General features: G+C 69.5%; 52 protein-coding genes, 4 tRNA genes and 1 pseudogene (1 of these 57 only partly in view). 27 read left to right on the top strand and 30 right to left on the bottom strand.

Annotated features, from left to right (window positions below; all coding sequences use genetic code 11):
• Nucleotides 1-139: 139 nt before the first annotated feature.
• From ACFYWY_RS05925 to ACFYWY_RS05890, 8 genes are all read left to right on the top strand, one after another.
• The gene (locus tag ACFYWY_RS05925) at nucleotides 140-670 is read left to right on the top strand and encodes a hypothetical protein (RefSeq protein WP_389180300.1); all 531 of its coding nucleotides are present in this window, start codon (nucleotides 140-142) and stop codon (nucleotides 668-670) included.
• 74 nt (nucleotides 671-744) lie between these two features.
• Nucleotides 745-1,173 carry a tRNA adenosine(34) deaminase TadA gene (gene tadA, locus ACFYWY_RS05920; protein WP_389180298.1) on the top strand — a complete coding sequence of 143 codons (429 nt, stop codon included), beginning with the start codon at nucleotides 745-747 and terminating at the stop codon, nucleotides 1,171-1,173.
• 146 nt (nucleotides 1,174-1,319) lie between these two features.
• A tRNA-Ser gene (locus tag ACFYWY_RS05915) sits at nucleotides 1,320-1,404 on the top strand.
• Between the two features lie 154 nt (nucleotides 1,405-1,558).
• On the top strand, nucleotides 1,559-1,723 hold the full coding sequence (locus tag ACFYWY_RS05910; protein ID WP_307662437.1) for a hypothetical protein: 165 nt from the start codon (nucleotides 1,559-1,561) through the stop codon (nucleotides 1,721-1,723).
• Between the two features lie 8 nt (nucleotides 1,724-1,731).
• Complete coding sequence (locus ACFYWY_RS05905; RefSeq protein WP_389180295.1) at nucleotides 1,732-2,025, top strand: Dabb family protein; 294 nt, start codon at nucleotides 1,732-1,734, stop codon at nucleotides 2,023-2,025.
• 178 nt (nucleotides 2,026-2,203) lie between these two features.
• Entirely contained in the window at nucleotides 2,204-3,049 is an 846-nt protein-coding gene (locus ACFYWY_RS05900) for an RNA polymerase sigma factor SigF (RefSeq protein WP_389180292.1), read from the top strand.
• A 234-nt stretch (nucleotides 3,050-3,283) separates the two neighbouring features.
• Nucleotides 3,284-4,147: an RNA polymerase sigma factor SigF gene (locus ACFYWY_RS05895; RefSeq protein ID WP_389180289.1), complete on the top strand. Its 864-nt coding sequence runs from the start codon at nucleotides 3,284-3,286 to the stop codon at nucleotides 4,145-4,147.
• A 62-nt stretch (nucleotides 4,148-4,209) separates the two neighbouring features.
• Entirely contained in the window at nucleotides 4,210-4,986 is a 777-nt protein-coding gene (locus tag ACFYWY_RS05890) for a hypothetical protein (RefSeq protein WP_389180286.1), read from the top strand.
• A gap of 39 nt (nucleotides 4,987-5,025) precedes the next feature.
• On the opposite strand, the gene ACFYWY_RS05885 is transcribed toward ACFYWY_RS05890, so the two are convergent.
• The gene (locus tag ACFYWY_RS05885) at nucleotides 5,026-5,244 is read right to left on the bottom strand and encodes a hypothetical protein (protein ID WP_389180283.1); all 219 of its coding nucleotides are present in this window, start codon (nucleotides 5,242-5,244) and stop codon (nucleotides 5,026-5,028) included.
• A gap of 198 nt (nucleotides 5,245-5,442) precedes the next feature.
• On the opposite strand from ACFYWY_RS05885, the gene ACFYWY_RS05880 reads away from it, so the two are divergent.
• From ACFYWY_RS05880 to ACFYWY_RS05870, 3 genes and pseudogenes are all read left to right on the top strand, one after another.
• Nucleotides 5,443-5,907, top strand: a complete 465-nt coding sequence (locus ACFYWY_RS05880; protein ID WP_389180279.1) for a MarR family winged helix-turn-helix transcriptional regulator — start codon at nucleotides 5,443-5,445, stop codon at nucleotides 5,905-5,907.
• A 13-nt stretch (nucleotides 5,908-5,920) separates the two neighbouring features.
• Nucleotides 5,921-7,546 (top strand): annotated as a pseudogene (locus ACFYWY_RS05875) (MDR family MFS transporter); the annotation flags it as partial.
• A 106-nt stretch (nucleotides 7,547-7,652) separates the two neighbouring features.
• A complete protein-coding gene (locus ACFYWY_RS05870) occupies nucleotides 7,653-8,120 on the top strand; it encodes a PPOX class F420-dependent oxidoreductase (protein WP_389180275.1) in 468 nt (155 codons plus the stop codon).
• A gap of 784 nt (nucleotides 8,121-8,904) precedes the next feature.
• Here ACFYWY_RS05870 and ACFYWY_RS05865 read toward each other — a convergent pair.
• The 10 genes from ACFYWY_RS05865 to ACFYWY_RS05820 form a co-directional block, all read right to left on the bottom strand.
• Nucleotides 8,905-9,705, bottom strand: coding sequence for a TetR/AcrR family transcriptional regulator (locus ACFYWY_RS05865; protein ID WP_389180272.1), 801 nt, complete (start codon nucleotides 9,703-9,705; stop codon nucleotides 8,905-8,907).
• A 34-nt stretch (nucleotides 9,706-9,739) separates the two neighbouring features.
• Entirely contained in the window at nucleotides 9,740-11,254 is a 1,515-nt protein-coding gene (locus ACFYWY_RS05860) for an MFS transporter (RefSeq protein ID WP_389180269.1), read from the bottom strand.
• A 72-nt stretch (nucleotides 11,255-11,326) separates the two neighbouring features.
• The gene (locus ACFYWY_RS05855) at nucleotides 11,327-13,630 is read right to left on the bottom strand and encodes an ArnT family glycosyltransferase (RefSeq protein ID WP_389180266.1); all 2,304 of its coding nucleotides are present in this window, start codon (nucleotides 13,628-13,630) and stop codon (nucleotides 11,327-11,329) included.
• The gene (locus ACFYWY_RS05850) at nucleotides 13,627-14,988 is read right to left on the bottom strand and encodes a glycosyltransferase (RefSeq protein ID WP_389180263.1); all 1,362 of its coding nucleotides are present in this window, start codon (nucleotides 14,986-14,988) and stop codon (nucleotides 13,627-13,629) included. The genes ACFYWY_RS05855 and ACFYWY_RS05850 overlap by 4 nt, the downstream gene beginning before the upstream one ends.
• 25 nt (nucleotides 14,989-15,013) lie before the next feature.
• Nucleotides 15,014-16,540: a sensor histidine kinase gene (locus ACFYWY_RS05845; RefSeq protein WP_389180697.1), complete on the bottom strand. Its 1,527-nt coding sequence runs from the start codon at nucleotides 16,538-16,540 to the stop codon at nucleotides 15,014-15,016.
• A gap of 52 nt (nucleotides 16,541-16,592) precedes the next feature.
• The gene (locus tag ACFYWY_RS05840) at nucleotides 16,593-17,330 is read right to left on the bottom strand and encodes a response regulator transcription factor (protein ID WP_389180260.1); all 738 of its coding nucleotides are present in this window, start codon (nucleotides 17,328-17,330) and stop codon (nucleotides 16,593-16,595) included.
• A 98-nt stretch (nucleotides 17,331-17,428) separates the two neighbouring features.
• A complete protein-coding gene (locus ACFYWY_RS05835) occupies nucleotides 17,429-18,370 on the bottom strand; it encodes an amidohydrolase family protein (protein ID WP_389180257.1) in 942 nt (313 codons plus the stop codon).
• The gene (locus tag ACFYWY_RS05830) at nucleotides 18,363-18,707 is read right to left on the bottom strand and encodes an antibiotic biosynthesis monooxygenase family protein (protein WP_389180254.1); all 345 of its coding nucleotides are present in this window, start codon (nucleotides 18,705-18,707) and stop codon (nucleotides 18,363-18,365) included. The genes ACFYWY_RS05835 and ACFYWY_RS05830 overlap by 8 nt, the downstream gene beginning before the upstream one ends.
• 87 nt (nucleotides 18,708-18,794) lie before the next feature.
• Entirely contained in the window at nucleotides 18,795-19,670 is an 876-nt protein-coding gene (locus ACFYWY_RS05825; protein WP_389180251.1) for a DUF2797 domain-containing protein, read from the bottom strand.
• 28 nt (nucleotides 19,671-19,698) lie between these two features.
• A complete protein-coding gene (locus ACFYWY_RS05820; RefSeq protein ID WP_389180248.1) occupies nucleotides 19,699-20,583 on the bottom strand; it encodes an arginase family protein in 885 nt (294 codons plus the stop codon).
• A 369-nt stretch (nucleotides 20,584-20,952) separates the two neighbouring features.
• Here ACFYWY_RS05820 and ACFYWY_RS05815 point away from each other — a divergent pair, with 369 nt between their 5' ends.
• Complete coding sequence (locus ACFYWY_RS05815) at nucleotides 20,953-21,354, top strand: hypothetical protein (RefSeq protein WP_389180245.1); 402 nt, start codon at nucleotides 20,953-20,955, stop codon at nucleotides 21,352-21,354.
• Here ACFYWY_RS05815 and ACFYWY_RS05810 read toward each other — a convergent pair.
• Entirely contained in the window at nucleotides 21,351-21,935 is a 585-nt protein-coding gene (locus ACFYWY_RS05810) for a hypothetical protein (protein WP_389180242.1), read from the bottom strand. The genes ACFYWY_RS05815 and ACFYWY_RS05810 overlap by 4 nt on opposite strands.
• Nucleotides 21,936-22,575: 640 nt before the next feature.
• On the opposite strand from ACFYWY_RS05810, the gene ACFYWY_RS05805 reads away from it, so the two are divergent.
• A complete protein-coding gene (locus ACFYWY_RS05805; protein ID WP_389180239.1) occupies nucleotides 22,576-23,937 on the top strand; it encodes a tetratricopeptide repeat protein in 1,362 nt (453 codons plus the stop codon).
• Between the two features lie 307 nt (nucleotides 23,938-24,244).
• A protein-coding gene (locus ACFYWY_RS05800; protein WP_389180695.1) for an IS5 family transposase occupies nucleotides 24,245-25,029 on the top strand; the annotation gives its coding sequence in 2 pieces (ribosomal slippage) (nucleotides 24,245-24,568 and nucleotides 24,571-25,029; 783 coding nt in all).
• Nucleotides 25,030-25,242: 213 nt separating this feature from the next.
• Here the strand turns inward: ACFYWY_RS05800 and ACFYWY_RS05795 are convergent.
• Nucleotides 25,243-25,884, bottom strand: coding sequence for a hypothetical protein (locus ACFYWY_RS05795; RefSeq protein ID WP_389180236.1), 642 nt, complete (start codon nucleotides 25,882-25,884; stop codon nucleotides 25,243-25,245).
• 1,021 nt (nucleotides 25,885-26,905) lie between these two features.
• Between ACFYWY_RS05795 and ACFYWY_RS05790 the strand changes: the two genes are divergently transcribed.
• Entirely contained in the window at nucleotides 26,906-27,481 is a 576-nt protein-coding gene (locus tag ACFYWY_RS05790; protein ID WP_389180233.1) for a hypothetical protein, read from the top strand.
• 374 nt (nucleotides 27,482-27,855) lie between these two features.
• Here the strand turns inward: ACFYWY_RS05790 and ACFYWY_RS05785 are convergent, their stop codons facing one another.
• Nucleotides 27,856-28,278 carry a hypothetical protein gene (locus ACFYWY_RS05785; protein ID WP_389180230.1) on the bottom strand — a complete coding sequence of 141 codons (423 nt, stop codon included), beginning with the start codon at nucleotides 28,276-28,278 and terminating at the stop codon, nucleotides 27,856-27,858.
• A gap of 990 nt (nucleotides 28,279-29,268) precedes the next feature.
• Complete coding sequence (locus ACFYWY_RS05780; RefSeq protein ID WP_389180227.1) at nucleotides 29,269-30,225, bottom strand: GntR family transcriptional regulator; 957 nt, start codon at nucleotides 30,223-30,225, stop codon at nucleotides 29,269-29,271.
• Nucleotides 30,226-30,343: 118 nt separating this feature from the next.
• On the opposite strand from ACFYWY_RS05780, the gene ACFYWY_RS05775 reads away from it, so the two are divergent.
• Genes ACFYWY_RS05775 through xerC form a run of 3 tightly spaced genes read left to right on the top strand, consistent with a single transcriptional unit; the run spans nucleotide 30,344 to nucleotide 33,287 of the window.
• On the top strand, nucleotides 30,344-31,813 hold the full coding sequence (locus ACFYWY_RS05775; RefSeq protein WP_389180224.1) for a replication initiator: 1,470 nt from the start codon (nucleotides 30,344-30,346) through the stop codon (nucleotides 31,811-31,813).
• Nucleotides 31,810-32,013: a helix-turn-helix domain-containing protein gene (locus ACFYWY_RS05770; RefSeq protein ID WP_389180221.1), complete on the top strand. Its 204-nt coding sequence runs from the start codon at nucleotides 31,810-31,812 to the stop codon at nucleotides 32,011-32,013. Before ACFYWY_RS05775 ends, ACFYWY_RS05770 begins: the two co-directional genes overlap by 4 nt.
• The gene (gene xerC / locus ACFYWY_RS05765; protein ID WP_389180218.1) at nucleotides 32,013-33,287 is read left to right on the top strand and encodes a tyrosine recombinase XerC; all 1,275 of its coding nucleotides are present in this window, start codon (nucleotides 32,013-32,015) and stop codon (nucleotides 33,285-33,287) included. The genes ACFYWY_RS05770 and xerC overlap by 1 nt, the downstream gene beginning before the upstream one ends.
• Before the next feature lie 80 nt (nucleotides 33,288-33,367).
• Here xerC and ACFYWY_RS05760 read toward each other — a convergent pair.
• Both ACFYWY_RS05760 and ACFYWY_RS05755 read right to left on the bottom strand, forming a co-directional pair.
• A tRNA-Arg gene (locus ACFYWY_RS05760) sits at nucleotides 33,368-33,440 on the bottom strand.
• Nucleotides 33,441-33,598: 158 nt separating this feature from the next.
• A tRNA-Ser gene (locus tag ACFYWY_RS05755) sits at nucleotides 33,599-33,692 on the bottom strand.
• A gap of 245 nt (nucleotides 33,693-33,937) precedes the next feature.
• Here ACFYWY_RS05755 and ACFYWY_RS05750 point away from each other — a divergent pair.
• Both ACFYWY_RS05750 and ACFYWY_RS05745 read left to right on the top strand, forming a co-directional pair.
• Nucleotides 33,938-34,402 carry an SSI family serine proteinase inhibitor gene (locus tag ACFYWY_RS05750; protein ID WP_389180215.1) on the top strand — a complete coding sequence of 155 codons (465 nt, stop codon included), beginning with the start codon at nucleotides 33,938-33,940 and terminating at the stop codon, nucleotides 34,400-34,402.
• 169 nt (nucleotides 34,403-34,571) lie between these two features.
• A complete protein-coding gene (locus ACFYWY_RS05745; RefSeq protein ID WP_389180212.1) occupies nucleotides 34,572-38,468 on the top strand; it encodes a PAS domain-containing protein in 3,897 nt (1,298 codons plus the stop codon).
• A 105-nt stretch (nucleotides 38,469-38,573) separates the two neighbouring features.
• On the opposite strand, the gene ACFYWY_RS05740 is transcribed toward ACFYWY_RS05745, so the two are convergent.
• The 8 genes from ACFYWY_RS05740 to ACFYWY_RS05705 form a co-directional block, all read right to left on the bottom strand.
• On the bottom strand, nucleotides 38,574-40,220 hold the full coding sequence (locus ACFYWY_RS05740) for a long-chain fatty acid--CoA ligase (protein WP_389180209.1): 1,647 nt from the start codon (nucleotides 40,218-40,220) through the stop codon (nucleotides 38,574-38,576).
• Between the two features lie 266 nt (nucleotides 40,221-40,486).
• Complete coding sequence (locus ACFYWY_RS05735; protein ID WP_389180206.1) at nucleotides 40,487-41,068, bottom strand: SigE family RNA polymerase sigma factor; 582 nt, start codon at nucleotides 41,066-41,068, stop codon at nucleotides 40,487-40,489.
• Between the two features lie 181 nt (nucleotides 41,069-41,249).
• The gene (locus ACFYWY_RS05730; RefSeq protein ID WP_389180203.1) at nucleotides 41,250-42,416 is read right to left on the bottom strand and encodes a lipid-transfer protein; all 1,167 of its coding nucleotides are present in this window, start codon (nucleotides 42,414-42,416) and stop codon (nucleotides 41,250-41,252) included.
• Complete coding sequence (locus ACFYWY_RS05725; protein WP_389180200.1) at nucleotides 42,413-42,808, bottom strand: MaoC family dehydratase; 396 nt, start codon at nucleotides 42,806-42,808, stop codon at nucleotides 42,413-42,415. Before ACFYWY_RS05725 ends, ACFYWY_RS05730 begins: the two co-directional genes overlap by 4 nt.
• Nucleotides 42,805-43,848, bottom strand: coding sequence for an acyl-CoA dehydrogenase family protein (locus ACFYWY_RS05720; RefSeq protein ID WP_389180197.1), 1,044 nt, complete (start codon nucleotides 43,846-43,848; stop codon nucleotides 42,805-42,807). The genes ACFYWY_RS05725 and ACFYWY_RS05720 overlap by 4 nt, the downstream gene beginning before the upstream one ends.
• Complete coding sequence (locus ACFYWY_RS05715) at nucleotides 43,848-44,807, bottom strand: bifunctional MaoC family dehydratase N-terminal/OB-fold nucleic acid binding domain-containing protein (protein ID WP_389180692.1); 960 nt, start codon at nucleotides 44,805-44,807, stop codon at nucleotides 43,848-43,850. Before ACFYWY_RS05715 ends, ACFYWY_RS05720 begins: the two co-directional genes overlap by 1 nt.
• Nucleotides 44,808-44,818: 11 nt before the next feature.
• Nucleotides 44,819-46,009, bottom strand: coding sequence for an acyl-CoA dehydrogenase family protein (locus tag ACFYWY_RS05710; protein ID WP_389180193.1), 1,191 nt, complete (start codon nucleotides 46,007-46,009; stop codon nucleotides 44,819-44,821).
• 214 nt (nucleotides 46,010-46,223) lie between these two features.
• The gene (locus ACFYWY_RS05705; protein ID WP_389180190.1) at nucleotides 46,224-46,529 is read right to left on the bottom strand and encodes a hypothetical protein; all 306 of its coding nucleotides are present in this window, start codon (nucleotides 46,527-46,529) and stop codon (nucleotides 46,224-46,226) included.
• A gap of 312 nt (nucleotides 46,530-46,841) precedes the next feature.
• Here ACFYWY_RS05705 and ACFYWY_RS05700 point away from each other — a divergent pair, with 312 nt between their 5' ends.
• From ACFYWY_RS05700 to ACFYWY_RS05685, 4 genes are all read left to right on the top strand, one after another.
• Nucleotides 46,842-47,717, top strand: a complete 876-nt coding sequence (locus ACFYWY_RS05700) for a bifunctional DNA primase/polymerase (protein ID WP_389180187.1) — start codon at nucleotides 46,842-46,844, stop codon at nucleotides 47,715-47,717.
• A 473-nt stretch (nucleotides 47,718-48,190) separates the two neighbouring features.
• Nucleotides 48,191-48,478: a hypothetical protein gene (locus ACFYWY_RS05695; RefSeq protein ID WP_389180184.1), complete on the top strand. Its 288-nt coding sequence runs from the start codon at nucleotides 48,191-48,193 to the stop codon at nucleotides 48,476-48,478.
• Nucleotides 48,463-48,624 (top strand): hypothetical protein, encoded by a 162-nt coding sequence (locus ACFYWY_RS05690; protein WP_389180181.1) that lies wholly within the window; start codon nucleotides 48,463-48,465, stop codon nucleotides 48,622-48,624. Before ACFYWY_RS05695 ends, ACFYWY_RS05690 begins: the two co-directional genes overlap by 16 nt.
• A 205-nt stretch (nucleotides 48,625-48,829) precedes the next feature.
• The gene (locus tag ACFYWY_RS05685; protein ID WP_389180178.1) at nucleotides 48,830-49,105 is read left to right on the top strand and encodes a hypothetical protein; all 276 of its coding nucleotides are present in this window, start codon (nucleotides 48,830-48,832) and stop codon (nucleotides 49,103-49,105) included.
• Nucleotides 49,106-49,132: 27 nt separating this feature from the next.
• Here the strand turns inward: ACFYWY_RS05685 and ACFYWY_RS05680 are convergent, their stop codons facing one another.
• The 3 genes from ACFYWY_RS05680 to ACFYWY_RS05670 form a co-directional block, all read right to left on the bottom strand.
• Nucleotides 49,133-49,585, bottom strand: coding sequence for a VOC family protein (locus ACFYWY_RS05680; RefSeq protein ID WP_389180175.1), 453 nt, complete (start codon nucleotides 49,583-49,585; stop codon nucleotides 49,133-49,135).
• A 281-nt stretch (nucleotides 49,586-49,866) separates the two neighbouring features.
• Nucleotides 49,867-49,953 (bottom strand) — tRNA-Ser (locus ACFYWY_RS05675).
• Nucleotides 49,954-49,998: 45 nt separating this feature from the next.
• Nucleotides 49,999-51,534 (bottom strand): trypsin-like peptidase domain-containing protein, encoded by a 1,536-nt coding sequence (locus ACFYWY_RS05670; RefSeq protein ID WP_389180172.1) that lies wholly within the window; start codon nucleotides 51,532-51,534, stop codon nucleotides 49,999-50,001.
• 238 nt (nucleotides 51,535-51,772) lie between these two features.
• Here ACFYWY_RS05670 and ACFYWY_RS05665 point away from each other — a divergent pair, with 238 nt between their 5' ends.
• The 3 genes from ACFYWY_RS05665 (at nucleotide 51,773) to ACFYWY_RS05655 (ending at nucleotide 54,546) form a co-directional block, all read left to right on the top strand.
• Nucleotides 51,773-52,573: a glycerophosphodiester phosphodiesterase gene (locus ACFYWY_RS05665; RefSeq protein ID WP_389180169.1), complete on the top strand. Its 801-nt coding sequence runs from the start codon at nucleotides 51,773-51,775 to the stop codon at nucleotides 52,571-52,573.
• Nucleotides 52,574-52,626: 53 nt separating this feature from the next.
• Nucleotides 52,627-53,226 carry an ATP-binding protein gene (locus ACFYWY_RS05660; protein WP_389180167.1) on the top strand — a complete coding sequence of 200 codons (600 nt, stop codon included), beginning with the start codon at nucleotides 52,627-52,629 and terminating at the stop codon, nucleotides 53,224-53,226.
• A gap of 348 nt (nucleotides 53,227-53,574) precedes the next feature.
• A complete protein-coding gene (locus ACFYWY_RS05655) occupies nucleotides 53,575-54,546 on the top strand; it encodes a DUF5926 family protein (RefSeq protein ID WP_389180164.1) in 972 nt (323 codons plus the stop codon).
• Nucleotides 54,547-54,741: 195 nt separating this feature from the next.
• On the opposite strand, the gene ACFYWY_RS05650 is transcribed toward ACFYWY_RS05655, so the two are convergent.
• Both ACFYWY_RS05650 and ACFYWY_RS05645 read right to left on the bottom strand, forming a co-directional pair.
• Nucleotides 54,742-55,377: a hypothetical protein gene (locus ACFYWY_RS05650; RefSeq protein ID WP_389180162.1), complete on the bottom strand. Its 636-nt coding sequence runs from the start codon at nucleotides 55,375-55,377 to the stop codon at nucleotides 54,742-54,744.
• 190 nt (nucleotides 55,378-55,567) lie between these two features.
• Nucleotides 55,568-56,244, bottom strand: partial view of a bifunctional DNA primase/polymerase gene (locus ACFYWY_RS05645; protein ID WP_389180159.1) — the 3' portion only. 7 nt of this gene lie beyond the right edge of the window; only the last 677 of its 684 coding nucleotides appear in the window; the start codon falls outside the window, past its right edge; the stop codon is at nucleotides 55,568-55,570.

Below are 56,244 nucleotides of genomic sequence, written 5' to 3'. Positions count from 1 at the left end.
GTACTGGTGAGAACTGATGGCCGACGCAACGACGGAAGACCTCTCGCATCGGCTTGGTTTCTGCCACGATTCCGAGTGGGCGGGGCACAGAGCATTTGCACCGCCGGTCGTCACACCTCTGATCAGTGGGAGAGTCACGGTGTACTTCGCCGCACTGCTCGCGCGCACTCAAGACGGGTGGGAAGCGAGCGACACAGAGCTCGACGATGTGGAGACCCTGTCGGATCTGACCGACCTGGCCCGCGAGGCCTCGGTGGACGAGGACACGGTGCTCGTCTACATCGAGCAGGAGGACGCTTGGTTCGGGATCCTCCGGGTCGAGGGCGAGGAGGATCCTCGTATCTTCCTCTCGGACGCGGCCGCGGCCGCACGTTCCTCGTACGGGGAAATCCTCACCAATGAACTGCTCGGCGGGGACGATGACGACCCGGCCGACGAACTGGACGCCCTGGACCTCGACGGCACGGAGGACGGAGAGCCGGACGAGGACGACGAGGAGGGCGAGTCCGCCCCGCTCGGCGAGCTGGTGCCCGCCGGACCGGTCGGCGACCGCTTCATCCTCGCGGACCTGGGGCTGTCGGAGAAGGAGCTGCTGGTACTGGAAACGGAAGCGTTGGCGGAGATCGCGGACGCCTTGGGCGCGGCCGAGGTGCTGGAGACCGTCCGCTAGTGACTCCGGCTGCCCCGCCCCCTCCCGTAGGCGATCCGATAGGCGACCCAGTACGGGATCCCTGGGAGGCGCCGATGCGTCTCGCCCTGGCAGAGGCGGAGCGCGCGGCGCTGTCCGGCGATGTGCCGGTCGGCGCCGTCGTGCTGGCCAAGGACGGCTCGCTGCTCGCCGCCGGACACAACGAACGCGAGGCGACCGGCGATCCGACGGCGCACGCCGAGGTGCTGGCGATCCGCAGGGCCGCGGCCCTGCTCGGCGAATGGCGGCTGAGCGGCTGCACGCTCGTCGTGACGCTGGAGCCGTGCACGATGTGCGCGGGCGCGATCGTGCAGTCCCGGGTGGACCGGGTGGTCTACGGCGCACGTGACGAGAAGGCGGGCGCGGCCGGCTCGCTCTGGGACGTCATACGGGACCGGCGGCTGAACCACCGCCCCGAGGTGATCCTCGGCGTGCTGGAGCAGGAGTGCGCGAAGCAACTGACGGACTTCTTCCGCGAGCGCTGACCGACCACAGACCGAGCTCTGACCGACCACAGACCGAGCTCTGACCGAGCGCCGGCCGAGCTCTGACCGAGCACCGGCCGAGCGCCGGCCGTCGGGTCCCGATACGGATTTCAGAGCACGGCCCACCTTGGGCTAAGCTCTCTCCCGGTAGCGTGTCCGAGCGGCCGAAGGAGCTCGCCTCGAAAGCGAGTGTGGCGCAAGTCACCGAGGGTTCAAATCCCTCCGCTACCGCTCTTGTCGAAGGGACCCCGGTGCACCGCACCGGGGTCCCTTCGTCTTGACGTGCGGCCCCGCAGCGAGGGCCGCTTCCTGGCCCGTTAGACTCACGCGACGCACGGCCAGGGGGCTGCAGAGGCCACAGGGATCGCAGGGGAGGCAGAGGCTGATGGTGCAAACGAAGAAGATAGCTCTCTACATCGTCGTCGTCTTCGTGCTGTACACGATCATCACCTCCCCGGCCAAGGCCGCCGACCTGGTCCAGATAGGGTTCGAGGGCATTTCGAGCGCCGCGCAGGGCGTCGGAGAGTTCATGTCCGAGCTCGTCAATTAGGAGTGCCCTTGATCCGCCATCTGGTCCTCTTCAAGCTCAACGAGGGCGTCGCGCGCGACGAGCCGCGCGTCCTCGCCGGTGCGCAGGCCTTCCGGGACCTGGATGGCGTCGTACCCGAGCTGGAGTTCTGGGAGTGCGCCTGGAACATCACCGACCGGCCGATCGCTTATGACTTCGCCATCAACTCGGCAGTCGCCGACCGCGATGCCCTGACCCGGTACATCGAGCACCCGGCCCATCAGGCGGCCGCCGGACAGTGGCGCGAGTTCGCCACGTGGGTGATCGCCGACTACGAGTTCTGAGCCCCCGGCTTCCCAGGCCCCTTGCCACTCTGGCGAGGGGTTTTTTGAGGTTTAAATCCCAACTTACCGTCAACACGGCGTTATCAGGTGCTTGCACACAGTGGACATGTCTTGTGATGCTATGACCGCTTTTGACGGATGAGTTGACCGTAGTTGACCGCAAAGGGGTGGCGTGACCGTGTCGGCCAGTACAGCGCCTCAGGTGCCACCCCAGAACGAGCGCCCCGACGACCCCCCTGCCAACGGCGGGAAGCCCCAGAGCAGGGGCGCGGACACCCGGGCGCTGACGCAGGTGCTCTTCGGCGAGCTCAAGGGACTCGAACCGGGAACCCCGGAACACTCCCGGGTCCGTGGGGCGCTGATCGAGGCGAATCTGCCGCTGGTGCGGTACGCGGCCGCCCGCTTCCGCAGCCGCAACGAGCCGATGGAGGACGTCGTCCAGGTCGGCACGATCGGGCTCATCAACGCGATCGACCGCTTCGACCCGGACCGCGGGGTGCAGTTCCCCACCTTCGCAATGCCCACCGTGGTCGGCGAGATCAAACGATACTTCCGCGACAACGTACGGACCGTGCATGTGCCACGACGGCTGCACGAGCTGTGGGTACAGGTCAACGGCGCGACCGAGGATCTGACGACGGCTCACGGCCGCACACCGACGACCGCCGAGATCGCCGAGCGGCTGAAGATCGGCGAGGACGAGGTGCTGGCCTGCATCGAGGCCGGGCGCTCGTACCACGCGACCTCGCTGGAGGCGGCCCAGGAGGGCGACGGGCTGCCCGGGCTGCTCGACCGGCTCGGTTATGAGGACCCGGCGCTGGCCGGCGTCGAACACCGTGATCTCGTACGCCATCTGCTCGTACAACTGCCCGAGCGGGAGCAGCGGATCCTAATGCTCCGCTATTACAGCAATCTGACGCAGTCGCAGATCAGCCAGGAACTGGGCGTTTCCCAGATGCATGTGTCAAGGCTGCTCGCCAGAAGCTTTGCGCGACTTCGATCCGCAAACAGGATCGAAGCGTAGCTGGAACGGGTAGACCACCCCAGGACTCCTTTTGGCCACGCAAAAGCCGCACACCCCCTCTTTCCAGCGCAGATTCACCCGACACTTGTCGACATGTCACTACAGCGCGTTGCCGACATGTGACATTCTGCCGGAACCGCGTTTGCCGCAGCCCCGCCTCCGGTATTCAGGTGGAGGCTGCGTTCCTCCGATGGTCGTGGCCACCGCGACCGTCCGCGACCTCAAGGGGGTGGCATGTCCTCAGAACAGGGCAGCTCGAAGGTGCTCACGCTCACGAAGAGCGCTCCCGCACCCGTCGTGCCTGACAGCTCGGAACCCATCGACACCCGCACCCTGTCCCGCTCCCTGTTCCTGCGGCTGCGCGCGCTGGACACGGAGAACGCGGCGGGCACGGGCAACACCCCGGAGCGCACCTATGTGCGCGACACCCTCATCGAGCTCAATCTCCCCCTCGTGCGGTACGCCGCGGCCCGCTTCCGCAGCCGCAATGAACCGATGGAGGACATCGTCCAGGTCGGGACGATCGGCCTGATCAAGGCGATCGACCGGTTCGACTGCGAACGGGGCGTGGAATTCCCGACGTTCGCGATGCCGACGGTCGTCGGCGAGATCAAGCGCTTCTTCCGCGACACCTCGTGGTCGGTGCGGGTGCCGCGCCGGCTCCAGGAGCTGCGGCTCGCGCTGACCAAGGCCAGCGACGAGCTGGCGCAGAAGCTGGACCGCTCCCCGACCGTGCCCGAACTGGCCGCGGTGCTCGGGGTGTCGGAGGAGGACGTGGTCGACGGCCTCGCCGTCGGCAATGCGTACACCGCCTCTTCGCTGGACTCCCCCTCGCCCGAGGACGACGGCGGCGAAGGCTCGCTGGCCGACCGCCTCGGGTACGAGGACTCGGCGCTGGAGGGCGTCGAGTACCGCGAATCGCTCAAGCCCCTGCTGGCCAAACTCCCGCCCCGCGAACGGCAGATCATCATGCTGCGCTTCTTCGCGAACATGACCCAGTCGCAGATCGGCGAGGAGGTCGGCATTTCGCAGATGCATGTCTCGCGGCTGCTGACCCGTACGCTCGCGCAGCTGCGGGAGGGCCTGATCGCCGACTGAACCCGGTGGAACCCCGTGGCCCGGGGGTTCCTTATTGACGGTTCGTCAGACACACTGACGCGATGCGGCGACGTCATGGAGCAGCTCTCGCAGCGGTCGCGCTCTGCCTCGGCGGGGCGCTGACCGCATGCGGGAGCGGTGGCGGCGACGGTTTTGTGGCCGTCGGCGCCGCCGCGTCGGGGCCCGACGAGGCGCCCACCGCCGCCGTGCCGCCGAAGGGCAAGGTCGTACTGGTGCCGCTGGACGGCGCCGTGCCGTCCGGTGACTCGGAGGGGAAGACGCCGGAGGAGAAGCCGGGGAAGCCGGGCGGTCGGGAGCTGCCCGCCGTCCCGGGCGGCGGCGGCACGGGAAGTACCGGCGGCGGTACGGGAAGTGCCGTCGGCGGTACGGGCGGCAGCACAGGCGGTACGGGAAGCCCGGACGGTGCGGGCGGAGCCTCGGGCGGATCGGGTGGCTCGGGCAGCCCCGGCGGCAGTCCCACCACGCCCGGTACGCCCGGTACGCCGTCGAAGCCGGCCCCGACACCCGCAGGGCCCGGCGTACTCACGCTCGGGGAACCGGTCCGCGCGGCTCTCGACAAGCGCTGGTGCGAGAAGGTGACGGTGGAGTTCCGCAACACCGGCGGCTCACCGGTGACCTCGGGCACCGTCACCTTCGCCACGCACATCATCGGCGCACTCGGGATCGACTGGGCGACCATCGAGTCGGCTCAGCCGCTGCCCGCGCCGATCGCCGCGGGAGGGTTGAGAAAGCAGGCGTACACCGTGTGTGTGGACGCCTGGCGGGTGCCGCTGGGCATGCATATCGAGACCCAGAGCGTCACCGCCGTATGGAAGTGACCGGCTAAAGGTGCCCTGGCGGTGACTCGGTCGGCGTGATCAGCCGAGCGCGAGCCAGGCCACCGCGCCGAGGATGACGACGGCCGCGATGACGCCGACGATCAGCCCGACGCGCGAGGACGACTGAGCGGGAGCCGCCGCCGGGCGGCCCTGCGGCGCACCCTCGTCGACGAAGGCGCGGAACATCTGAGTGCTGCCCGCCGGGTCGTAGTTGCCCTCGGGGCTCTGACCTTGGGGAGCATGGGGGTTGTGTGCCATGGGGCAGGACCCTAGCGAACGCGGATGGCCGGCCCAACCCCGGGCGGGTAGCGGACATCTCCCTGCGCGGGCCATGACCGGCGACATGCGAAGCCTTTGGTGTTCCTTTACTACCGCTAGCCCCCTTTTAGTTTGCCTGTAGCAACCAACCGCTTCTATGGTTGCCCTAAGCAACAAGATGCGACGGGGGTCCCGGCCATGGCCGCAGAGAGTCAGTACGCGGAACTGGCCCGCCGGCTCAGCGCCATCGGCGCCGTGACGCGCGGCATCGCGCGGATCCTGCCCGTCGAGTGCCCGTCCGGCTCGGCCGCCGTACTCACGCTGCTGGACCGGCACGGTGGGATGCGGATGAGCCGGCTCGCCGAACTCCTCGCCGTCGACATGTCGGTGACCAGCCGGCATGTCGCCCACGCCGCCGAGCGCGGCTGGATCGAACGGACCCCCGACCCGGGCGACAAGCGCTCCCGCATCCTGCGGCTGACCCCTGCGGGCCTGGACATGCTCGACCAGCTCGCCCAGCGAACCACCGACATGCTCGCCCGCAACCTCGACCACTGGTCCGACGACGAAGTCGGACAGCTCATCGCGCTGCTCGCCAGGCTGCGCGAGTCCTTCGGAGACTGCCGGGCCCACGCCCCCGTACACCCGCACGACACGACGTAAAGACAAGGAACTAATGGCTACGACCACACCAGCCGGTGTGCGGGGCGGCCCAGCCAAGCATGGAGGGCACTCCTCTGCCGACGGCGCGCCGATGACCCACCGGCAGATCATGGAGGCGTTGTCCGGGCTGTTGCTCGGCATGTTCGTCGCCATCCTGTCGTCCACGATCGTCTCGAACGCCCTGCCGGAGATCATCACCGACCTCGGCGGCGGCCAGAGCGCCTACACCTGGGTGGTGACGGCATCGCTCCTGGCGATGACCGCGACCACCCCGCTGTGGGGCAAGCTCGCCGACCTCTTCTCCAAGAAGCTGCTGGTCCAGATAGCCCTGGTCATCTACGTCCTGGGCTCGGTGGTCGCCGGGCTCTCACAGAGCGCCGGCATGCTGATCGCCTGCCGCGTCGTCCAGGGCATCGGCGTCGGCGGTCTCTCCGCCCTCGCGCAGATCGTGATGGCCGCGATGATCGCCCCGCGCGAGCGCGGCCGCTACAGCGGCTACCTCGGCGCGACCTTCGCCGTCGCCACCGTCGGCGGCCCGCTGCTCGGCGGCGTCATCACCGACACCGAGTGGCTCGGCTGGCGCTGGTGCTTCTACGTCGGCGTGCCCTTCGCGATCATCGCGCTGATCGTGCTGCAGAAGACCCTGAAGCTGCCGGTCGTGAAGAGGCAGGTCAAGGTCGACTGGGCGGGCGCGTTCTTCATCAGCGCGGCGGTCTCGCTGCTGCTGGTCTGGGTGACCTTCGCCGGTGACAAGTACGACTGGATCTCCTGGCAGACGTACGCCATGGTCGGCGGCTCGATCCTGCTCGGCGCGCTCTTCCTGCTCGTGGAGTCGAAGGCGAGCGAGCCGATCATCCCGCTGCGGCTGTTCCGCAACCGCACCATCACACTGGCCTCGCTGGCCTCACTCTTCGTCGGCGTCGCGATGTTCGCGGGCACGGTCTTCTTCAGCCAGTACTTCCAGCTGGCGCGCGACGAGTCGCCGACGATGTCCGGCGTCATGACCATCCCGATGATCGGCGGTCTGTTCATCTCGTCGACCGTCTCGGGCCAGATCATCACCAAGACGGGCCGCTGGAAGGCGTGGCTGGTCAGCGGTGCCGTGCTGCTGACCGCGGGTCTCGGTCTGCTGGGCACCATGCGGTACGACACCGAGTACTGGCACATCGCGGTCTACATGGCCGTCATGGGGCTCGGCCTCGGCATGATGATGCAGAACCTGGTGCTCTGCACGCAGAACCAGGTCGCGCCGGAGGACCTCGGCTCGGCCAGCTCGGTCGTCACCTTCTTCCGTTCGCTGGGCGGCGCGGTGGGCGTCTCCGCGCTGGGCGCGGTCATGTCCCACCGGGTCACGCAGTACGTCAAGGACGGGCTCGCTGAACTCGGCCCGCAGGGTGCGGCGCTGGGCCACGGCGGCACGGGCGGCGGGGGCATCCCCGACCTGGACAAGCTGCCGGCTCCGATCCGCACGGTGGTGGAGAGCGCGTACGGGCATGGGGTCGGCGACATATTCCTGTACTCGGCGCCGTTCGCGCTGCTGGCCTTCCTGGTGACGCTGTTCATCAAGGAGGTCGAGCTGAAGAGCAGCGCGACGCCGACGACGTCGGAGGAGTCTGTGACACCGGCCTCCGTCGTGGCCGCCGAGAAGGCGGCTCGGCGATCGGCACGACGCTGAGGGTGAAGCCGGCCATCCAGGCGGTCCAGGGTGACGTCCTGCCGAGGGCCGGAGGATTAGGCTGCCGCGCATGGCACCCAACATCGCCACCAACACCACGGTGGAACTGGACGAGTTGCTGGAGTTCGTACGACCGAGGCACCGGGCAATCCTGCTGACCACCCGCGCGGACGGCACCCCGCAGGGCTCCCCGTTGACCTGCGGGGTCGATGACTCGGGCCGGATCGTGATGTCCACGTACCCGGAACGCGCGAAGACCCGGAACGCGAAGCGGAACTCGCGGGTCAGCGTGATCGTCCTGTCGGACGACTGGGACGGGCCGTGGGTCCAGGTGGACGGCACGGCGGAGGTGATCGACTCCCCGGAGTCGGTGGAGCCGCTGGTGGAGTACTTCCGGAATATCGCGGGTGAGCATCCGGACTGGGACGAGTATCGCGAGGCGATGGTGAAGCAGGGGAAGTCGATCATCCGGGTGACACCGGGGAGGTGGGGGCCGATCGCGAAGGGGGGCTTCCCGGCGAGGCTGAGCGACAGCTGACGCGGGGGGGGGGCGTGTGGGGGCGTGTGGGGACCCGCCGGACGGGTACGCGGGGCGCGGGTTTCCCCCACCCCGCCCCATCCCGTAACTGGGGGCGCTGCCCCCAGGCCCCCCGCGGGAAGAGGACGTGGGGGCTGACGCCCCCACACCCCCGGCCACTCCGGCGGCTGCGCGGCAGAGGCCAAGAGGCGACGCCTACCACCCGCAGTACGGCGGCTTGCGCCGCACCGGAAACAGGAAAGCGGGGGCCGATGCCCCCGCCCCCCGCCACGCGGCAGCTTCGCGCCGCCCAGCAAGGCAGGGCTGACGCACGCGCACCCGCGACGTTCCGGCGGCTTCGCCGCGGAGCCCAGGAAGGCGAGGCTGACGCCTGCACCCGTGCCGTTCCGGCGGCTTCCCCAGGGAGCCCAGGAAGACGAGGCTGACGCGCCCGCTCCCGCGACGTTCCGGCGGCTGCGCGCCGCCCCCGGCGGGCCCGCACCAGTGTTGCCTTCCGGTGGGGAGGGGCCGTGCAGGGTCGTCCCCGCAGGGGATCGGCGGCCGGACCCAGTGATCAACACGGCCCCCTACACGCCGCCGACCCCGAGGAGTCGAGCCCGGAGGGGCACCGGAACCCGCGCCCCACGACACCGGGCAGCTCCGCGACCCGCGCAACGTAAACCCGTGCCCCGCGGCACCGGGCAACCCCAAGACCCGCGCTACGCAGGCCCGCACCCACGCAACGCACGCCCGCACCCCGCGGCACCAGGCCCCGGCAACCCGCGACCGCACCGCGGACACCCCCCTACGCGCGAGCAACCATCGCTTCGATGCCTGCCACCAGCAGCTCCAGCGCAAAGTCGAAGTCCCGTTCCCGCATTTCCTCCACCGTGTCCCCGCCCCGCGCCTCCATCAACTCCGACGCGCTCGCGAAGCTCTCCCTGAACTCCGGCTGCTCGCTGATCGTCCCCATCGCCTGGCGGAAGTACTCGTCCTGGCTCATCCCCGCCGCCGCGCACCGCTGGATGAAGTGCCCCTCGATCGTTCCGAACCCGTACACGAACTGGAAGACCGCCGACAACCCGCCCATCTGCCCGTGCGGCGGCAGCCCGGTGTTCCGCATCACCTGTTGCACCGCCAGCGAGAACGCCATCGAGTGCGGCCCGATGTTCAGGAACGTACCGATCAGCGCCGACACCCACGGGTGCCGCACCAGCAACGCCCGGTAGCCCGTGGCCAGTTCACGCAGCTGGTCGCGCCAGTCCGTCTCGGTGCTCACGTCCGGCAGCGGGAAGGTTCCGAAGACCGTGTCGAGAGCGAGCTCCAGCAGGTCGTCCTTGGTGTCGACGTACCAGTAGACGGACATCGCGGTGACGTTCAGCTCCGCGGCCAGGCGGCGCATCGAGAACTTGGCCGCGCCCTCGGAGTCCAGCAGCCGGACCGTCGCCTCGATGATCTTGTCGCGGTCCAGACCGGCCGGCTGGCCCGACTTACGGCCCCGGTCCCGATCCCGGTCGCGATCCCGATCCCGATCCCGGTCCGTCCTGCCGTCCAGCCAGACACTCGTCCGCGCGGGACCCTTCGCGCGGTCGGCCGCACTCACCATCGCGCACCCTCCTCGGTTGGCCCCCGCCCCGATGCTATTCCGCCGCCCTGGGTGATTCTGCCCGGTCCGCCCGCCGCAGCAGCATCGCGGCCAGCAGCCCACCGGCCAGCACCGCCACCGCCCCGACCAGCTGACTCGTCTCGACCCCGGAGGCGAAGGCGTCCGAGATCCGCTTCCGCTCACCGGCGTCGCCCGCGGCCGCCAGCGCCGCGGGCAGCGAGGCCGCGCCCACCACCGTCCCTGCGAGCGCGCCGAAGCGGGAGTTGAGCACGGCGCCCAGGACGGCCACGCCCAGCCCGTTGCCGAACTCGGCGAGCGTGCCGTTGATGCCCGCGCCCACCCCCGCCCTCGCAGGCGGGATCGCGCTCATGATCGCGTTGGCCATCGCCGGCATCGAGAGCGCGACGCCCGCCCCCATCACGACAAGTCCGAGCAGCATGCCGGAGTACGCATCCCCGCCGAGCAGCGCGATCGTTGCGAGGCCCGCCGCCACCAGCGCCATTCCGACGGCGATCGTCCCGGGCGTGCCGAGCTTCGGCAGCAGTCGCGCTCCCACGCCGGTCAGGTTCAGGGCGATGACGGTCAGCGCGAGCGGCGCTGTGCGCAGACCCGCGTCCAATGGCCCATATCCGAGAACGAATTGCAGGTGCTGGGTGAGCAGGAAGAGCGAGCCGCCCATGCCGAAGGCGACGAGGATCGCACCCGCGACCGCCCCGATGAAGCGCTGGTTGCGGAAGAAGTGCATGTCCAGCATGGGGTGAGGGATGCGCAGCTCCCACAGCACGAAGACCCCGAGGACCAGAACGCCGATCGCGGCCGATGCCAGGACCTGCGTGGAGGTCCAGCCGTGCGCGGGCCCGGAGATGATCGCGTACACGACCGCGGTCATGCCGACCGTGGAGAGCAGCGCACCGAGCAGGTCCGGGCGGTCGCCCTGCGGATTCTTGGACTCCGGTACGAGCGCGACGACCGCGCACAGGGCGATCGCCGCCACCGGGATGTTGATCAGGAAGATGGCGCCCCACCAGAAGTGGTCGAGCATGACCCCGCCGATCAGCGGACCGGCCGCGAAGCCGAGGGAGTTGACGGTGGACCAGAGGCCGATGGCCTTGACCCGCTCCGTGTCGTCGAAGATCTGCACGACGACCGCGAGCGTCGTGGTCATCAGCAGCGCGCCGCCGACGCCCATGCCCGCGCGGGCGGCGATCAGCTGCGTCGTGGACTGGGCGAGCCCTGCGGCGAGCGAGCCGGCGCCGAACAGCGCGAGACCGGAGAGCAGCATCTTCTTGCGGCCGTAGCGGTCGGAGGCGTTGCCCGCGGTGAGCAGCAGTCCCGACTGGACCAGCGAGTACGCGTTGATCATCCACTGGATGTCGGCGGTGGAGGCGTCGAGCTCCCTGGTGAGGGAGGGGATCGCGACGCTGAGGACGGTGTTGTCGAGCAGCACCGTGAGCTGGGCGAGACAGATGACGCCGAGGATGAGCCAGCGCTGCGGATGGCTCGAGGGGCCCGTGTGGACCGGGTCGGTCTCGGCGGTCGTCGCCGTCATGAACGCTCCTTGTACGGTGTACGGGACTCGGTCTCGTACACCGTACAAGGGATTCTCGTACGCCGTATAGGACTACTTCTCGTCAGTCAGGTCGTAGAGGGTCGTGCCGTCGACGGTGACCTTGGTGAAGGTGGACTCGACCCAGGAGGTGATCCCGGAGCCGGAGTCGCCGCCGGGCCCGCCGCCCTGACCACCGCTCGCGATGAAGTAGTGGATCCTGCCGTCCGCGACGTACTGCTTGAACTGCGCGAGGGTCGGGGACGGGTCACTGCCGTTGAAGCCGCCGATCGCCATCACCGGCTTCTCGGTGGCGAGCTGGTAACTGGCCGCGTTCTGGGAGCCGATGGCCGCGGCGGCCCAGGTGTAGTCGTCGGCGTTCTGCGTCAGCTCGGCCTCGACCTGGGAGTTGACGTTCGCGCCGTTGAGGAGACCGCCCATGCCGCCGCCCATGCCGCGCTCGCCGGCCTGGCCGCCGCCCGGCGACCCGCCGGGCATCTGCCCCTGGCCCTGACCCTGGCCTTGGCCCTGCTGCCCGCCGCCGGCCGGGGGCTGGCCCATGCCGCCGCCGCGACCACCCTGCTGGTTCTGCCCCTGAGCCTGGCCCTGGCCCTGTGCCTGGCCCTGCCCCTGACCTTGCCCCTGGCCCTGAGCCTGGCCGGGCGGCTGCATCCGGCCGCCAACCCCGTCGTCACCGCCGCCCGGACGACCACCGCCCGGACCACCGCGGCCTCCCGCCACCGCCGGCCCCGCCGTCACGATCGAGCCCGCGTGCCCTTCGCTCACCGTCGTGAGGGAGTACGCGACCGGCCCCGCTACCGACGCCGCAAGCCCCAACACCACCGCGCCGAGCGCCAGTCGGCGGCCGAGCCGCCCCGCGAGCAGCAGGCCGGCCGCGGCCGCCACACCGCCGATCAGCACCGCCCACCGCAGCCACGGCAGATAGTCCGTGCTCCGGCCAAGGAGGATGTACGACCAGTACGCCGTCACCGCGACCGTGCCGCCGAGCGCCGCCGACGCCAAGAAGGAACGCCGTTCCTCCCACAGCACCGTGGCGCCCATGCCGACGAGCGCGGCGATGTACGGCGCCAGCGCCACCGTGTAGTACTCGTGGAAGATCCCGGCCATGAAGCTGAAGATCCCCGCGGTCATCAGCAGCGAGCTGCCCCAGACCAGGAACGCCGCCCGCGCACTGTCAGTTCTCCCCCAGAGCCTGCCGGCCTGGGAGGTACCCCCGGCGCGCCAGGTGACGACGAGCCCGGCGATGAGCAGCAGCAGCGCGGCGGGCAGCAGCCAGGAGATCTGGCCGCCGATGTTCCCGCCGAACATCCGGTCGATGCCGGTCTCGCCCCAGCCGCCACCGCCGCCACCGCCACGGGCCCCGCCACCGCCGCCTCCGACGCTGCCGGTCTCGTTGCCGTTGATCCGGCCGAGGCCGTTGTAGCCGAAGGTCAGCTCCAGGAAGCTGTTGTTCTGCGAGCCGCCGATGTACGGACGCGAGGAGGCGGGCCACAGCTCGACGATCGCCACCCACCAGCCGCCCGCGACGACCGTCGTGAGTCCGGCGAGGGCGAGTTGGCCGAGCCGTCGCCGTAGCGTCGTCGGTGCGCACACCGCGTACACCAGCGCCAGCGGAGGCAGGATCAGGAACGCCTGGAGCGTCTTCGTCAGGAACGCGAAACCGACCGCGACGCCCGCCCAGACAAGCCACTTCGTCCGCGCGCCTTCGAGGGCGCGCAGCACGCAGTACACCGTCACCGTCATCAGCAGCGCCAGCAGCGCGTCCGGGTTGTTGAAGCGGAACATCAGCGCGGCGACGGGCGTCACGGCGAGCACCACGCCGGCGATCAGCCCGGCGGCGGGCGTGAAGCGCCGGCGTACGGCCCCGTACAGCACGCCCACCGTGGCGATGCCCATCAGCACCTCGGGCAGCAGGATCTGCCAGGAGCCGAGCCCGAAGAGCCGTACGGACAGAGCCATCGGCCACAGCGCGGCCGGGGGCTTGTCGACGGTGATGGAGTTCGCGGCGTCGGACGAGCCGAAGAAGAAGGCCTTCCAGCTCTCGCTGCCGGCCTGGGCCGCCGCGGAGTAGAAGGAGTTGGCGTAGCCGGACGCGCTCAGGTTGTAGACGTAGAGGAGCGCCGTGGCGGCAAGCAGCGCGAGGAAGGCGGGGCGCACCCAGCGGGCGTCCTCGGCCCGTCCCCGCCACCAGCGCGCGAACGGCGACGCGGAACGCTGTCGTCCGCGCGTCGCGGGGGCCGAGGGCTCCGCCCGGACGGGCGGAGCCACGGCGACAGGCTCCCCGCCGGCTGCCGCGGCGTCCACGGCGGCGGCACCGCTCGGCTGCCTGCCCTGGTATCGGTCGTGTTGCGTGGTCATCGTCGATTCCTCGTCATCGTGATCGTGTCGTCATCGAGGGGCATGGAGTGCAGCTGCGCGTTCGTGCCGCCGTGAGGGGCGTCGGGTGCGCCGGGGCCGCCCGTCACGGGCGCTTCACCGCGCCGGTCGGGGAAGACCCACGCCCGGAAGAGCAGGAACCGCAGCACCGTCGCCGCCAGATTCGCGGCGATCAGGACTGCCAGCTCCGTGCCGTGGGACGGGTTCCCGGCGGCCGCGTCCAGGGCCGTCAGCGAGCCGCTGGTCAGGGCGAGACCGATGCCGAACACGACCAGGCCCTGGGCCTGATGGCGTACGGCCCGGTCCCGGCCGCGCACCCCGAAGGTGAGCCGCCGGTTCGCGGCCGTGTTCGCGACGGCGGACAGCAACAGCGCGCCCGCGTTGGCGACTTGAGGCCCGGCCCCCGCCCGGAAGACCGAGTACAGGAGCAGATACAGCAGGGTCGAGAGCGCGCCGACCACACAGAAACCGACCAGCTGCCGGGCAAGTCCGCCCGGCACTCCGGTCAGCTGCCTGTCCCGCGGATCGTCGCCGAAGGGCCGCGCGAGGCGGTCCAGCGGCAGCGCGCCGACCGCCAGCGCCCGGCCCACCCGCCACACACCCTTGAGGTCCTCAGTCGCCGTGCTCACGATGTGCACCGTCGAGTCGGGGTCGTCGACCCAGTCCACCGGCACCTCGTGGATACGCAGCCCGGCGCGCTCGGCCAGCACCAGCAGCTCGGTGTCGAAGAACCATCCGGTGTCCTCGACCATCGGCAGCAGCCGCTCGGCCACCTCCCGCCGTATGGCCTTGAATCCGCACTGCGCGTCGGAGAACCGGGCCGCCAGCGACGACTTGAGAATCAGGTTGTAGGCGCGCGAGATGAACTCCCGCTTCGGGCCGCGCACCACCCGCGACGAGCGCGCGAGCCGCGACCCGACAGCGAGATCCGAGTGCCCGGAGATCAGCGGCGCGACCAGCGGCAGCAGGGCGTTGAGGTCGGTGGACAGGTCCACGTCCATATAGGCGAGTACGGGGGCGTCGGAGTGCGACCACACGGTGCGCAGCGCACGCCCGCGGCCCTTCTGCTCCAGCCGGTACGCCCGTACCTCGGCGATCGAGCGTTCGAGCCTTGCGGCCACCTCTGGCGTGCTGTCCGTGCTCGCGTTGTCCGCGACGGTGATCCGGAAGCCGTACGGGAAGGTCCGCACCAGGTGGTCGTGCAACCTGCGCACACACCGCTCGAGGTCGTCCTCCTCGTTGTAGACCGGGATCACCACGTCGAGTACGGGCAGGTCGGCCGAGCCGGCGAGCAGATGCTCCCGGGCCGGGAGAGTCCCCCTTGGGGTGTCGGTTCGCATGGAACGACACTCGGCGGGAGCGCTGTCACGGCTGTGTGATGTGCCTGTGCCCCGTCTGTGAGTCGTACGCGGGAGCCCGGGGCGCCGCACGGTCCGTCGGCAGGAGCGCGCCGACGGCACCCTCCGCGGGCAGGTGTACGCCGACGACCGTGCGCCCCGGCTCGGACCGCACGCCCACCGTGCCGCCGTGCGCGGCCACCACCGCCTGCACGATCGCGAGGCCCAGACCGGTGGACCCGGCATGCCGGGACCTGGACGCGTCGCCGCGCGCGAACCGTTCGAAGACGTGCGGGAGCAGCTGGGGCGGGATGCCGGGCCCGTCGTCCTCGACCTCCAGCACCACCGTCGGGCCCGCACCGGCGACATCGCCGCACCACACGCGGGCGGTGACGGTCGTACCGGGCGGTGTGTGGGTACGGGCGTTCCCCAACAGATTGACCAGCACCTGATGAAGCCGGGCGCCGTCGCCCCGTACCGCCGCGGGCTCGACCGGCAGCTCGAGCCGCCACTTGTGGTCCTGGCCCGCCGCCCGCGCGTCGCTGACCGCGTCCACGACCAGCGGTGAGAGATCAGTGCTCTGGTACGAGAGCGGGCGTCCGGCGTCGAGACGGGCGAGCAGCAGCAGATCCTCCACCAGGCCCGTCATCCGGGTCGCCTCCGCCTCAATACGCCCGAGAGCATGCCGGGTGTCCGCGCCGACGTGCTCCCGGCCGCGCCGGGTGAGTTCGGCGTAGCCGCGTATCGAAGCCAGCGGTGTACGCAGCTCATGGCTGGCGTCCGCGACGAACTGCCGTACCCGCGTCTCGCTCGCCTGCCGCGCGTGCAGCGCGGAGTGCACATGGTCGAGCATCCGGTTGAGCGCCGCGCCGACCTGTCCGACCTCGGTCCGCGGATCGGCCTCGGCGTCCGGGACCCGCTCGTGCAGGGCCACCTCGCCGCTGTGCAGCGGCAGTTCGGAGACCCGCGTCGCGGTCGCGGCGACCCAACGCAGCGGCCGCAGCGCGACCCCGACCAGGACGGTGCCCGCGATCCCGGCGGCGATGAGACCGGCGCCCGCGACACAGACCTCTACGACGATCAGCGTGCTCAGGGCGTCCTCGACCTCGCTCGACGGGATCGCGACGAGGACATGGAGACCGGCCTCGGTGGTTTTGGACACCGCCCGGTAGCCGCCCAGGCCAGGCAGCTCGACGCTGTGCACCTGCCCGTCGCGTGCCACCGCGGCGAGCTTGTCGTTCTGCGCTTCGGTGAGCGGTACCGAGCTGTCCCGGCGCTGCCCGCTCGTGGTGTCCTCGACGGTCCTCCTGGACTCGGTCACCGCACCGCCGTCGGAGACCACGACGCCGACCGTGCCGAAGGGCTGACCGCCGCCGCCGATGAACTCCAGCGGCTGGTCCATCCGTTCGATGCCGCCCGGCCCCGGCAGCCCCTTGGGCGGATCGGCCCGTACGGCGATGCTGCGCAGCTGGTCGTCGAGCTTCCCGTACATATAGCTGTCGAACGCGATGGTCGTGACCGCGCCGATCACCGCCGCCACCACCGCGATCAGCATCACCGCGGAGACCACAAGCCGGGTCCGCAGCGACCACCGGCGGCTCCGGATCCTACTCACCGGGCTTGATCAGATAACCGGCCCCGCGCCGGGTGTGGATCATCGGGGCACGGCCCGCGTCGATCTTCTTCCGCAGATACGAGACATACAGCTCGACGACATTGGCCTGTCCGCCGAAGTCGTAGGACCACACCCGGTCGAGGATCTGCGCCTTGCTGAGCACCCGCCGCGGATTGCGCATCAAAAAGCGCAGCAGCTCGAACTCGGTCGCCGTCAGATGGATCGACTTCCCGCCCCGGTTCACCTCGTGGCTGTCCTCGTCGAGCGTCAAGTCCCCGACCGCCAGCAGGGATTCACTTCGTACGGCCGCCGTCCCTGACCGCCGGATCAGCCCGCGCAGCCTGGCCACGACCTCTTCCAGCGAGAACGGCTTGGTGACATAGTCGTCGCCGCCCGCCGTCAGCCCCGCGATCCGGTCCTCGACCGAGTCCCTGGCGGTCAGGAAGAGCACCGGCACCTGGGGCAGTTCGCGCCGCAGCCGTCCGAGCACCGCGAGCCCGTCCATGTCGGGCAGCATCACATCGAGCACCACCGCGTCCGGCCGGAAGTCGCGCGCCGAACGCACCGCGCCCGCGCCGTCCCCGGCGCTGCGCACCTCCCAGCCCTCATAGCGCAGGGCCATCGACAGCAGCTCGCTCAACGCCGCCTCGTCGTCCACGACGAGCACCCGGACGGGGCTGCCGTCCGGCCTGAGCATTTCGGTACGCCCCTGGGGCGAGGTCGCGGTCATGCTCGTACCCTGCGACCTCGCCCTGAGAGGGCCCTTGCCCTTCCCTGTGAATTCCCTGAGAAAGCGCTGGGAAGGACCGGGGAAGCGCTGGGGAAGCGCTAGGAGGAGGGGGCGGGAGCGGTCGGCAGGGCGAAGAGCCGCGCTCCGTTGTCGTGGCAGACCGCCCGCAGCCAGCCGTCCCCGAGGCCTAGCCGTTCGAGCGCCCGCAGCTGATGGGCGTACGGATACGGAATGTTGGGGAAGTCGGTCCCGAGCAGAATCCGGTCCGTCAGTTCCAGCAGCCGCCCCTTCTCCCGCTCGGGGAAGGGCGCGAAGCGCTCGCTGAAGTCCGTGAAGGCCATCGTCGTGTCGAGGTGGACCTCCCCGTACCGCTCCGCGAGATCGAGGAAGTCGGCGTACTCCGGCATCCCCATGTGCGCCACGACCAGCCGCAGCCGCGGATGCCGCGCGAGCAGCCGCCCCACCGGCTCGGGCCCGGTGTGCTTGCCGGGCACCGGCCCGGACCCGCAGTGCATCACCACCGGGACGCGGGCATCGGCGAGCAGCCCCCACACGGGATCGAGCAGCGCGTCGTTGGGGTCGTACGCGCCGACCTGGAGGTGCGCCTTGAAGATCCGGGCGCCGCGCTCGACGGCTTCGCCCGCGTACCGCGAGACTCCCTCCTCGGGGAAGAGGGTCGCGGTCTGCAGGCACTCGGGTGTGCGGACGGCGAAGTCCGCGGCCCAGCCGTTGAGCCACTCGGCCATGCCCGCCTTGTGCGGATAGAGCATCGAGGTGAAGGAGCGGACCCCGAAGTCGCGTAGCAGCGCGACCCGTTGCTCCTCCTCGTGCCGGTAGGTGATCGGCCACTCCATGCCGGTCAGCGGCCCGACGGCGTCGAAGTAGGCCCACACTTTCCTGAGGACCTGCTCCGGCATGAAGTGGGTGTGTACGTCGACGAGCCCGGGCAGTCCGAGCCGCGTCCAGAACTCCCTGACGTCCGCGGTCTCGTCAGCTGCCTCGTCCGCAACCCCGTCCACGGTCTCGTTGCCTTCACTCACGCTCAAAGCCATAACTCCGCTCGACCCTGCCGACATGGACGCTGTAGCTCTCGTACCACTCGGCGCGTCCGCGCTTCTGCGCGGCCCGGTGCTCCAGATTCCGCTGCCAGGCGGCTATGGATTCCTCGTCCCTGAAGTAGCCGACGGAGATCGCGAGTCCGCCGGGGCTGCGCGCCGATTCGTATCCCAGGAAGCCGGGGACCTCCTGCACCAGTTCCTTCATCCGCTCGGCGGTCTCCCCATAACCCTCGGGCCGCTCGGTCTGAACGGAGGTGAACACCACCGTGTAGTAGGGCGGTTCATGTGCCGGGACAGGCCTGATGCTTTCGATGCTCATGACGCCCACCTTCCGTGCCCGGTCAGCGAGGTGTCCACCCTCATTGCCGTAAGGGATCCAAACGGGATCCAACACTTGACCATCCGGTCAGAAGAGCCCGTCCTGCACCGAGCCTGGCGCGGAGCCCAGGCCGGCGAGCGGCACCGTCACCTCCGCCCCCGAGTCGGACCCGACGAGTGCCCACCCGGTCATCAGCCTCGTATCGAGTACGACAAGCCCCTTCTCCCCCACGGTCCGCAGATGCAGATCGGGCCCGGCTGCCGCCACCAGCCGCCCGGCGACCACCCCGCCGTCCACCAGCTCGCGCACCACCCCGGTCGCGGCCGGCAGCCCGTCCAGGCCGAACACCCCGGCGTGGTCGACGGCCTCGAAGCCGATGCGCTCCAGCGACTCCGCCCACCCGGAAAGCCCGACCGCACGCCGGTGCAGCTCCTCGACCTCCGCGGCCCGCTCGGCGGCCCCCGGCAGCGCGGCCCGGACCGCCCGTTTGTCCGCGTACGGAATCCGGTCCGGCACACCCAGCGCACTGCGCAGCAACTCCTCGGTTCGCCGCGCCGCCATCAGCGGTCCGCGCCCGAGCCAGCTGAAGACCACGGCCCCCTGCTCAAGCAGCCGCGCGGGCCCCCGCTCCTCCGCGGTGATCCCGACCTTCACCATCCCCGGCCCGAACCAGGCCAGATACACGCGGTACGTCCGCGGGTCGTCGGCGATGGTGTCGGCGGCCACCGAGTGCGCCCGGTCCAGCCGCGCACACTCCGCACACCGCGCCCCTGTCGCCCGCCCGCTCACGACGGCCACCAGGGGACAGGGATTCCCGCGCGCCCCGATACACCGCCGCTGCCCTTCCGCCCGGAACCCCAGATCCTTCCCAAGGGTCAGCGGGCTGACCCGCCCGCCTTCCCACGCGAGTACGGCCGTCCGCGCCCCGCGCGGCCAGCTGAGCCCGGCGCACCGCCACGCCATACACACCTCCGCCCGACTACGCGGGACGCTACCCGAGCCCTCGGCACAGGCACTCGACGAGGCGAGCGGCGATGGTTCCGTCGGGGTCGAGGCGGGGATTGAAGATCGTCACATCCAGGCCGACGGCCCGCTCGTCGCCCAGCGCCGTCCGCAGCACGCTCTCCAGCTCCGCCCAGCTCAGCCCACCGGGCAGGCGATAGTCGACAGCAGGCATGAGCGCGTCGTCCAGCACGTCGACATCGAGGTGCACCCAGTATTCGCCGAGCCGCCCGACGGCCTGCCGCGCCGCCGCGGCAGCCCCCACCGCACGCACCGCGTCAAGGCCGACGGCATGCAGCCGCTCCGGCAGCGGCTGCATCCCGGCCGCCGCGGACTCCTCGGAGTCCCGGAACCCGAGAGCGACGACGTCCTCGTCCCGCACCAGCGGCCCGAGACCTTCGATATCGGCCAACGCCCGCGGCCCGCGCCCGGTCGCCAGGGCGAGCTCCATCGACGCCACTTCACCGGTCGGCTCCGCGGCCGGCTGGTAGAAGTCGGTGTGCCCGTCGAGGAACAGCAGGCCGTAACGCCCCCGGCGGCGCAGCGCGAGGAGATTGCCGAGCAGGATGCTGCAGTCCCCGCCGAGGACGACGGGGAAGAGCCCGCGATCGAGGACCCCGCCCACAGCGTCCGCCAGCCGTACGGAGTAATCCGCGATGCCACCCGGATTGAGCACCCCGGTCTCCGGGTCCCGCTCCGGGTCGTACGCCGCCGCCTCAACCCGCCCCACCCGCACCGCCCCGAGCCGGTCCACGAGCCCGGCCCCGACCAGAGCCGCGGGCAGTTCCTCAACCCCGGACGGCCGCAGCCCGAGGACGGACGGCGCCTCGATGATCGCCGGCTCTCGCACCCCGAACCCCTTCGTCGTACCCACGCTCAGGTCGCTGTCGATGATGGGCGGTCAAAGCCGAGGGCGCGACCGGGGACGGGCGACGGGGGGTACGGGCAACGCAAGAGGCCCCCGGATTTCTCCGGGGGCCTCTGAGCTGTGTGCACTCGGCAGGATTCGAACCTGCAACCTTCTGATCCGTAGGATCGGGCAACCCCCCGCTAGGGACCCCGGCGGCCTCCTGATCTGCTCGCCAAGGTAAGCCCTCGGCAGTCTGTGTGTGCCGTCGTTGCCGTCAGCGTTGCCGTCATTCTTGGGTCGCCCGGACGTCTGTCCGATCCGTGCCACCGCCTCCTCCAAAGCACTGGCCGCGGCGTTCGTGGGGACCGCGGCATCAGCGCTACCCTGCGGCCCATGCCTGAGGCTTTCGTCACCGGGGGCGAACACCCGTCGTGCGGCATCTGCCCCTCACGCCGCTTCCCGCTGGGCGAGTTCGATGTGTTCGAGCGTCCCTCCGCCGACTGCCCGTTCAACCCTGAGGATGGGCACCGGTACACATCGGCTGGCGTGCCCGTTTGCGTACACCCGGAGAAGGTCGGCCTGCCGCCTGGCCGGTACAAGACCGAGGGCGTGCCCTTCGCAGTGGAGCTGCGGTTGCCGGACAGCCCGGCCAAGCTGGACGCGTACCTGTACGAGGTGATGCACAGCGCAGCACCCGGAGTGCTCGAACTGCTTATCGAGCAAGCCACCCAGGAGATCCCGCAGGCCTTCCCTGAGGTGGATGTACTCCAGGTGCTGCGCCGCGCGCTCAACTAATCGGCGGTGGCAAAGCCGGGGGCGAACCTGCGGCCGCCCTCAAAGATGCCCAGCGGCTCGTACTTCGCGACCACGACAGCCTTTCGCTTCACCGTCTCCGCCTTGCCGATCCAGAACCGCTCGTTCAGCGGCCCCCAGGCGGCTCGATAGACCTGGTGCGTGTAGTCACCGTGATCCCAACCGCCGATCTGCTCACGATCGGTGGCGTGGACGAACCTGATTCCGGTCCGCTCTTGGACGCGGCTGAGCACGGTGAACTGCGCCACGAGGGCGTGGATCATCTCGTCCACAGGGACGGAGACGGGAATCTCGGCGGCCTGCTCATCGCCATCGGTCATCTCGTACACGGCCGACTTGATGGCCATGGCCCGAAGCGCCTCGGGGAAGAGCGGCACGGTGTCCGCCTCCACATCGAAGCCGTCCACCAGGGCGTAGCCGGTGAAGCTCTGCCAGTCCTCGTCGTACTTCGCGCACGCGGTGCGCAGCCGGGCGAACTCCGGGTCCGCCTCGATGATCCTCACGATTTCCCGGGCGCGCTCCGCGACCCGCTCAGGGGCGGGGCGTACTAACGTTGCGGACACTGCTGCACTCTCCTTCGGTTGGGGTGCTTCGGTGAACCCGTCCGGATGCCGACCGCCGTCATACGGGGCACCGGGCGGGGCTCTGTCGCCATGCAGATGGCGGTGAGACCTCCCTGGCCGCTTCGAAGAAACACCTCCCGCGGCCAGAGAGGGGTTCATGTGGTCGGGCTGGCCAAAGCCACACCGAGGACGAAGCCGACCGACCCTGAAATAGCGATGATGAGAACCGGTCCGGCGTAAAGGCTGATGCAGACCGCTAATCGCCTCACTGCGACTCGCCCCCGCTCTGTGCGTTCGCTGCTCGCACCTGGTCCCCCACGGCGGTGCCGCCCGTTGACGCCTTCGCGGCGCGGTGTTGCGGACACTGGCACGGCGGGTAAGCCATCGACCCCGGGGGCAAGTCCAGCCCCTTCGTCGTGTCGATTCTCAGCACTCCGCCGGCTCCGCGTTCCTCGGTCAACTGGGCGAGCAGTGCCCGCGCTTCGCTTCCCATACCTCAGCCCCTTGTGGACGACTACGACGAGCGTCTCGCCGATCTCCTGCCTCTACGCAACCGCCCGACCACGCACAGCGGTACCGTTGCAGCAACGTCGGGACTTGAAAGCTTTGAAAGTTCGTAAGAGCACCGGGAGTTGAGGTCATGGCACAGCGTTTACCGAACGTGGCGCTTGCCCGGCTGCTGACTGAGAGCCGTTGGACGTACCGCCAGTTCGCGCGTGCGGTGAACCGCGTCGGCACCGAGACCGGCTTCCCGCTCCGTTACGACGAATCCGCAGTGAGCCACTGGCTCGACGGGACCACTCCCCGCAAGTCGGTCCGGACCTGCATTCTCGAAGCCCTGTCTCGACGGCTCGGCCGCCCCGTCACGCACGCCGAGGCGGGCCTGCCAACTCCCACTGATCACTCCCTCACGGCTGCGGATACCGTTGAAGGGCTGATCGACCTGGGGAGGCAGGACATGGACCCTTCACGAAGGAGCATCCTTGGCGCCGGTCTCTTCTCCGTCGCCCTGACCATCCCCGGCTGGCCCGAAGTCGTCGGCCGCGCTGAAGCCGTTCAGACCGGCCGAACCTCCCGCATCGGCATGAACGAGGTGGACATGGTCATCGCCATGACCGAGCGGGTCTCAGAACTGGACGACCAGTTCGGCGGCCGCCACGCACGCCCCATGGCAGCGGCGTTCATGGTCAACACGGTCGCCGCGTACCTGCGGGCCGATGCCCCCGGGCACGTACGCCAAGCGATGCTTTCCGCAGCCTCCGACCTGCTGTATCTCACGGGGTACATGGCGGTGGACGAAGGGCTGCACGGACTCGCGCAGCGCTACTACGTCAAGGCCCTGGAGTTGGCCGGTGCGGCTGAGGATCACCTCACGTACTGCACGACGCTGCGCGGTATGAGCGTGCAAGCCGTGGACCTGCGCCACGGAGCCAAGGCCATGGAACTGGCCGACGCAGCTGCCGCCGCCGCCCCGAAAGCTGGGCCGCGTATGCTCGCCTTCCTCGTCGGCCAGCAGGCCCACGCTTCCGCCCAGACCGGAGACCGCACGAGCGCGCTACGCCATATCCGTGAAGCTGAAGCGGCTATGGACCGCGCCGAGTCTCGCGGAAAGGCATTCGGCTCGTATGACCCGTCTTCGCTCAACTACCACGTCAGCCAAGTCCGGTACGAACTCGGCGACAAGGCCGGGGCCGTCGATGCCATGCAGCAAGCGGACGAGCTCCGCCCTAGTGTCTATCGGCGCACTCGGGTTCAGCGGCGCGGCCTACTGGCTGAGCGGCAACTGGAGATCGGCCACCTGGAAGCGGCCTGCGCTACCTGGAACCTGGCCCTAGACGACTACCCCATGGTCCAGTCCGGCCGTGCTGATGACCGCGTGAAGACCATGTTCAGCCTGATTCGCCCCCACTTGAAGACTGCTGCAGCCCGAGACCTCCACGACCGGGCCCGCACTGTCGCGCCCTCTGCGCTGGTCAACTGCCCAAGGGCGGGTACGGGTTGACGTCCGCACTCGCGGCGACGACGGCGATACCGCGACATCACGACGCACGTAGAGGGCTGCTTTGTAAGCCTGGCGCAGCCCTCCGACTGATCGTTCCAGGTCAGCAACCCTGTGGCAGTGCAGCACCTACCAGCTGGTGTTTGCGCAGGGTTTGCGCTGCGTGAAGCGGACGCACGCGCATCAGCTCCAGGTGCATCGGCCTGACCATGTAATCGATTGTTCGCGCGACACCGACCGCTAAGACGCCATTTCAGTTGGCGTGATCTTGCGGCACTCTGAGGCGGTGACTGCTGCGTTTGTCGAGCGGATGGCGCCGGAGGACCTGTGGGAGCTATTTCAGCGGGTGGTTCCGCCGGCTCCGGAACGGCCGCAGGGAGGGGGACGACGCCGACGAGGTGACCGCGAGGTGTTGGCCGCGATCATCTTCGTGGCCACCTCAGGGTGCACTTGGAACCAACTGCCTCCGGGCTTCGGATTGTCGGGAGTGACCGCCTTTCGTCGGTTCACCGAGTGGTCCGCGGCCAGGGTGTGGGCCAAACTCCACCGCCTGGTCCTCGACGAACTCGGCTCCCGAGGCGAGCTGGACTGGTCACGATGCGCGATCGACTCGGTCAGCATCCGTGCCCTCAAAGGGGGCCGCTGACGGGACCGAATCCGACCGACCGTGGCAAGAGCGGATCGAAAATCCACCTCATTGTCGATCGCAGTGGCCTTCCCCTGTCGATCGGCATCTCAGCCGCGAACCTCCATGACAGTCAAGCCCTCATCCCGCTGGTCCGTGGTATCCCGCCCGTCCGCTCACGTCGCGGCCGCCGACGCCGACGTCCCGGCAAACTCCACGCGGACAAGGGCTATGACTACCAGCACCTGCGGCGTTGGCTGTCCTCCCGCGGCATCCAGCACCGCATCGCCCGCAAGGGCATCGAGTCCTCCCACCGCATGGGTCGGCATCGCTGGGTCGTGGAACGAACCGTGTCCTGGCTATCAGGTTGCCGACGGCTGCACCGCCGCTACGAGCGCAAGTCCGAACACTTCCTCGCCTTCGCAGCCATCGCCGCCACTCTCATATGCCACCGCAGAATCGCCAACTGAGATGGCCTCCTATTTCGCGTCGCAGCCTCCGCTCCTGTGACGGTCTATGCCTGTTGCATCCCTGGGGGTCGGTGAATCTGCGGCGCTCGAATACGCGACCTCGCCATTCTCATCCCCCCGATTGCTACGAGCAGGGCTGGTGACTGCCGACGTGCCAGCATCACGCGACAGCCTGCGGGGTCAGCGTGAGCGTCGCGCATTTCGCAGGCAGCATCACATGCCTGCGATCGAGCTGGTCATGATGCCGCGCGCGAGATCAATCATTGCCTCGTCGTATGTGGTACGGATGTCGACGCGCATACGGCGCAACTTCTCGCCATCAAGGTTGTTCTTGTCAGCGTAGGTGCCGAGGTCGAGGCCGGAGTGGTAGTTGCCGCCGTGACCGCGAGAGGTCTCAGCCAAGACGATGCCGGGAAAATCTTCCTTCAAATTATAGTAGTACAGGGCAAGCAGGTCGTGGACTTGGTGCCATCGCAGGAACGGCGGCAGTTCCGTGTGATCCTGAGGAGGTACTGCCCGCTCTACGCCGAACCTCGCACCAATTAGGGTCTGAATTTGGGCGGCTTCGACGGAAAAGTCGAGAAAGCGTTGATCTAGCGCCCGTAGCACCTCTCGTCTGTCGGATTCGCCTGAGGCGCGGAGGATCTGCCGGCGGGTGTGCTGCATGAACACATACGTGCCCTGGCCGACCCGGGCGATGTCGTCGAGGAGCTTGGTTCGAGTCTCGAAGGCTGCCCGGCCGCGCTCACGCCGGGCCGTCCAGCTTGTTACGGCGACGCTCCCAAGGACCGTGACGAGCAAGGCAGTCGAAGTTGACTGAATGAGAACCAACCAGAGCTGCTCCGAGAAGGTCACCTCCAGAGGATATCGGCCAACACCCGCCTAGGTGTGGCCTGTTGGCAGAGGGAGGCGGAGGATGCGGCTGGGCCGCGGACGCGGTCGCCGTGCACAAGCGCAGCCGTCATTGCCCCAAACGGCCGCAAGATCACACCAACTGAAATGGCGTCTAAGGCGCCTGGGGTGCCGGGGGTTCGGCAGGGGGCGCCGGAGGCTCTGCGGGCGGTGGGGGCTCCGCCGGTGGGGGCGCCTCTGGTTGCTCCGCCGGCGGCGGTGGGGGCTCCGCCGGTGGGGGCGCCTCTGGTTGCTCCGCCGGCGGCGGTGGGGGCGGTGGCTTCGCCGGTTCCTCATGGGCAGGCGGAGGCACCGGCTTCTCCGGGGGCTTGTTGGGTGGCTTCGCCGGTTCCTCATGGGCAGGCGGAGGCACCGGCTTCTCCGGGGGCTTGTTGGGTGGCTTCGCCGGCTCATCCTCGGCCGGCGGAGGCACCGGCTTCTCCGGGGGCTTGTTGGGTGGCTTCGCCGGCTCATCCTCGGCCGGCGGCGGTGGTGCCTGGGGTTCCCCCGGAGGGTTGGCCGGGGCTTCCTCAGGTGGCGCCTCCCCAGGCTGGGGTGCCTCACCTGGGGGCCGCTCAGCAGGCACCTCACCGGGAGGCGGCGCGACAGGCCCCTCACCAGGAGGCCGCTCAACGAATCGCTCCCCTGGGACCTGCCCCTCCGGCGGCGCCGGGAGCTCCCCCGGAGGCGGAGCCTGGGGATCGTACCCGGGCTCGGGCGGGTCCTCGGGCCGTACGACCTCCTCGTTCGGCACGACGGGCACGGTCGGCTCACTCGGGGCGGGTTTGGTGTACGAGCTCCACGCCCACGCTCCGAGGGCCAACGCCGCGGTCACACCGACCGCAACGAGGACCCCGCCCGGTATGGCGGCCATGGCGGCTCTCGCGACGCCCAGCCCGACTCTCGCATAGGTGAAACCGGTCCTGACGGTGGCGGCGGCCATACCGAGGCCGTAGGCCACGCCGTTCCGGGCCGAGTGCCACAGTTGCGCCAGCTTGTCGGCCGCTCTGCCCGCCTGAATTCTGATCCAGTTGAACTCGGCACCTATCTCGTTGCGGAAACCCTGCCAGAGCGCTGCCAGGCGATTCGTTGCCGCGCCGCCCCCGCTCTGGGCCGCCTCGACCACCCCTTGACGCAGCTGCAGTGCATTCTGCACCTGCACGCGGTTGACCGAAGCCGTCTCGAACTGGCGCTTGTGAATGTCGAGCGCATAGCGCGCGTCGTCGACGAGGGGACTGACCTGGTCGATGCGACGCTCGAGCAACGACTTCCACACCTCCCGGCCGGGTTCGTACCTGATGCCGTCCATCTGGGCATTCAGCCGGCTCAGCCTCGGCCCGTACGTGTTCAGCTGAGTCGTAAAGGTCTGAATATCCGCCTTTGGCTGGAGGACGGCTCTGTCAGCCCGCGCGGCGAGCTTCTGCAACTGCTCCAGGCTCAGTTGCGCCACATCATTGGGAGTCAACGTGGTGTTCTTCAGACCGTCGACTCCCAGTTTCATTACTTCTGTAGGGTCCATGACAGGTTCCTGACCGGCTCTGATTCCTCCCCTGGATTGTGATCGCACAGGGTGGTCGTTCCGGACCGAAGAGACGCCGTCGTCCTGACCCCGGCTCGATGCGGGCGACGCCCTCACCACGCACACATTCATGTCGCGTATTCCACGCTCCGCCCGTACGTCCCCCAGGTCAAGGAGGGCTGGGCGCGATGGCGGCCAAGGCCGGGTGCCATTGACCGTTGAGGGCGGTGGAGTCTCAATGGCCCAGTCAAGCGCCGGCACAAGGCATACGGAGCACGAGGTTGGAAGATCCCCTATGGGCCCGGTGCCTGACCTGGCATGACGCTGACCTGCACGATCGCGGACGACTCGCTGCTCTTCCCCGTGGTTCCCCGTGGGGTGCCCTCCGATCGGGCACCCCACGGGCACGGTCACCACTAATCTGCGGTGACCCCCCAGTAGCCGATCTCCGTGGGCTGACGGGCGCGGTAGAGCACCGTGCAGTTCCCGCAGGCGCGTCCGGGGTAGGGCAGCCGCTCGGTTTCCAGGGCATCGATCCACTCGGCGCGGGTGGGCCGACCGCTGGGAGCCCAGGCCCGCACCTCACCGACGGTCAACGGCCGCATGAAGGGACCCCACTCGGTACAAGCGGGGTCCACGATATGGACGAGGTCCAGCACCGTGCCGGTGCCACCGGTGAGGATGTACTCCTTCCACTCCTCGTCCTGCCACAGCTCTTCTATGGTCCGGCCCTCGAAACCGTAGTTGTCCCTCGCCAGTTCCTGCTCCTGGGCCTGCCGGAATGCCGCCGTCAGATCATGCTGATACGGGCCTGTCTGCCACCACGCGTTGCCGCCCAAGTCTGATGCCTTCCCATCCGAACCGTTCGATCAGTGGCGCAGCATAGGGGGTCACCAACAGCGAGCCGCTTTGGGCGTGATCCATAAGAGAGGCTCTAACTGGGTGACATGTCATGCTCGCGCTGGCACTCGTCATCTCGCAGATGGAGGCGCCGGAGATCCTGAAGAGCAGCGACGGGGAATGGGTACCGCCCCCACTTTTCTCGGTAACCGTCCTCTCCGTGCTGCCGTAAGAGCGCCTGCGCAGCCTCCGTGACGACGTGGCCAAGACCGCTGCGGGTTTGTGTGGAACTCCAGGAGAGCGCGCCTTCGTCGTCCGGCACATCGAAGCTCGCGAACATGTCAGGGAACTGGTAGATCGCGATGTCAACGTTCGAGCCACGGCCTCGGAGAACCCATCTCACTTCGGCTGGCTCGAGGTCGAAGGAGACCCGTTGGACGGTGGTGGGTCCGTAGAGACCCGCCACACCATGCAGCAAGTCGGCAAGAGCGTCCGTGCAGTAGCTGACAGAGTCCCTCCGCTCCGAAGAGCCGTCCGCAATACGGCCCGTTGCCCAACCGGACCCGCTCAGTTCCCAACTGAATTCGAGATGACCCGTCATCTTGTCCCCTCCCCGTGATCGTCTGCGGAGACGGTACAGCGGAGGTCGGTGTAGCGGCTTTGGGCGGGAGCTGCCATGGGGCGAGTGATCATGGCCCCTTACGCTGGCCGCGAATCGGGCAGCACCTCGCCTGCCCGCAATAGCCCGATCTGGGGCCATGATCTTAGAGGCTCGCCCCATGGTGGCTGCCTAAAGCCGTGGAACCGACCGGCCCCAGCCCCCGCCGGCCTTCTTGTACCTCGTCATGGTGCTCGCTCTTGTCGCGCGACCGGCGTAGCCGGGGCCCCGAGCGGGGCGAAGACAGGAGCGTCGGGCCCCGGCGGTGAGCCGGGGAGCGCGCGGCGAGCGGAGCGAGCCGCCTTGACCTTGTAAAGAAAATTTGCGGGACCTACACGGTGAGCACCGTGGCGGACTCTCCCCCCGTGCTGCGGGCCGTGGCCAACCACTGTGGTGCGCTGGCGACTTCGAAGCGATCCGACGGTGCCGTGATCGTGGTGACTTCCAGGGGTCGGCCATGGCTGTCCACCATCGTCCGGCGGACATCGAGGACGGGAGTGCCGCTGGACACGTCTAGATCGCCGGGCTCGTCACCGAAGGGCATGCGTGCGGTCACGGTCGTGCTGAAGCCGATCGGCCCGTGCCGTTCCACCAGCCGCTCGAAAGGAGTCCACCGAACCAGGGTTCCTTCCTCGGACTCCTGGTCGTCGTCGACGTCGTACGGCTCGTCGTCACCCTGATGCGCCCTGACGGCGTACGGGTCGTCAGGTTCACCGGCCTTCTCCCAAAGGTCCGCGGGCTCCTCCGGCTTCGGCGCACGCATCAGGCCAACCAGGTGGGCAGGGATGGCTGACGTGACGGAGACCGTCTGGTGCAGCGTGCGGTGCCGCCAGTACTGGTACCGGTGGAGGATCCACGCGCCGGTGCGGATGTTCAGGGCTTCTGCGTCACTCCTGCTCGCCTTGGTGATCACGGCTTCGCGAGCATCGACGCCGGACCTGCGCAGCGCCACCGCCTGAGCATGCTCACCCCTCAGCCACCCCTGCACTGACGGGTCGTAGTCCTCGGCGAGCAGGTCGGCCACTTCCTCGCCGTTGATCAGGATGACTCGTCGCTCGGGGCGGGCCCTGACGAACGTGCCCCGGCCATGGGCGACATGCAGCAGACCTTCCCCGACAAGGACGTTGATCGCTCGACGCACTGTGGGGCGGGATACGTCGTAGCGCTCGGCAAGTTGGCTCTCTCCCGGCAGAGGGCTGCCCGGCGGGTACACCTCGTCAGCCACGTCGGAGCGCAGTGCGTCCGCGATCAGACGCCATGCGGGCTGGTTCCGCTCTTCCTCTGTCATCACACGCTCTCCAGGTTGACGATACGAAACGACCTACAACACGTAGCACGTCTCGTGCTAGCGTGTCCATGTGCAACAAGACGTAGTACGTGTTGACTTAGGGAGTCGCCCGGCAGACATGAGCCCGGCGGAGTGGACAGAACTGGCCCGGTTCTTCGAGCGGATGACCGCGCCGGACTACAAGGATTGGGAGGAGGGGGTAAGGCGGATCCAGGGGTGCGCACACCCGGTCCACCTGAGCGGGAGCGTTCGCCTGGTCGACTCGGCAACGGGTGAGGTCGTCCACGAGCTGGGCGACGATGGCCGGCACCGATTGATGGTGCCGTGCGGCAACCGGCGCAAGGAGTGGTGCGCCCCCTGTTCGCGGCTCTACCAGTGGGACACGTGGCACCTGGTCAAAGCGGGGCTGGTCGGCGGCAAGGGAGTCGCGGAGTCGGTCTCAGGACACCCGCGGGCCTTCGTGACACTCACCGCCCCGTCGTTCGGCCCGGTGCACACGGTGTCGCCAGATCGGCCCTGCCATCCTCGGCGCGGCGACGAGTCGTGCGATCACGGGCATCCGCTCGCCTGCTGGGCTCGGCACGACTCCGGTGACCCGCTCGTCGGCCAACCCCTCTGCGGGGGCTGTTACGACTACCCGGGCGCAGTGCTGTGGAACGCGCACGCCGGTCCGCTGTGGCATCGCTTCACCGATGTGATGCGCCGCCAGGAGTTACCGCGGGCGGCCGGTCTCACCTGTGCTGAATTCACCCGGCGCATACGGGTCTCATTCATCAAGGTCGCGGAGTACCAACAGCGCGGACTGATCCACTTCCACGGTGTGGTTCGTCTCGACCCGACTGACGATGCGGCTCCGCTGCCCACCTGGGCCGACTTCGACCTGATCGATGACGGGGTGCGCAGCTCAGTTCCACGGGTACGGCTGACGACCCTTGAGGGCTCCATAGGCCAGTGGGAACTCGGCCTCGGCGCACAGACGGATGTGCAGCCCATCCCGAGCCTCGTCCCGCCCAACGAGGAGAGCAACGGCCGGAGCACTGACCACGTGGCGGCGTACATCGCCAAGTACGTGACCAAAGCGGCGGAGTGCACAGGAACCGTGGATCGGCCCCTGTACTGCAAGCGCTGCAAAGGGTCGGGCTTCGCCGGACTCTGTGCCCGCTGCAAGGGCTCGGGACTGCGCGTGGATCTCGGCACCCTGCGTATGCCGCAACACGCGCGGGCCATGGTCGGCACCGCTTGGCGACTCGGCGGCCTGCCCGAATACCGCGCCTTGAATCTGCGTCGCTGGGCCCACCAATTCGGCTATGGCGGCCACTTCTCGACTAAGAGCCGCCGGTACAGCACCACCATGACCGCTCTCCGGCAGACACGCGCGGACTTCCGCAGCGAACAGACCCGGCAGCGGCTCGGCATTTCCGGAGAACTCGTCACAGTCAGCGAACTGGTCTTCGCAGGCATCGGCTACGCGAGTGAGACGGAAGAGACGATCGCAAAGAGGATCCGGGATGACATCGCTGAAAACCGGGCCATCGCCCGCGAGGAAATCGCCGCTCTGGAAGTTGAGGACGAATGGTGGGGTGAATGACCGAACTTGGACGCACGCGACCACCCGTACTGCTCACTGTCGACCAAGTGGCCTCTCACCTCCAGGTCAGCCGTTGGACGGTCTACAACCTGATCCGCTCGCGGGAGCTGGCCTCCGTGACGATCGGCCGATGCCGACGGATCACTGAAAGCGCACTGCACGACTACATCACCCGCCTGTCAGACCTGGAGAGTTCGTAATGGCGAAGAAGAACGCGAACGGCGAAAGCACTATCTACCAGCGGAAGGACGGTAGGTGGGAAGGAACGGCATACGTCCTCACCTCAGACGGCACGTACAAGAGGCGCAGCGTCTACGGCAAGACGTGGGACGACGCACACGAGAAACTGACCCGCCTCAAGGCCGATTCACAGAGCGGCGTTCCCGTATCGGTCATGAAACAGACGGTCGCCGAGTATCTGGCGTACTGGCTGGAGCATGTGTCGAAACCGAAGGTGCGCCGGGTGACTTGGGTCAATTACGAATCCTTAGTGCGGAACTACATCGTCCCGGGCATCGGCAAGAAGAAGGTCGTCCGTCTCGCTGCCCGCGACATCCGTGCGTTCCTCGGCCAGGTCGCACGCACCTGCCAGTGCTGCGCGCTGGAGAAGGACAAGAAGCGGCCTGAGCGCAAGCGGCGGTGCTGTGCCGTCGGAGAGTGCTGCGAGAAGTACCCATCGGATCGAACGGTGCGCTTCCTCCTGGTGCTCCTGCGGTCGGCGCTCCAGCACGCCGTACGGGAGGACGAGCTACCGCGGAACGTCGCTCGGAACGTCGAGCTGAGCACAGGGACACGACGGGAGATCGAACCGCTGTCGGTGGCAGAGGGACGCAAGCTGCTGGCTACGGCGCGGGGAGACAGGCTGTGGGCTGTGTACGAGCTGGCCGTACGGCTGGGCCTGCGACGGGGCGAAGTGCTCGGCCTTCGGTGGAAGGACGTGGATCTTCATGACGGTGTGATCCACATTCGGCAGAGTCTCCAGAGGGTCAGCGGTGAGCTGGTGCGGGCGGCCACGAAGACGGCTCGCTCCACGCGCCGTGTGCCGCTGCCCGCCGAGTGCGTGACCGCGCTGCGTGCTCGCCGCGCTCAACAGCACGCTGACCGCCTGGCACGCGGGGACCAGTGGACGACAACCGATCTGGTCTTCACGACTCGCAACGGAACACCGATAGAGCCGCGCAACCTGAACCGCGCCTTCGAGGTCGTGAGTCGACGCGCTGGCATCCGTCAGGTGCGTTTCCACGATCTTCGGCACACCTGTGCCTCGCTGCTGCACGAGCAAGGGGCCGACGCTAGGACGATCATGGAAGTCCTCGGGCACAGCTCGATCCGCGTGACCATGGACGTCTACACGTTCGTCCGGCTGGACACCCAGCGGGCCGCATTCGACCGCGTCAGTGATGCGCTGGCAGGCATTGACGGCAACCGGCCGGACGGCGATGACGGCACGGCTGGAGTAATCGCCGCGATCTAGCAGCGGTTGCCGTCAACCATCGCCGTCAAGGCAAAAGCCAGAGGCCCTGTCGATCTCTCGACAGGGCCTCTGGCCTGTTGTGCACTCGGCAGGATTCGAACCTGCAACCTTCTGATCCGTAGTCAGATGCTCTATCCGTTAAGCTACGAGTGCTTGCGTTCCGGGCTTTTGTGCCTGGTCGGCGTTGCGGGAACAACATTACATGACCCGCGCCGTCAGGTGAAATCCGTTAACTGCACCCAGCCTGACCTGCGAAAACACCGCAGAAACGACCGAAGCCCCCGCCATCGGCGGGGGCTTCGGTGATCAACTGGCGGAGGCGGAGGGATTTGAACCCTCGATGGGCTTTAAGACCCAAACCGCATTAGCAGTGCGGCGCCATAGACCGGACTAGGCGACGCCTCCAGCCCACCCACGCGGGCGCGAGTGGTGCGTGCAGATGATGACACAGCCCAGCGGGGTGTCACCAATCGCTGCCCACGGTACTAGGCACGCGGGCCACAGAGCAAAGTCCGGGCGGCGGGGCCCGGAGGGGGTTCCCCGGAGAACGTACTTCCGGTTGCGCAACGCCGGGGCTCAAGGAGCGTTAGAGATGCCGGGGCCTCGACGCCCCTGAAGGACTCGTGATCTCTTCAGCTCCAGGAGCTCCCATGCTGCGCCGCATCGTCCTCACCGCAACCGCGTCCGTCGCTGCGCTGGTCGCCGCCGTGCCTGCCGCCGGGGCCTCGCCCCTGCCCCTGCTTCCCCTGTCCCTGCCCCTCCCGCTGCCGTCGGCGTCGCCTCAGGCCTTGGACCAGCTGACCATGACCGTTTCCCGGACCGGGGCGCGGACCGATGGGCTGTACCAGCTGGAGTGCGGGCCCGCGGGCGGGACCCACCCCTCCGCGCAGGCCGCCTGCGACCGGCTGGAGCAGCTGGCGCAGAACGGAAAGGACCCGTTCGCCCCAGTGCCGAAGGACCAAATGTGCACCCAGCAGATGGGCGGGCCCGAAACCGCGCACATCACCGGCACCTGGCACGGGCAGCGCGTGAAAGCCACCTTCAGCCGGACCAACGGATGCGAAATCTCGCGCTGGCGGACCATGGAGCCCGTACTGCCGAACACCAGGTCATAGGCCCAAGGGGTACGCCATGTGCACACAACCTTGGTGAGAGCTCCCCCTCATCCGCCGCCCCTCGCACATCCACTGCCTTTAGACTCCCTCCAGTGACAGGCTGAGGCCCGAGGGGCAAGATGGGACCGGCCGTCCGCACCATGCAGTAGGTCAGGGAGGAACCGTCGTCGTGAGCAGCAGGCCATCCCGAGGCGCTGCTCGCCTCGCAGCCATACTCGACGCCCTTCCGGACGGGCTTGTGCTCGTCAACTGCAACGGCACGGTCGTCAACGCCAACACCATCGCCCTCGAACTCTTCGAGACGCCCGGCACCGCCCTCGTCGGACGGGGGCTGCTCGATCTGCTGCCCTCCTTCGACTCCCGGCTGATCCCGGGCTCGATGCGACGGCCCGAGGCGGCGGACGAGCGGGGGCGCACCAAGCCGGCCCGGATGATCGCGCGGCGTACGGACGGCAGCGAGTTCCCGGTCGAGGTGACCAGCGCGAGCCTGGAGGACGGGCGCGAGGCGTACGACTCGTACACCGGCTACACCGGCGACGAGCTGCTGATGCTCGTCGTAAGGGATCTCTCGGGCACCGTGGACACGGAAGCGGAGCTGGCGCGTTCGCAGCGGCAGACCGAGATGATCCTGCGGGCCGCGTCCGAGGGTGTCGTCGGGACGGACACGGACGGTCGGGTCGTGCTGGTCAATCCGGCCGCCGCGCAGATCCTCGGGTTCCGGGCGAGCGACCTGGGCGGTCAGGAGCTGCATCCGCTGATCCTGCACTCGCGCGCGGACGGCGAGCCCTTCCCGTACGAGGGATCACCGCTCGCGGACACCCTCAAGTCCGGCCGCAAGCACCGGGTACGCGGACAGGTGCTGTGGGCGAAGAACGGCTCCAAGGTGTCGGTCGACCTGACGACCGCGCCGGTGCGGGACGGGGACCAGCTCGTCGGCGCCGTGATGACCTTCACCGACCGGCGCCCTTACGAGGAGCTGGCGGAGCAGCACACGGCGGAGCTCACGCAGACGACCGAGCGGCTCGCGGCCGAACTGGCAGAGACCACCGAGCGGCTCACGGCCGAGCTGGCGGACAGGTCGGACCGGTACTCCGCCGAGATCGAGGCGCACGCGGAGCGGTACGAGGAACTGGCCGCCCGGCACGCCCAGCTGACCGCCGTCCTCGGCGAGTCGCTGCGAGGGCCGCTGGAGGAACTCCGCGCCGAACTGGGGACGCTGGCCGCCGACCCGGCAGGCCAGCTGTGGCCCGAGGCCAACCAGATCCTGCACCATCTGGCCGCCGGATATGCCCGGATGACGACGCTTGTCGACAGTGTGCTGGGGTTCCAGCGGCTCGACACCGGCGCGGAGGGGCTGAACAAGGCGAACGTACTGCTCGACGGTGTCGTGGCGGCGGGCGTCGAGGGCGCGATCGAGCTGATCGGTCCGGGGCGGGCGCAGTTCGCGGTGCACGCGCCGCCGATAGAGGCCGAGGTGGATGCGGGGCGGCTGGCGACGGCGCTCGCGCATCTGATCGCCGACGTGGCCGGGGTCGACTCGACCGGCAAGGCCCGGGTGGTTCCGGGTGGTGGGTATGCGGACTCGACGGTCGTGGTGGCGGCTGCGCAGCGCGGTGACGTCGTACGGATCGAGGTGCGGGGGCCGTTCGCCGGGGGAGACCCGGTGCACGAGCCGATCGTGCGCGGGATCGTACGGGCGCACGGCGGGGTGCTGCAGACGCATGAGGTGCCGGGGATGAGCGGCAGCGCGTACGTCCTGGAGGTGCCGCTCGGCGAGGGCTCGGGAACGGTGACGGCCCCCGCTCCGGCTCCGGATCCGCAGCAGGGCGCTGAGCTCGCACTGCCGGAACAGCAGACGGGCACGTCCGGCGGGCGCGGGCGACGGCGGGCGCGGCGGGCCTCCACGGATGCCTTCCTCGAGAGCCCGGTGGCGGTGGAGGACCCGGTGGCCGCGCAGCCGACGGGGCGGCGCCGGGCGCAGGGGCAGGAGCCGCAGCAGGAACTGATCCCGGCCCAGGATTCGGGCGAGGGGAGTGGTCCCGGAAACGGCGCCGGTCCCGGAAACGGCACCGGCGGCGGAAACGGCACCGGCGGCGGGACCGGGCGGCGGCGCGGGCGTCCGAGCCCCGCCGAGCAGGCCGTCGCGGTTGCCGCGGGTGGCGTCCGGCCCTCCGAGGGCTCGGTGGTGACGGCCGCGGAGGGCGCGGCGTCGACCGGGCGTGCGGCGCTCGGCGAGACGGTGCCGCCGCAGGGCGTGCCCGTCGAACCACATGGAACAGGCCCCGCGGGGCGGCGCGCGCGGCGCGGCTCGGAGGGCGGGCTGCCCGAGCTCTCCGCTGCTCCGGTGCCGGGTGCGAGGGCGGATGCGGGTCAGGCTCCGGCTCCCGCCGCGCCCGCCGGGCGGCGAGCCAGGCGGGCGCTGGCTACCGCGCCGGCCGAGGTGGAGTCAGGGCGTACGGCGTTCGCGCTGCCGCCGGCCGAGGCCGACCGGATCCTGCCGACGGCCGGTGAGGCGGATGCCTCCCTGCCGGGCCGGCACGACGCCGTACGCACCGAGCCGGGTGCCGATCACCACACGCCGCCGCAGCCGCATCCGGTGCCGACGGGCCGCCGACGCGGCCGCAAGGAGGCGCAGCCGCTGCCGTTGCCTGCCGAGGCACCCGACGCGCAGCCCGTACAGCCGCTGACGCAGCCCGGGTGGGTGGATGCGGACACCTCGGGCACCGGTCTTGCGGCGCTCGCCGCCGACGGCTCGACCGGTCAGCACCCGGCGGCTGTCGACGGGGCTGCCCCCGCCGCGGGCAGCGGCAAGACGGCCCAGGTCACCGGCTCCGTATCCCTGCCGGAACCACAGACGCAGCCGCAGACACAGACGGAGACAGAGACACAGCGACCGACGCAGCCTCCGACGCCGGCCGTGCCGCAGCCCGCCGCCGACGGGCCGTCGGCCGCGCCGCGAGCCGCCCAGCCGCTGCCCGCCGAGGCTCCGGCTCCGGCTCCGGCGGACTCCACGCAGGGGCGGGCGTTCAGCGTGCGCACGCTCGGGCAGGGCGTGCCGTTCTCGCAGCAGATCACCCAGCAGCAGAACCAGACGCTCGCCCCCGGCCGCCGCCGCAAGCTGGCCACGCCCCCGGAGGGCGAGCGGCCCGAGGCCGCCGCCCGGCCGCACCCGCAGGCCCCGGCGCAGACCGGGTCGCGGCTGCCGGCCGACCGTTCCGAGGGGCGGGCGTACGCGATCGGCGCGCCCGACGAGGGCGCGGAGGGCCCCGAGCCGCTCGACGGCCCGGGCGGCGCGGTCGAGGTGGCCAATCAGCCGCAGCCGCAGCCCGTCGACGACGAACTGCCCCCGGAGCCGCTGGACAACCCGCGCCGGCTGCTGGTCTGGCCCGCGCCCGACGTCTCCACGCAGCAGGCACTGAGCGACCGCGGCTACCGCCCGGTGGTCGTACACTCGCGCGAGGAGGTCGACGCGCAGATCGCGGCCTTCCCGGCGGCGCTCTTCGTCGACCCGCTGACCGGCCCGATCACCCGGACCGCGCTGCAGTCGCTGCGCCAGGCCGCGGTGGCCGCCGAGGTCCCGGTGCTGGTGACGGCGGGTCTGGGGCAGGCGACGCGGGAGGCGGCGTACGGCGCGGATCCGGCCGTACTGCTCAAGGCGCTGGCCCCGCGCGACAGCGAACAGCACCCCCCGCGCGTGCTGTTGATCGAAGAGCACGAGGAGATCGCGCTCGCGCTGTCGGCGACCCTGGAACGCCGCGGCATGCAGGTCGCCCGGGCCGGCGCGGACACCGAGGCGGTGACGCTCGCCGCCCAGATGCGGCCGAACCTGGTGGTGATGGACCTGATGCAGGTACGCCGCCGCAGGGCCGGGATCATCGACTGGCTGCGCGCGAACGGCCGGCTGAACCGCACCCCGCTGGTCGTCTACACCTCGGCGGGCCTCAACCGCGCGGAACTGCCACGCCTGTCGTCGGGAGAGACGGTGCTCTTCCTGGCGGAACGCTCCACGAGCAACGAGGTCCAGGCCCGTATCGTCGACCTGCTGGCGAAGATCGGGACCAACTGAGCAGCAAGGGGCGGCAGTTGTCACTGCCGCCCCTTGCACCACGTACTACAGCCGCAGGCACTTCGGCCGCGAGTACTACGGCTGCACGTGCCAGCGCTGCACGGACTACAGCTGTGTGACGTCCAGCTCGCCGTCCGCGTACTGCTTGCGGATCACCTTCTTGTCGAACTTGCCCACGCTCGTCTTCGGCACCGCCGGAATCACCGCCCATCGCTCCGGCAGCTGCCACTTCGCGACCTTCTCGGCGAGGAAGGCCTTCAGCGTTTCGTAGTCCGCGGTCGAACCATCCTTCAGCACCACCGTCGCCAGCGGCCGCTCGCCCCACTTGTCGTCCGGGACCGCGACCACCGCCGCCTCCGCAACCTCCGGGTGAGCCATCAGCGCGTTCTCCAGATCGACGCTGGAGATCCATTCGCCGCCGGACTTGATGACGTCCTTCGCGCGGTCGGTCAGCGTCAGATAGCCGTCGGTGCTGATCACGCCGACGTCGCCGGTCTTCAGCCAGCCGTCCTCGCTGAACTTGTCCTCGGGCCTGAAGTCCTCGCCGCCCGCGCCGCCGTAGTACGAGCCGGCGATCCAGGTGCCACGCACCTCCAGCTCACCTGCCGACTCGCCGTCCCACGGCAGGATCTCGCCGCCGGGACCGACCAGACGGGCCTCGACGCCCGCCGGGAAACGGCCCTGGGTGATGCGGTACGGCCACTCGTCCTCCGCGCTCAGCCCCGCAGGCGGGTGCGCCATCGTGCCGAGCGGGGAGGTCTCCGTCATGCCCCAGGCGTGACACAGCCGCACGCCGAGCTTGTCGTACGCCTCCATCAGCACGGGCGGGCAGGCCGCGCCACCGATGGTGACCTGCTTCATGGAGCTCAGGTCCCGGGGGTTCGCGGTGACTTCGGCCAGCAGTCCCTGCCAGATGGTGGGGACGGCCGCGGCGTGCGAAGGCTTCTCGCGCTCGATCATGTCGGCGAGCGGCGCGGGCTGCAGGAAGCGGTCGGGCATCAGCATGTTGATGCCGGTCATGAACGTGGCGTGCGGCAGGCCCCAGGCGTTGACGTGGAACTGCGGGACGACGACGAGGGTGGTGTCGCGCTCCGTCAGCCCCATCGACTCGGCCATGTTGACCTGCATGGAGTGCAGATAGATGGAGCGGTGGGAGTAGACCACGCCCTTGGGGTCGCCGGTGGTGCCGGAGGTGTAACACATGGCCGCGGCGGTGCGTTCGTCCAGCTCCGGCCAGTCGTAGCTGGTCGGACGGCCGGCGATCAGCTCCTCGTACTCGTGCACCCGCGCCTGGGCGTCGGCCAGGAGCCCGCGGTCGCCCGGGCCGGACACGACGATGTGCTCGATCGTCGGCAGATGCGGCAGCAGCGGCGCGAGCAGCGGGAGCAGCGAGCCGTTGACGATGACGGCGCGGTCGGCGGCGTGGTTGACGATCCACACCAGCTGCTCCGCGGGGAGGCGGAGGTTGAGGGTGTGCAGTACGGCGCCCATGGAAGGGATCGCGAAGTACGCCTCGACATGCTCGGCGTTGTTCCACATCAGGGTGGCGACGCGCTGGTCGCCGTCGATCCCGAGCTCGTCGCGCAGGGCGTTGGCCAGTCGGGTCGCACGCTCCCCGACCTCCGCGAAGGTGCGGCGCTGCGGCTCGGCCTCACCTGTCCAGGTGGTGATCTGCGACTTTCCGTGGATCGTCATCCCATGCTGAAGGATGCGGGTCACAGTCAGCGGTACGTCCTGCATGGTGCTCAGCACGGCGTCCTCCCGGTGGGCGCTAGCGCTACGTGGCAGTAAGGGCGTGAAGATTCTGCTCACGTACCGCTTGGTATGTCACTACCCGGGAGTAAGGATTCACAGCACATCGGCGGACGTGACCCGGCGCACATCGGCGCGCCGACGGGACTGGATCGGCGCACGGGGCGGACCGGATCAGCAGGTCGGGCGGGACCGGATCAGCGCGCGGGGGCGGGCCGGATCAGCGCATCGGGCGGGGCCGGATCAGCGCATCGGGCGGGGCCGGATCAGCGCACGGGCGACAGTTCCGGGTCCTCGCGGAGCTTGCCGAGCGCCCGGGACACCGCGCTCTTGACCGTACCGACCGACACTCCGAGCACCTCGGCCGTCTGGGCCTCGCTGAGATCCTCGTAGTAACGCAGCACGACCATCGCCCGCTGCCGGTCCGGCAGCTTCATCACGGCGCGCCACATCGCGTCGTGCAGCACCTGCTGTTCGGCGGGGTCCGGGGCGGGCACCGCCTCCGGCTCGGGCAGCTCGTCGCAGGCGAACTCGTCCACCTTGCGCTTGCGCCACTGCGAGGTACGGGTGTTCAGCAGGGCACGGCGGACATAACCGTCGAGCGCCCGGTGGTCCTCGATCCGCTCCCACGCGACATACGTCTTGGTGAGCGCGGTCTGCAGCAGGTCCTCGGCGTCGCTCGGGTTCGCGGTGAGCGAGCGGGCGGTACGCAGCAGTACGGGCCCCCGCGCCCGTACGTACGACGAGAACGACGGATAGCGCGCGCAGGGCGCATAGCGCGTGGTCGGCGCGTACGAGGGCACCGGCGCGGCGGCCTTCGAAGCGCTTGTGCAGACTGGCGTGGTCATAGGTCCACGCTAGGAGTGGGCAGTACTGTCGCGGATCGGCCCCAGGTCCCGAAGCGTTGTCCGCCTCAGGTTGTACTGGTGGTGTTGCCCCCACCTCCTGAAGGTGGAGGAGACCCTCAGGGTCGGACAGTCCGACGGACAGGGCAACGCCCGGGGCAACGGACACGGCCGCCACGGCTGCTCACCCGTCAGCGCCCAGGATCAGCCCGGATGTGGGGACGCCGGTGCCCGCCGTGACCAGTGCCCTGGCCGCGCCTGGTATCTGGTTCGCCGAGGTGCCGCGCAGCTGTCTGACCGCCTCCGCTATGCCGTTCATCCCGTGCAGATACGCCTCGCCGAGCTGGCCGCCATGCGTGTTCAGGGGCAGCGTGTCCGCGGCCACGAAATCCGCCGCCTCACCGGGCTTGCAGAACCCGAACTCCTCCAGCTGCATCAGGACGTACGGGGTGAAGTGGTCGTAGACGATGCCGACGTCGATGTCGCCGGGGGCGAGCCCCGACGTCCGCCACAGCTGCCGGGCGACCACGCCCATCTCGGGCAGGCCGGTGAGATCGTCTCGGTAGAAGCTGGTCATCTGCTCCTGCGCCCGGCCCGCTCCCTGCGCCGCGGCGACGATCACCGCGGGCGGATGCGGCAGGTCGCGGGCCCGCTCGGCGCTGGTGACGACGATCGCCTGGCCGCCGTCGGTCTCCTGGCAGCAGTCGAGCAGCCGCAGCGGCTCGACGATCCAGCGCGATGCGGCATGGTCGGCAAGGGTGATCGGCTTCTCGTAGAAGTACGCCGCGGGGTTGGTCGCCGCATGGCGGCGGTCGGTGACGGCGACATGGCCGAACGCCTCGGGGGTGAGTCCGTACGTATGCAGATAGCGCTGCGCCGCCATGGCGACCCAGGAGGCGGGGGTGAGCAGCCCGAACGGGAGGTTCCAGCCGAGCGCCGTCCCCTCGGCCGACGGCTCCCGGTGCTGCACCCCGGAGCCGAAGCGCCGCCCGGACCGTTCATTGAACGCCCGGTAGCAGACGACCACTTCGGCGACCCCCGAGGCGACGGCCAGGGCTGCCTGCTGCACGGTGGCGCAGGCCGCGCCGCCGCCGTAGTGGATGCGGGAGAAGAAGGACAGCTCGCCGATGCCGGCCGCCTGGGCAACGGTGATCTCGGGGCTCGTGTCCATGGTGAAGGTGACCAGGCCGTCGACGTCGGTGGGGGAGAGGCCCGCGTCGTCGAGAGCCGCCCGCACCGCCTCGACGGCCAGCTTGAGCTCGCTGCGCCCGGAGTCCTTGGAGAACTCCGTCGCCCCGATCCCGACGACGGCCGCCCTGCCGCCGAGCGTGTCACGCCTGCGGATGCTCATGTTCCTCCCCCCGGAACTGTCACTGTCACTGTGCCGGTGACGTGGTTGCCGATGCTGTTGGCGCCGACGACCCGCACTTCGGCGGTGTCGCCTTCCACGGAGGTGACCGTGCCGCTCAACACCATGGTGTCTCCCGGGTAGTTGGGCGCTCCCAGCCGGATCGCGACCCTGCGGAGCACTGCCCGCTCCCCGAAGCAGTCGGTGATGTACCGCCCGACAAGACCGTTGGTCGTGAGGATGTTCATGAAGATGTCCGGGGATCCCTTCTCCTTCGCGAGTTCGGAGTCGTGGTGAACGTCCTGGTAGTCGCGGGAGGCCACGGCCCCGGCGACGATCAGCGTGCGGGTGATGGGGATGGTGAGCGGCGGCAGCTCTTCGCCGGCACTCGTCATACGGGCTCCTCCTTCGCGAGCAACTGACCCAGTTCGGCGAGGAGTTCCGCGGCGCAGCCGAGGTAGGCGTCCAGCTGGCGCCCCCACAGGAAGTGCCGATGGACGGGATGGTCCAGGTCGGCGCCCGTCCCGCCGTGCACATGCTGCCCGGCGTGGACCACACGCTTGCCGGCCTCGGAGGCCCACCAGGCGGCGGTCAGCACCTCGGCGGCCGCGTCCAGGCCTTCGTCCTGTCGCCAGGCGGCTTCGTAGGCCGTGACTCGTATGGCCTCGGTGTCCATGTACGCGTCGGCGGCGCGCAGCAGCACGCCCTGGTTGGTGGAGAGCGGGCGCCCGAACTGCTCGCGGGTCGAGGTGTATTGGACGGCCCGGGCGAGAGAGCCCGCGCACACCCCGGCCTGCAGGCCGGCGAAGGCCGTACGCCCCAGGGCCAGCACCGATTCGTACGCACCGGGCCCGCCCAGCCGTTCGCCCGGCGTCCCGGACAGTATGAGCCGCCCGGCCGCCCAGGGCGCGGTGGTCTCCACCTCCGACACCTCCGCGTCAGCTGTCCGTACGAGCCACAGTGCCCGGCCGGCGTCGGGGACCAGCACATGCGTGGCGTCCCGCAGCCACGGAACGAACGGCAGGGCGCCGCTCAACTGCCCCGGCGCGGTGGCTCGTACCCCAGCTCCACCTCCACCTCCGTGCGCCGGGAACGCACCGGTCGCCACCGCCGTGCCGTCTCTCAGTGCGGGCAGCAGCCGGGCGCGCTGCTCATCCGTGCCGTGTTCGGCCACTGCCAGCAGTCCGTACACACAGGTCGCCGCGAAGGGCACCTGCGCGGTGGTCCGCCCCTGCTCCTCCAGGAGCAGCACCAGACCGAGCACGCCTATGTCCTCGGCGGCCCCGACAAGCCCCGCCACACACAGCGCCTTCCACAACTCGGCGTCCGTCCCGGTCCCGGCGGCAGCGAGCCGCTCATGGGTGGAGAGGTCACCGAAGATCCGCGCGGCCAGCTCCCTTGCTGCGGACTGCTCCTCGGTGGGTGTGAAGTCCATCAGCCCGCACCCCCGTCCGAGCCTCCGAAGACCGGCAGCTCCCAGTCCTTGTCGACCCGCAGGAATTCAAGCTGCACGGGCATCCCGATCCGCACCTTGTCGTACGGCACGCCGACGACATTGCTGACCATCCGCACACCTTCCGCGAGCTCGATCAGCCCCACCGCGTACGGAGGGTCAAAGGCGGGAAAGGGCGGGTGGTGCATCACGACGTACGAGTAGACGGTCCCCGCGCCGCTCGCCTCGATGGTGTCCCACTCCGGCGAGCCGCAGCCGGCGCACCCCGGCAGCCAGGGGAAGCGCCGCGTCCCGCACTCCGCGCACCGCTGTATCAGCAGCCGGTGCTGGGCCACCCCGTCCCAGAATCCGGTGTTGTCCCGGTTGATCACTGGCCGTGGCCGCTCACCCTTGGGCTTCCCTTTAAGCTTCCCCTTCGCCGCCGGGGCGTACTTCAGGATCCGGAAGCGGTGGGTGCCGGCCGGCTGCCCGTCCGCCCGGACGTCCATCCGCGTCGTGACGAAGTGGCCCGTACCCAGCTTTGTCGTCTTGAGTTCCGACACCGCCTCGATCACCGCGTCGAAGGTGATCCGGTCCCCCGGCCTCAACGGCCGCAGATACTCCTGCTCGCAGTCGGTCGCGACCACCGAGGTGTACCCCGCCCCGTCGAGCAGGGCGAACAGCTCGTCCTGCGCCGCCGACCGGTCCGTATGCCCGGACAGACCGCCCATTGTCCACGCCTGCAGCATGGTCGGCGGCGCTATGGCGTCAGGACCGGCATAGGAAGGGTTGGCGTCCCCCATCGCCTCGCACCAGTGCCTGATCATCGGTTCGTTGACCAGGTCCTTGCCGACACCCACCGTGGCCGCGGCCCGCCCCTCGTACGCCTTCAGCCGTCCGTAGAACTCCTCGCCCACCACTTCCCCACGCGCCGCCTGTCCCGCCGGCCCTTCCCCGTTCATCACTTCCCCGCTCACCTCTTCCCCCTCTTCATGCCGAGCCGCATCGTCGCGACGATCTCCCGCTGCACCTCGCTCACCCCGCCCCCGAAGGTGTTGATCTGCGCCGCTCTGTTCATCCGCTCCAGCTCCCCGTCACCCAGAGCTCCGATGTCGAGCGAGCCGGGCGATCCGCCCCGGATCAGCCCCGCCTCCCCCGTGATTTCCTGGCACATTCGATACACCTCGACCGCGGATTCGGTTCCCGCGAACTTCACGCCGCTCGCATCGCCGGGCTGCAGCCGGCCCGCCCCCACATCCCCCACCAAACGCCAGTTGAGCAGGCGCGTTGCCGCCAGCCGGGCGTGCACTTCGGCCGCTCTGAATTGCACCCACGGCTCGTCAATCCGTCGCTCGCCCGTCACTGGATCGGGTGTACGCGCCCGCTCCAGCGCCGCCTCGTAGAAGTCCTCGGCCTGCATCCCGATCGCCGCCAGCGCCACCCGTTCATGGTTGAGCTGGTTGGTGATCAGCCCCCAGCCGCCGTTCTCCTCGCCGACCAGGTTCTCCGCGGGCACCCGTATCCCGTTGTAATACGTCGACGTCGTGGTGAGCCCGCCCACTGTCTCGACCGGCGTCCACGCGAACCCCGGCGCGTCGGTCGGCACCAGGATGATCGAAATGCCCTTGTGCTTGGGCGCCTGCGGATCCGTACGGCAGGCGAGCCAGATCCAGTCCGCGTTCTGGCCGTTGCTGGTGAAGATCTTCTGCCCGTCGACGACCCAGGAGTCGCCGTCAGCAGTACGTTCCCGTACGGCGCGCGTACGCAGCGAGGCGAGGTCCGTCCCGGCCTCCGGCTCGCTGTAGCCGATCGCGAAGACGAGCTCGCCGCCGAGGATGCGCGGCAGGAAGTACGACTTCTGCTCCGCGGTCCCGTACTTCATCAGGGTCGGGCCTACGGTGTTCAGCGTCACCATGGAGACGGGCGCACCCGCCCGGTACGCCTCGTCGAAGAAGACGAACTGCTCGTCGGGGCCCCGCCCCTGGCCTCCGTACTCCACGGGCCAGCCGAGGCCGAGCAGCCCGTCCGCGCCGATCCGTCGCAGCAGCCGGCGCTGCCCCGTCCCGTCGTCGGCGGGCGGCGGTCCTTCCGGCATCACGTCTCGGAAGTACGAACGCAGTTCGGCGCGCAGCTGCTGCTGCCGCTCCGTCGGGGCGAGGTGCACGGGGGCCGCCTCCCGGGGTACGGATCAGGAGTTTCTGACTGTCCGTCAGATGCGTATCCGCTGTCAAGGTCGGCGTCGGACGCGGGTGCCGCATGTAGGGGCACCCACAGCCGCAACAGACGGCGTCACCACGCACAACCGCCTGCGCGGCGGCACCGAAGTGCCGCCGCGCAGGCAGTCGTTCACCCCTTGGTCAAACCCCCCGTCGGGCCGGTCACCACCACAGAGGCGTGAAGTTCACCACCGTATTGGACTGGTCGATCGCAGTGAAGCCGGAGCCGTTCACACTGGCTGTGTTGTTCTGATTGGACGCGCCGGCACCGCTCGCCACCTGTTGAGTGGTGGTCGAATTGCCCCAGTTGTCGCCGCCTACGCCGCTGACGATCGAGGCCACCGTCGCGTTCGATCCGTCGTCCGCGAAGGCGCCATTGTCGGCCTGGGCAACACCCGAGAAGAGGGCGGCGGCGAGGGGCAGGGCGGCGACAGCGGCGATGGCGCGGGCGGTACGGATGCTTGCCATGTCATTTCCTCCATGAACCGGAACTGCAGAAGTACGGCTTTTTCCAAGGCAGTTGGCCGACCGCCCCGGATCGTGGTCACGACGTCGCGAGATCAGAGTTGCCCACCGAATCCACGACGAACCACGCCGGAGCACCCAATTCCCCCTCAAGCGTGAGGACATGTCGATAAACCCCCTTCGCACCCGCAGAGCCCCAGTTCACGCCGGTGCACACCACGCAGCCCGGCCAGGACAAGGGGTGAAGCGTTTCGGCATATGTTCGGCCGATTTTCCCCTCTTCCCTTCTTCGAACACGTGTACGAAAATAGAGCTATGGCCACCACCGACCGGCAGACCGCCACCCTGGCCCTCGCCCACGCTCTCTCCGCCGCCGAGCGGGGGCTCCCCGTCATCCCCCTGTCCCCCACCAAGCTCCCGGCGCTGCGCTCACCCCACCGGGGCGACCCCGAGCCGGTCCTGTGCCGCGGCGAATGCGGCCTGCCCGGCCATGGGGTCCACGACGCCACCACCGACCCGGCGGGCATCCGCGCCCTGTTCGCCGCCGCCCCCTGGGCCACCGGCTACGGCATCGCCTGCGGCCGGCCGCCGCACCATCTGATCGGCATCGACCTCGACACCAAGTCCTCGACCGACTCCGTGGCCGCGCTGCAGCACGTGGCCCTGCGCCATCTGTTCACGATCCCGGAGACGGTCACCGTCCTCACCCCGAGCGGCGGCCGCCATCTCTGGCTGACCGGCCCGCCCGACGTCGTCGTCCCGAACTCCGCAAGCCGGCTCGCCGCCGGCATCGACGTCCGCGGCGCCGGCGGCTATCTCGTCGGCCCCGGTTCGGTGAGCGCCCACGGCGCGTACCGTCTCGCACCCGGCACGGCCGAGCTGTCCCCCGCGCCATGCCCCCGCGCACTACTGCGCCTCATCACACCCCCCGCACGCCCCCACCACCCCACGCACGCCGCCTCCTCCCGTCCGCCCCAGGGTCAGGGCCTGGTCCAGTTCGTCCTCGCGGCCCACGAAGGCCAGCGCAACACCCGGCTGTTCTGGGCGGCTTGCCGCGCATACGAGAACGGCTTCGGCGACGACCTCGCGGACGCGCTCACCGAAGCGGCGATCCGCGCGGGCCTGACCGAACGCGAGGCCCGCGCAACGATCGCCTCGGCCGACCGGCTCACCTCGGGCCGGGGCCGCTGACGGGGGCGACGTCGCTTGAGAAGGAGGACGGCCCCGGCCGCACCTGCCCAGGCCCAGGCTCAGGCCCCGCCAGCGGCAGCGGCACATGCGGCAAGCCCACTACTGAGGGCTGCCCTCAGAGCGCAAACCCCGGGCCGGAATCGCCTTCTCCGTCGCGTTAGCACCTGTGAAGGGCTTGCCCACGGGGGGCGTCCGCAGACGGATGAAGGGTTGGCCTGATGAGCCAGAACTCTGGCGCGAAGAGCGACGACACACCGTTGCCGTTTCTGCCGCTGCCTCCCAACGCCAGAGGGCCGTTGGACCCCCCGCTCCCCGGCGCCGTAGACCTCCCTGGAGAACTGGGAAAAGCAGACCAAGGCCGCCGAAGGGTGGCTGGTCAGGATCGCCGAGAGCCTGCGCTCCTCGTCCCATGGGTACACAGGCACCGACCAGGGCGTCCAGCAGCAGTTCAGCGCGCTGCGGGGTATCAACTGATGCCTGACTTCTACCGCGAGCTGCTCGACACCGACTTTTCCGTACTGGACGATCTCGCCGACAAGTGGCGCGAGGCGCACACCAAAACGGAGAAACTGCCCAAGAGAATGATGGATGAGGTTCTCAAGCCCCTGCGGGACAAGGGGTATTGGGAAGGGGCCGCGGCTCCGTTCGCCTGGACGTTGATCGACGACATCGCACGCCAGCTGAAGGCCGCCAACAAGGTGGCCAAGGCCCTGTCAGAGGCACCGACCCGGACGGGTCGCTGGTGGTGGAGTACACCCTGAACAACACCACCAGCTCCGAGTCGGCGCTCCACTTCATCGGCTACTACGACTGGCTGAAGTACGCGGAGATCGCCGACGGTCCCGTGACGAGCGCCGTGAGTCAGACGGTGACCTGGACCGAGCGCATCCCCGGGAAGGGCAAGTGAGCGCCGTGAGCAGGGCCGGCAGGAGCAGGATCGTCCCCGCCGCACTCGCGCTGGCCGGCGTCGCCGTCGCTTCGTTGACCACGGGTGTTCCAGCGATGCCGCTCTGTGCGGACCGGCTCCGACGGGCGAGGTCAGTCAGGCCGATCTGTACGGGAGTTACGCAGGCCCGCACGGGGCCCGCCTCACCCTGACCAACGTCGGCGACATGTCGGTCACCTTCACCGTGAAGAACTGGCCCAGGGAGAACCAGCCGCGCATCCTGGAGAAGGGCGCTCCTTCGTTCAACGGTGGCGGCACCTGGGAGCTCCTGAACCCGCCCGGGGAGGACGGCGAGGTCGGGCTCGACTTCGAGAACCTCGACAACGACCCCTACGGGGCGACGGTCACCGAGCTGCTGGTCGGCAAGGAGGACGGGCGCATCGTGCTCTTCGCCAAGCTCGGCGACCCGGACGTGTGCCGGGTGTTCACGCTGACTTCTTGATCACCTCCAGCAGGCCCGGCCAAGGATCTAGCTCGTACCGGCGGGCGGGTCAGCGTAGACGCCCTGCAGCATGCCGGTGGCCTGCCCGACTTCGATGAGATAGCCGTCCGGGTCGCGCAAGTAGCACCGCAGCTCGGCCTTGCGGTCAATGGGTGGCGTGAGAAATTCGGCGCCCTTCGCACTCCACTCTCGGTGACATGCCTCGATGTCGGCGACGCGGAGGTTGAGGAAGCTGCTGACCGTGCTCGGGTCGCTGGGCGGGCGCAGGGTGACGTCTGGCTTGTCCGGGGTGGGACCGCCGCCCGGGTTCATGATGATCCATCCGCTGCCGAGCTTGATGGTGCAGGGGTTTTCCTCGAGCACCACCTCACCGCCGAGAACGTCGGTGTAGAAGGCGCGAGATCGGGCTACGTCGGCCACCGTCAGAAAGTGAGTGAGGAGGAGCCCGGAATCCGGGGCAGGAAAACCATCACGGTGCATGCAAGGCCTCCAGGCAAAACGGATGTTTCATTCCATAGTGGTGGATGGATGTCCGTGGGAAACGAATGAACACGGCCGGGAGGGGAGCCAGCCGTGCTGGCCGCCGGGCCGTGCGATGACCTGCTGTTTCGGGGTTCAGGAGGAGCCACTATTCCTGGCCGCAGGTTGGCCCACTGGTCAGAAGTGGGATACCACCGGGCCAGGGTGAGACAAGGTCATGCAGAAGGGGTGCCGCTCCGGAGAGCGGCACCCCTTCTGACCTGCAACGCTTCTGACCTGCGCGGTGGGTGTGGGATTTGAACCCACGGTGACATCGCTGCCACGACGGTTTTCAAGACCGTTCCCTTAGGCCGCTCGGGCAACCCACCCACGCCCCGGCCACCTGCGGCGGAGCGGGCTACAGACTACCGGGATCAGCTGTCGCCCGTGCGCTGGCCCAGGATGACCTCCGCCTTGTGCTCCTTGCCGTCGCGCTGGTAGGTCAGCGTCACCTTGTCGCCAGGCTTGTGGTTCCAGATCTCGCTGATCAAGGTCGGACCGCTGTCGACCGGCTTGCCGTTGAATTTGGTGATGACGTCGCCCGCCTTGAATCCGGCCTTCGCGGCCGGGCCGTCCGGGGTCACCGCCGGGGTGCCGCCCGTGCCCTCGGCGGCGATCTTGGCGCCCGAGTCCTTGCTCGACATGTCGACTGTCGCGCCAATCACCGGGTAGACCGGCTTGCCCGTCTTGATCAGCTGCTCGGCGACGTTCTTCGCCTGGTTGATCGGGATGGCGAAGCCGAGGCCGATCGAGCCCGCCTGGGACTGGCCGAGGCCGCCGCTGCCCGCCGACTGGATCGCGGAGTTGATGCCGATCACCGCACCGCGCGAATCGAGCAGCGGGCCGCCGGAGTTGCCCGGGTTGATCGAGGCGTCGGTCTGCAGGGCGCTCATGTACGAGTTCTTGCCGCTGGAGCCGTCGCCCGATGCGACCGGGCGGTTCTTGGCGCTGATGATGCCGGTGGTGACGGTGTTCGACAGGCCGAAGGGCGCACCGATCGCGATGGTCGAATCGCCGACGGCGACCTGCTCGGAGTTGCCGAGGGCCAGCGGGTTCAGCCCCGAGGGGGCGTCCTTCAGCTTCAGTACGGCGACGTCGTAGCCCTCGGCCCGGCCGACCACCTCGGCGTCGTACCTCTTGCCGTTGGAGAAGGTCGCCGACACTGTGCCGCTGTCGGCCGCGGAGGCCACCACGTGGTTGTTGGTGAGGATGTGGCCTTCCTTGTCGTAGACGAAGCCGGTGCCCGTGCCGCCCTCGGTGTCGCCATCGCCGCCGCCGACGCCGCCCCCCGCCTTCGCCTCGATGGTGACCACGCTCGGCAGAGCCTTGGCCGCGACTGCGGCGACCGTTCCCGGCTCACGCTTGAAGTCCTTCGGCGCGTCCGCCGCGGAGACGGTGGTCGAGCCGGCGGTGTCGTCGTTGCGCTCGGCCGCCCAGTAGCCGATGCCGCCGCCGACGCCACCCGCTACGAGCGCCGCGGCGAGCACTGCGGCGACCAGTCCGCCGGAGCGTTTGCGCGGGGGCTCGGAGACCTGGGCCGGCGCGCCCCAGGCCGGACCGCCGCCGCTGCCGCTGCCGCTGCCGCTGCCGCTGCCGTAGGAGGGGAGTGCGGGCGGGCGCGGCGGCCAGCCGGCTGCCGCGTGCTGCGCGCCTGTCGGCGCGCCCGCGGGGACGGGACCGGGCAGCGGCGCGGTGGCAGGGTCGGGATGGGGGGAGTGCCCGGGCTGCTCGGCCGCAGCCGCTGCCGGTTCGGTGTGGTGGTGGTACGTCCCGTCCGGCTGAGCTGCTTCGGGTGTTTGTGACCTCTCGGCTCCTGGAGCGGATGCCGACGTGCCTCCGGGAGCGGCGCCCGGCACAGGAGGTAGGGACGGGGCGGCCGGAACCGTAGTGCCCTCGTTCTCGGTGCTCACAGCTCTCTCCTCAGGTTCCACAGTTCCTCGTCAGCGCTCGCAGCTGTTCTGCCGTCAGCTTTTCCCACCACACGTCAGACCACTGTAAGCAGGACCTGTGTGTATCTCGGCAATCCTTTAGGTCCGACAAAACGGACGCATCTCCAAAGCCGCCGGACGGCCGCCGGACGGTCCTCGAACCGGCTTCCGGACCAGCCCTCTGCACGCGCCTACCCCGCCTCGGTGACACCATGACGCGGTGACCCAAGCACGGCAGCACAACATCCAGGTCGTCGCCCACCGAGGCGCCTCCGAAGACGCCCCCGAGCACACGCTGGCCGCGTACAAGAAGGCGATCGAGGACGGTGCCGACGCCCTCGAGTGCGATGTACGGCTCACCGCCGACGGGCATCTCGTGTGCGTCCACGACCGTCGCGTCAACCGCACCTCCAACGGCCGAGGTGCCGTCTCCGCCCTGGAACTCGCCGATCTCGCCGCCCTCGACTTCGGGTCGTGGAAGGACAGCGAGGAGAGCCCGGACTGGGGAGACCCGTCCTTCACCTCGGTACTCACGCTGGAACGGCTCCTGGAGCTTGTGGCCGATTCCGGCCGTCGCATCGAGCTGGCCATCGAGACCAAGCACCCCACCCGCTGGGCGGGCCAGGTGGAGGAGCGGCTGCTCCACCTCCTCGGGCGCTTCGGTCTGTCCGATCCGGCCACGCCGGACGACTCGCCCGTACGGATCATGAGCTTCTCTGCCCGGTCCCTGCAGCGGGTCTCGACGGCTTCGCCGAACATCCCCACCGTCTATCTGATGCAGTTCGTGACACCGCGGCTGCGAGACGGGCGGCTGCCGGCCGGCGCGCGGATCGCCGGTCCGGGCATGCGGATCGTCCGCAACCACCCCGGCTATATCGCCCGGCTGCACCGCGCGGGACATCGCGTGCACGTGTGGACCGTCAATGAACCCGAGGACGTAGAGCTCTGCGCCCGCCTCGGCGTCGAGGCGATCATCACCAATCGCCCGAAACAGGTGTTGTCCCAACTGGGCCGCCTTTAACGCCGATTACAGGGAGTGCACCGGCGCGTTCGGTCCGTATTGGATCGTTACGAGTGCGTCACTGGCCTGCGCTTGGCCGGTTTCCGGTCCAGTCCATTGGGGCATTCACACCGTGGCGTGGGGCAAAGGAGGTCTCGGGGGTGGCGTTTGTGGTGGCACAGGAGGTGCCCACGTCGTCGAGCATGGCCGTACCCCATGGCCCTGCGGGCGTGGGCGAGGCGAGACACCGAATGCGTGAGCAATTGCGCCACAACGGGGTGTCCGAATCGGTCGTCGACGATGCAGTACTGATCCTTTCCGAACTGCTCAGCAATGCCTGTCGGCACGGCAGGCCGCTGGGGCACGCGGAGGTGGGCGACGGCGACGTCCGCGCCGCCTGGCGCGTCGACAGGGCAGGCCGGCTCACCGTCGAGGTGACAGACGGAGGCGGACCTACCCGACCGGTTCCAGCCACACCATCGGTCACCGCGCGGGGCGGCCGCGGGCTCAACATCATCAGCGCGCTCGCCCAGGACTGGGGCGTCCGCGACAGCGCGGCCGGTGAGGTCACGGTGTGGGTGATCGTCACAGAAGGGCATCGCCGCGAGGATTTCGCTACGCGCGTCGCAGGTCCCGGGTTCGACTTCGGGGAGTCGTACGACGACCTCGACTGAGTTCGACAGGACTCGAAGGAGCCCGGCGGACGGAGTTCGACTGAGCCCGACGGACCCGGCGGAGTCCGACTGAGCCCGGCGGATTCGACGGACCCGGCGGACCCGGCGGACTTCGACCGACCCGGCGGAGTCCGACTGAGCCCGACACCGAGAGCCCCGCCGACAGCCGGACTGCGGGCCCTGCCGACAGCCCGACCGACCGTCCGCCCGTCACTCGACCGAGCTGTCCCGGGCTCGGCTCCGACCCGATGTAGGGCCCGGCAAAGCTGTACTGAACCCTGCCGACGGCTAGGCTCGCGCCCGACGACACAGCACACAGCACCGCCGTAATCGGGAGAAAGCCACACCATGGCCAAGAAGCGACCCCAGACCAAGGCCGGGAAGCCGCAGCTCAGGGACGGAGAGATCCCCGTGGTCGGGGCCCGCGAGCCCTGCCCCTGCGGATCGGGCCGCCGCTACAAGGCCTGTCACGGCCGGGCCGCCGCGCACGCCGTGACCGAGCTGGTCCACCGCCCGTTCGAGGGACTTCCCGGCGAGTGCGACTGGGTGGCCCTGCGCGAGCTGGTGCCCGCCGCGACCGCGACGCTCACCCTCAAGGGCGGGCTGCCCGAGGACGTGCCGTCCGTGACCCTCGCGACCGTACTGCCGATGGCCTGGCCCGCCCTGCGCCGTGACGACGGCTCCGTCCTGCTCGGCCTGCAGAACGACACCTCGTCCGGCGACCTCAGCCGCGATCTGGCCGACACCCTGCAGCGCGCGCTGATCGCCGAACCCGGCACCCCGGTCGCCGCCCAGAGGGTGCCCGCCGACGGTGTGCGGCTGCAGGAGCTGCTCGACCGGGACGCCGCCTTCGAGCCGACCGTCCACTCCGGCTTCGAGTTCTGGGTCCCGGCCTCCTCGGAAAGCGCCAGCTCGCCCGAGGTGTCCGCATCGTTGGAGCGCGCGAACGCCGCGGCGATCCCAACCGTGAAGCTCTCCTCCGTCGACGCCGCGTACTGGTGCGAGACCCCTGAGAAGAACCACCTCCGCTGGGTCATGCCGCACCCCGAGGAAGACCTCCTGGACGCGCTTGCCCGACTGCACGCCGCCGGTGCCTCCTCGATCGGCGAGGGGACCAGGCTGGTCGGCTCCTTCCGTGCGCACGGGCTGATGGTCCCGGTCTGGGACCTGCCGAACTCGATGGGCGCCGAGGAGTGCGAGAAGCCGGCCGCCGAGCTCGTCGAGCGGCTCGCGAAGGCTCTCGCGACCGATATGCCACTGACCGCGGAGGAGCGCCGGGCGCGCGGCGGGCTCACCAACCGCCAAGTCACCTTGAGCTGAGAGTGACGGTTTCTGTCGACCGATAGGTGACTCCAGTCACAACTCGCCCTATGGGCAGGTAAATCCCTGTCCGAATACCCGAGATCGAATTTGCTAACTGCCGATCTCTTGTTACCGTTCTAGAAGCCCGGTCGCTGGTGCATCCCCCGTCGCCAGCGACCGGGCGCTTCCATTTCTACGGAATGGGTCGTTCCGTCAACGGCCAGCAGGGGACGCGGAGTTGCTCCCGGACCGAAGCAGCAGCGGCCCCTCCCCGATCTCGTCGGCAGTTGCGAACTCCGCCACCGCCGAATACTCCGCGGCAGCCCCGCCAGAGGCCTCACGGGGCGTTTCGCAGGCGCCTGGTTCGTCCCCCGACTCGACCGCGCAGTTGATCTGCAGAGTGCGCCCGCCGGGTCCCATCAGAGTGAGCAGAGAAGTCAATTCCTCGCCCGTGGCATTGCGGTAGTACGTACGTGCCCAGGTGTCGCGCCCCTCGGTAAGCACGCAGGTCTGTGCTTCGACCCCGTCGGGAGAGGCGAGTTCCGGCCCACATCGCGCGGATGTGTGCGGGGCAGTGGCCTCTCTCACGCCGCCGACGGGGTTTGCGCCGAGCCCGGGCGGCAGACCCGGCTCTTGCTCCGACTTCGCCTCGTCCGCGGGAGCGGGAGCAGGAGCGGGAGCGGGGTCGGCCCCGGGAACAGGCGCGGGAATGGCCTCCGGCCCCGGCCGGGGGCCTCCCCCAGAGCCTTCGGCCCGGGAAGTACCCCCAAACGGTCCTGCGGAGGCGGCGAGCGGCAGCAGCCCGGTGAAGACCACAGCTGCGGCGAGCCCGATCATGCGGAGATTCATGGGCCCACCTGCCGACTGCGCGGGAATTCTTACGGTGGCCCGAAGATATCGACCCCGTGCGGCCGTCAGTGGAGCCCCGCGCCCAAGGCGCGCACAACTCGGGCCGGCTCCTACCCGTACGAGTGACAGAGCCGGCCCGGATCGAGCGAGGGTTCAAGGGCCCGTGATACCGCGGGCCCGGTGCGCACGTTCAGTACGCGAGGCGGCTGCCGCCGTCCGGTGCGCTGGTGCTCGCCTCGACCAGCGCGTCCACCACCGCCTCCACATCCGGCAGCCAGGGAGCCGCCGATCCCGGCAGCGGCGCGCGCTCCCAGCGCACCTGGCCCGTCCCCGTCTCGGAGGGCGGCAACACCAGATAGCCGCCCTCGCCGTGGAAGCGCAGCGAACTCGGCACGCAGTCCTTGACGAAGAGCAGTTCGCCGAGCTCCTCAAGGGTGTACGGAGCCACCAGGATCGACCAGCGCGTGGGCGTCGCGACCACAGGGCCGAGCCGCATGCCCATCCGGTCGAGCGCCGACAGCGCACGCGCGCCGGCCACCGCGGGCAGGCTCAACGCGCACGGCGCGCGGCCTCCGGTGGCCAGCATGATCGGAGCGGTGGGCCGATTGGTCCACCACCAGCGCACCATTCGCTCGTCGGTCGTCGCCGCCAGGATTCCGGGGTCGAAGGGGTGTGCGCCGGGTACGACGCACTCGGGGTCGGGGCAGGCGCAGCCGCGCCCGCCGTCACCGCGACTTCCGGCCGCCTTCGGTCCCACACCGGGGAGTACCGGCCATTGCCACTCGACGGCGCAGGTGAGCGCCGCTTCCAGCTGTACAGGCCCCCTCTTGCGCCGGAACCGGAGCCTGCGTCGCCTTCCGAGGATCT

Origin of the sequence: Streptomyces sp. NPDC002870 (assembly GCF_042888505.1) — a bacterium.
In the GTDB taxonomy this organism is placed as follows: Bacteria; Actinomycetota; Actinomycetes; order Streptomycetales; family Streptomycetaceae; genus Streptomyces.
The sequence above is the reverse complement of the archived record's forward strand: the minus strand, read 5'-3'. Positions and strand labels throughout refer to the sequence as shown.

Coding starts and splice junctions, on each gene's coding strand:
- ACFYWY_RS05695 (WP_389180184.1), top strand. CDS start 48,191: ATGCCTGACTTCTACCGCGAGCTGCTCGACACCGACTTTTCCGTACTG.
- ACFYWY_RS05780 (WP_389180227.1), bottom strand. CDS start 30,225: ATGACAGAGGAAGAGCGGAACCAGCCCGCATGGCGTCTGATCGCGGAC.
- ACFYWY_RS05715 (WP_389180692.1), bottom strand. CDS start 44,807: ATGAACGGGGAAGGGCCGGCGGGACAGGCGGCGCGTGGGGAAGTGGTG.
- ACFYWY_RS05680 (WP_389180175.1), bottom strand. CDS start 49,585: ATGCACCGTGATGGTTTTCCTGCCCCGGATTCCGGGCTCCTCCTCACT.
- ACFYWY_RS05730 (WP_389180203.1), bottom strand. CDS start 42,416: ATGAGCATCCGCAGGCGTGACACGCTCGGCGGCAGGGCGGCCGTCGTC.
- ACFYWY_RS05815 (WP_389180245.1), top strand. CDS start 20,953: ATGCCTGAGGCTTTCGTCACCGGGGGCGAACACCCGTCGTGCGGCATC.
- xerC (WP_389180218.1), top strand. CDS start 32,013: ATGGCGAAGAAGAACGCGAACGGCGAAAGCACTATCTACCAGCGGAAG.
- ACFYWY_RS05805 (WP_389180239.1), top strand. CDS start 22,576: ATGGCACAGCGTTTACCGAACGTGGCGCTTGCCCGGCTGCTGACTGAG.
- ACFYWY_RS05910 (WP_307662437.1), top strand. CDS start 1,559: ATGGTGCAAACGAAGAAGATAGCTCTCTACATCGTCGTCGTCTTCGTG.
- ACFYWY_RS05770 (WP_389180221.1), top strand. CDS start 31,810: ATGACCGAACTTGGACGCACGCGACCACCCGTACTGCTCACTGTCGAC.
- ACFYWY_RS05890 (WP_389180286.1), top strand. CDS start 4,210: ATGCGGCGACGTCATGGAGCAGCTCTCGCAGCGGTCGCGCTCTGCCTC.
- ACFYWY_RS05650 (WP_389180162.1), bottom strand. CDS start 55,377: ATGAATCTCCGCATGATCGGGCTCGCCGCAGCTGTGGTCTTCACCGGG.
- ACFYWY_RS05845 (WP_389180697.1), bottom strand. CDS start 16,540: ATGCTGATCGCGGTGGTGGCGGCGGTGATCGGCGCGGTCACGACCATC.
- ACFYWY_RS05825 (WP_389180251.1), bottom strand. CDS start 19,670: ATGGCGTGGCGGTGCGCCGGGCTCAGCTGGCCGCGCGGGGCGCGGACG.
- ACFYWY_RS05685 (WP_389180178.1), top strand. CDS start 48,830: ATGTCGGTCACCTTCACCGTGAAGAACTGGCCCAGGGAGAACCAGCCG.
- ACFYWY_RS05880 (WP_389180279.1), top strand. CDS start 5,443: ATGGCCGCAGAGAGTCAGTACGCGGAACTGGCCCGCCGGCTCAGCGCC.
- ACFYWY_RS05725 (WP_389180200.1), bottom strand. CDS start 42,808: ATGACGAGTGCCGGCGAAGAGCTGCCGCCGCTCACCATCCCCATCACC.
- ACFYWY_RS05850 (WP_389180263.1), bottom strand. CDS start 14,988: ATGCGAACCGACACCCCAAGGGGGACTCTCCCGGCCCGGGAGCATCTG.
- tadA (WP_389180298.1), top strand. CDS start 745: ATGCGTCTCGCCCTGGCAGAGGCGGAGCGCGCGGCGCTGTCCGGCGAT.
- ACFYWY_RS05700 (WP_389180187.1), top strand. CDS start 46,842: ATGGCCACCACCGACCGGCAGACCGCCACCCTGGCCCTCGCCCACGCT.
- ACFYWY_RS05865 (WP_389180272.1), bottom strand. CDS start 9,705: ATGGTGAGTGCGGCCGACCGCGCGAAGGGTCCCGCGCGGACGAGTGTC.
- ACFYWY_RS05870 (WP_389180275.1), top strand. CDS start 7,653: ATGGCACCCAACATCGCCACCAACACCACGGTGGAACTGGACGAGTTG.
- ACFYWY_RS05705 (WP_389180190.1), bottom strand. CDS start 46,529: ATGGCAAGCATCCGTACCGCCCGCGCCATCGCCGCTGTCGCCGCCCTG.
- ACFYWY_RS05735 (WP_389180206.1), bottom strand. CDS start 41,068: ATGACCACGCCAGTCTGCACAAGCGCTTCGAAGGCCGCCGCGCCGGTG.
- ACFYWY_RS05895 (WP_389180289.1), top strand. CDS start 3,284: ATGTCCTCAGAACAGGGCAGCTCGAAGGTGCTCACGCTCACGAAGAGC.
- ACFYWY_RS05655 (WP_389180164.1), top strand. CDS start 53,575: ATGGCCAAGAAGCGACCCCAGACCAAGGCCGGGAAGCCGCAGCTCAGG.
- ACFYWY_RS05830 (WP_389180254.1), bottom strand. CDS start 18,707: ATGAGCATCGAAAGCATCAGGCCTGTCCCGGCACATGAACCGCCCTAC.
- ACFYWY_RS05840 (WP_389180260.1), bottom strand. CDS start 17,330: ATGACCGCGACCTCGCCCCAGGGGCGTACCGAAATGCTCAGGCCGGAC.
- ACFYWY_RS05860 (WP_389180269.1), bottom strand. CDS start 11,254: ATGACGGCGACGACCGCCGAGACCGACCCGGTCCACACGGGCCCCTCG.
- ACFYWY_RS05885 (WP_389180283.1), bottom strand. CDS start 5,244: ATGGCACACAACCCCCATGCTCCCCAAGGTCAGAGCCCCGAGGGCAAC.
- ACFYWY_RS05855 (WP_389180266.1), bottom strand. CDS start 13,630: ATGACCACGCAACACGACCGATACCAGGGCAGGCAGCCGAGCGGTGCC.
- ACFYWY_RS05750 (WP_389180215.1), top strand. CDS start 33,938: ATGCTGCGCCGCATCGTCCTCACCGCAACCGCGTCCGTCGCTGCGCTG.
- ACFYWY_RS05775 (WP_389180224.1), top strand. CDS start 30,344: ATGAGCCCGGCGGAGTGGACAGAACTGGCCCGGTTCTTCGAGCGGATG.
- ACFYWY_RS05720 (WP_389180197.1), bottom strand. CDS start 43,848: ATGGACTTCACACCCACCGAGGAGCAGTCCGCAGCAAGGGAGCTGGCC.